The organism is Kitasatospora sp. NPDC048540, from assembly GCF_040651175.1.
Lineage (GTDB): Bacteria > Actinomycetota > Actinomycetes > Streptomycetales > Streptomycetaceae > Kitasatospora.
Genome location: NZ_JBEZIR010000010.1, coordinates 57,672 through 107,788 on the forward strand (window position 1 = coordinate 57,672; position 50,117 = coordinate 107,788).

Below are 50,117 nucleotides of genomic sequence, written 5' to 3' on the forward strand. Positions count from 1 at the left end.
CCCAGCTGAACTACCACTACGACTCCCACACCGCGCTGTATGGGCCGATCAACAAGCGCGAGGCCCGGCGGGATCGCCGCACCGCCCACGGCTCGTTCCGCACCGACCCGTACGCCGCCGGCGTGTACGCCCTGGAGATCTATGACCCCGACACCGAGAGCGCCAGCAAGGACGCGATCTTCACCCGGGCGGTCACCCAACCGGTGATCGACCGGACCACGGCCGACACCCCGCAGGACGCCCTGGCCATCAGCCTCAACACCTTCGGCGAGGTCCGCCTCAGCGAGATCGCCCGACTCCTGTCGACTGACTCCCTCGAACAGGCCCGCGACGCCCTCGGCGACCTCGTCTACAACGAGCCCGGCACCCAGCGCCTGATCCACGCCCCCACCTACCTCAGCGGAAACGTCCGCCAGAAGCTCGAAGCGGCCCAAGCCGTCCTGCACATGGTCTCCGACGACCTGCGCCCCCACCACCCGCTTCAGGCCAACGTCACCGCCCTGCGGGAGGTGCTGCCCCCGGACCAGCAGCCCGGCGACATCGACGACATCCGCATCGGCGCCACCTGGATCGACCCGAAGTTCTACCAGGACTTCCTCCGGCAGCTCCTGCAGACCAAGTACCTGACCGTCACCCGCGAATCCGGCGCCGACTGGGACGTCGACGCGTCGAAGGGTGTCCGCGAATCGCGGGCCGCCACCAAGGTATACGGCACCGAAAAACGCGACGCCGTCGAGCTGTTCAAGCGGATGCTGCGCCGCTCCTCCCTGGTCGTCCACCCTCCCAAGGCCAAGGAGGAGACCAGTCCGGAGGAGATCAGGAACGGCAAGATCTGGGCGGCCAACCAGACCGAGCAGGTGGTGGCGAAGGCCGACGAGCTGGACCGGCTGTTCGGGGACTGGCTGTGGCAGGATGCCGACCGGAGCCGCGAGGTCCTGGCCAACTACAACCGGCTGTTCAACTCCCACGTGCAGTACCAGGGCGACGGCAGCCACCTGACGTTTCCCGGCATCTCGGACGCGATGCCGCCCCGGCCGCACCAGCGCGCCGGCGTCGCCCGCGCCCTGGTGGAGACCGGCGGGCCCTTCTTCGACTACGAGGTCGGCTTCGGCAAGACCCTCACCATCGCCATGACGATCATGGAGATGCGCCGCCTCGGCATGGTCCGCAAGCCGGCCATCGTGGTGAAGAACCCGACCGTCAACGGCTTCCGCAACGACTTCCTCAAGGCCTACCCCAAGGCCCGGGTCCTGGCGATCGACAGCGCCGACTTCGACAAGGACACCGCCGCCACCTACATCGCCCAGATCGCCAACGGCGACTGGGACGCGGTTATCCTGCCGCAGAGCCTCTTCAAGCGGATCCCCCTGTCCGGCCTCGGCCAGCAGCAGTACGTCGCCGACCAGACCGCCGAGTACCGGGCCCGGATCCACAAGGTCATCACCGGCAGCGACGCCGCCCTGGACCCCGCCCTCAACCCCGGCGGCGACCCGCTCACCGCCGACGCCCTCGACACCGCGGCCGCACACGCCACCGAAGGCACCCGCCCCGGAGCGGGCGTCCGCGACACCGTCAAGAAGCTCCAGGGCGACCTCAAGCGCCACACCCAGCGTGCCCAGCGCGTCCTCACCAAGACCTCCACCACCGGCATCAGCTTCGAGCAGACCGGCATCGACTTCATCGCCGTCGACGAGGTCCAGGACTACGCCAACGGCGACGTCGGCGCCAACAACAGCGAACTGGCACTCACCGTCTCCGGCCAGGCCCGCGACCTCAAGGCCAAGCTGAGGGCCCTGGCCCGGGCCCACGGTCCGAAGGTCGGCCTCGGCTCCACCGGCACACCCTTCCCCAACGCCATGTCCCAGGCGTTCGTCATGATCGACCTCTTCCGCCCGGACCTGCTCGAACAGGCCGAACTGCAAGCCTTCTCCTCCTTCCAGGCCCAGTACCTGCGCGAGACCATGGCCCCGGAGGTCTCACCCGAGGGCACCCCCCGCATCAAGGAACGCATCGGCGCGTTCATGAACGCCATGCAGTTCCACCAGCTGTGGAAGCTGGTCGCGGACGTCAAGACGAAGCGGGACGTCAACCTCCCCCGGCCCGACAGCACCAACGAGACGATCGTCGTTCCGGCCACCAACGCCGACCGCGACTTCATGGCCGACATCGCAGCCCGCGCGGAAGACGTCCGCGCAGGCGACGTCGACCCGTCCGAGGACAACCTCCTCAAGATCTCCAACGACGGCCGGATGGCCGCCATGGACCTGCGCATGGTCGGCCGACGGCCCGACGGCCCCGGCAAACTCGACGCCGCCGCCGAACGCATCGCCGCCATCCACCAACAGCACAAGGACCGCCGCTACACCAACCGCCAGGGCGATCCCAGCCCCCTGCCCGGCGCCCTGCAACTCGTCTTCGCCGACCGCGGAACCGCCTCCGACGACAACCGCAAACTCGGCAAGTTCATCGCCTACGACTACCTGCGCGACGAGCTGATCCGCCGCGGAGTCCCCGCCGAGCGCATCCGCTACGTCCAGGAGGCCAAGACCGCGGAGGAGAAGGAGCAGCTGTTCGCGGACGCCCGCAACGGCAAGGTCTCCGTGCTCATCGGCAGCACCGAGACGATGGGCGTCGGCGTCAACGTGCAGGACCGCGCCATCGCCCTGCACCACATCGACTGCCCCTGGCGGCCCAGCGACGTCACCCAGCGCGAAGGCCGGATCGTCCGCCAGTTCAACCAGCACTTCAAGCTCGGCATCCCCGTCGGCATCTACCGCTGGGTCAAGGAGGGGTCCTTCGACTCCTTTATGTGGCAAACGGTGGAGAGGAAGGCGAGGTTCACCGACCAGATCCGCACCGGCCGAGAGCTCGAAGAACAGGACCAGGCCCCCCTCGACGGCGACCTCGGCAAGGACTACCTCGAATTCGGCGAGATCAAGGCCATCGCCACCGGCAACCCCCTCCTGCTCAAGAAGATGCACGCGGACGAGGAACTGCGCCAACTCGAATCCGCCTACAGCAGCTGGAAGCGCACCAACAACCACCTGCGCAACGTCGTCGACACCGCCGACGCCACGGTCGCCGCAGCCGAGAAACGCGCCGCACTCGTCGCACGCGCCGCCGCCGCCCGCACCGACACCGCAGGACCGGCGTTCAGCCTGGAGACACCCGACGGCACCGTCCACACCAAGCGCACCGAAGCGGCCACCGCCCTGCGCACCCAGCTCGCTCTCATCCAGCGTCACTCCCAGGGGATGCGCAACAGTCGATTCGAACGCATCGCGACCCTCGGCGGCCAGGACATCCAGGCGCGCGTCGACAACTTCCACGACCACATCCAGTTCACGATCGAAGGCCTCAGCCACATCGCGCAGGCCACCTTCGTCATCGACGACGCCAGCGCCTTCCTCAGCGAGTCCAAGCCGCCGCTGGGCCTGATCGCCCGCCTCGAGAATTACATCGAGAAGCTCGACGGCCTCCACGCGATCCACCTCGCGGTCGTCGACGCGCTCAAACTCGAGGTCGACCGGGCGACCAAGCTCGTGGACCAGCCGTTCGGCAAACACGACAAACTGCTGCGCGCCCGCGCCAGCCAGGCCCAGATCGACGCGGAGATCGCCGGCCAGGCCGGCCAGGCACTCTACGACGACGACCAGACCTCCACCCCGAGCCCGACGCAGGTGCAGCCGCCCGCCGGCCCCGATCCCGCCCGGGACAGCGCCCGGGACCTGCGCGACGCGTACTTCGCGTGGTACCGCACCAAGGGCTACCGCATCCTCGACGTCGAACGCCAGGAGCAGCCCGCGCAGGCCGATCCCGAGGACGCGGCGTTCCGCCGGCTCCTCGATGTCGGCAACGAGTGGGCCGCCGAGAACCAGCGACACCTGGACGACGCGCGCGCCGGAGAGCAACCCGACTTCCGCGCCACGGCTCAGACCCAGGCACTCGTCGACGCGGCGAACGCCTACCTCGACCTGCTCCAGACCATGCCCGACGGCGAGAATATGAATCCGGACGATCTTGCTCGCGAGCTGGTCTATGCAGCACGCAACCACCTCGCCGCGTCACCTGCCCCGGACACCACCGCCGCGGCACCCCAGCCCGCCGCAACCCGCCCCAGGGTGCCCCGCTTCCCCCGCCGCAGGCCCCTCCCGGGCCAGGAGGCTGCCCAGCCGTACGCCGACCGGGCGGAGTACTGGGCCGCGGAGCAGGCCATGCTGGACACCTACCAAACCTGGGCAGACCAGTACGGGACTCATCTCGCCGACGGCAGCCCGCAGGAGCAGGCCCTCGCGAAGGCCAGCCGGCTTGCCATCACCGAGAGCGCCAGCGCCCGGCGCGCCCGCCTGCTCCAGCTGCCCAGCCAGCTCGATGTGCAGATTATCCGTGACCTGACCGACGCCGCCCGTCGTGTCGGTGACCAGTGGGACCGCGAGGCCCGGGCAAGCCGCAGCGTCTCCGCCACCTGGGACATGATGAAGGTCGCGCGTGAGCACGCCGACCGCTACCTCGCGACCATCGACAACCCCCAGGTAGAGGCCTTCCAGGCCTGGCAGGACACCCCCGAACCGAGCAGCGCCGCGGCAGAAGCATCGATGGTGCCGGACCTGGCAGCCTTCACCCACTACACGGTCACCGGCGGCGACGGCGTCCGGGGCGTGCCAGCCGACGGCACCGACCTGCGTGTGGCTATCCAGCAGCTGATCGCCGACGGTGCCACCCTGACGGAGCGCCCGAACGGGCTGACCCTGACCTGGTCCGACGGCACCCGCTACGACATCGCGCCGGCATCACCCACCCCCGCTCCGGCCCCCCAGGACCACACCGCCATCCCGGCGCCGGACCGCGTGTCCGAAGCCGAAGACCGGACCGCCTCCCCACCAGCTGTGGAGGACGCGGTCGGATCCTCGCTGCAGCGGGTCAGGAACCTCGCCGTACTCCTCGGTCACTACGGCGATGCCGGCGAAGCCGTGGCAGGGCGTGAACTGGTCCGCGCGAGCGCCGACGAACTCCGCACCGCCATCTCCCTGGTCGCGACCGGCACCCTGCAGTCCGCGGACACCGAGGCGCTGGCCGCCACCACCTCGGCGATCGACGCCGCGGCCAGCGGCGACCCCTACACGCCCGTCAACGTCTTCACCGCCTACGACACCCTTGCCGAGACCGCCGAGCGACTCGCCGAATGTGACATCCCGGCCGTCTCAGAGCTGGCTCAGCTGCTGGCCGACCGCACTCACCGTCACCTCGCCCGCCTGAACGCCACCCGCGACCCGTACGAGCTGCTCCTGGACGCCGCCAACCTCGACCCCGAGTCCTTCGCCGTCCAGGTACGCAACGACCCACTGAAGGAGAGGCCAAGCCCCTACGGTGACAGAGGCCACCACTTCTACGCCCGCTCGATCGTCTTCGAGACCTACGACCGCTGGCCCGACTCCCACACCCCGGCCGGTAGCCCTGCCGCCCAGCGGCTGCGTAGCGCGATGTGGGACCTGCGGCAGACCCCGGACACACTTCTCGGCCGGGCGATCCCCGAGTGGCTCGAGGTGGCGGGCCTCGCCCTCGAAGTGGCGGCGGACGCCGACCAGCCGGCCAGCCGCGAGATCCTGCGCAACGTCGCCCGGCATGCCTACGAGCACCAGCGCAGCCTCGCCGCCCCCCAGCTTGCCGCGGCGGCCGCAGAGCCGTTCGGCCCGGACCGGCCCTACGAGCAGGGGCGTCAGGATCTGACGGAGGTGCTGGAAAGGTGGGTGGGCACCGCGACCGCCAAGCGCCTCGCCCACCGCGACGAGGTCGCTGCCGCTGGCGGGCCTGCTGCCGTGAAGGCCCACGAGGTCGTGCGCGAGGCAGCCCACCAGGTCCTGTGGGCAACCGCCGCAGACGGCACCGTCGACGATCTGGTCCGCCAGAGCGCGAACCTCGCCCACGCGTCCTACGCCATGGCCCTGAGCCTGCCGGAGGGGGCCTACCGTGACCGCGACGACCGTAAGGTCCTCGCGCACCTGATCCGGTCCGCCTACGGGCATGCGGCGGCCACCCGCGCTTCCCAGCAGGATCCCGCCGCAGCCGCGGCGATCCTGGCAGCCCTCGCAGCGCGGGACGGCGTGCCGGCTTCCCTCCCCGGCGCGCTCGCCACCGCCGGTGCAGGGTCGCAGACAGCCGACACCCCCACCCCCGCGCCGGCCTCGGTCGCGGCTGTCATCGAGATCGAGCACCACTACCTGACGAGCACGGTGCGAGGCGTCACCGACAGCGAGGCCGACGCCGAGGTCCGCACCGCCCTGGAGCGCCACGGCTTCAAGCCCACCCCCACAGCTGGCGCCTGGGCCCTGCCCTCCCGCACGACCTTCAGCACCCGGGACAACCGGGTCCGAACCGTCACCTTCGCCCTCCAGAACCTCCAGCGCACCGTCCGGACCATCACCGACCCGCCCGCACTGCCCCTCGACGGCGACATCACCCTCCCCGACGGGCAGCCCTACACCTCCAAGCAGGACGCCACCCACGACTTCGACGAGATGTTCGGCGGCCTGTGGCGCCTGAAGGAGACACCCGCCGGCAAGAAGCTGCTCACCACCGGACTTGGGGCCAGGCCGGACGGCGAAGCCGTCTGGAAGGCCGTCGAAGACCTGCGCCAAGGGCCGGTCGGCAGCAGCCTGGACCCCTTCGTCCACCCCGCTCATGACGTCGCCGAGCGCTGCCGCCGCCTCGCCACCGCAGCCATCCAGCTGTCCCGCAACCTCGAGCGCGAGCAGTTCCGGGCACCCGTCGCACTGCCCCACCTGCGCACCCTCACCCAGTACGCCACGCTCCTGGCCTCCCGCACCACCGCGACCGCCGAGCACGACGGCGCCTGGGAGCTCGCCTTCACGGACACTGCGGCGCAGGCCGGCCAGGAGCAGGCAACCACCGATCCGGCCCCAGCCAGTCTGGCGGAGCCCGCCCAGACCGCCGGCGCTGCCGCCATCGAGAGCGACCCGCTCGTCGCCGGACCGTACAGCGCCGAGGGCCTCCAGCAGGCCACCGCCCGACTGGCCGCACTCCACCAGCAGCTTGCGGAGACCCTTCCCCGGCACGTCCGAGCCTCGTCGGAAGGCAACGGCGCTGCGGCCCAGTTCCACGCCACCTGGGAGGAAGCACACCAGGAGGCGACCGCTGACGAGCCTGACCATCCCGCCGTCATGGACGCCTACCTGCGCGCCCTCGCATCGACCACCCAGCTTGCCCAGCAGCTGGCGTCGGCGCCGACAGGCGACGATGCGGCGGGAGCGCTGGCCCAGCAGCTCCATGGCGAGACCGAGAGGCACATCGTCAGGCTCACCTTGACCATCCGCCAGGCGCACGAGGACCAGCAGCGCCGCGAAGACCGCCGTGCCCGCGACCGGGCCGCATCCCAGCCCGGCAGCACCACCGGCCATGCGGCGCCGACGTCAGCCGACAGTGGCCGCGAAGACCAGGGCGCGGCAAGCGCCACGGCGGCCGACGGCTCCCGCCAGCAAGCATCCGGCGACCTCACCCGGATGAGCATGGTCACGGCCCTGCGAGCCGCCGAAGTCCAGGTCGAGACCTTCCACCGCCCGGACGACAACACCACCAGCTACCGAGTCGACGGGGAGGAGATGTCCCTGGCCCAGGCCGGAGCCATCTTCCTCAACACCGCCGAACCCGTCCCCGGCCGGCCCGGCTTCGTCACCGCGCCGTACACCGGCGACCTGCACTCCGTCCGGGACGTTCTCTCCCTCCCCGACTACACCCCGGTCGCGCAACTGAAGCACAGCCACATGCAGCGGGGGTGGCAGGTCAAGATCGATGGCCAGCAGGTCGGCGACGTCCACATCGACATCGACCGGGCTGCGCAGGAAGCCGTCGACCAAGTCCAGCAGCGCACGGCCACCCCGGCCCCCGACGACCCGCCGACAGCCGCGTTCCTGCCGGACCGGTGGTACACCTACTCCAGCGCCGACGGCACCGTGAACGACGAGTCGGGCCGACTACTCGGCGAGCTCGTCGCCAGCACCCCGGGCGTCCAGGTCAGCCGGACCCCTGAGGGGAACGTGCTCACCTCCGGGCCCGCCGGTGAGGTGATGAGCACTCTCCTGCCCGACGAGTTGCCGGCGGTCGTCGCCGGACTCGAGGACGACGTCCGGCACCTGCTCGAGGAGGCGGTCCGGCACTTCAACGGATCCGCTGGCGACCTTGATCTGCCGGGCCGGCTGGACGTCTGGTTCGCCGAACGCGCCGGTACCGGGCCGCTGGCCACCGCCCTGGCCTCGCCGGAAGACCTGCGGGGCTTCCGCCTGGCGATGCGTCACTACTTCCACGACGTCATGGCGACGATCTCCGCCTCCGCCGCGCAGCCCGGCCCGGCGCATCCGGTCGCACCGGCCGCCGGAGCGACTGCCTCTGCGGTGCCGGCACTGAGTTCGGAGGTCGACACCAGCTCCGATGCCGCCGGACTGCAGGGCCATGCCGGCGACCTGTCGCCGGAAACTGACCAGGGTCAACCGCTCGACGAACCGGCGCCGGGCAGGGCCGGAGAAGTCATCGCCGTCGCGCTCGCCAACGGCTGGGCCGCCGAGGGTCGCTGGAACCGCGAAGGGTACTCCGACAGCTACGAGGTCAGCCTGCAGGCCCACACCGTCGCGGGATGGCGCCGCTACACCCTGACCTGGGAGCTGAGGAAGGGCAACTACAGCTACAACTCCGAACGGTCGGTCGCCGCCCATCTCAGCGGGAAGTCGGCCAAGGAGGGATTCCGGCCGAAGCTCGCGACGGTGGAGCAGGACGTCCGCCGGCTCGCCGTTCCCGCGCCCGCCGACCAGATCCCCCAGGAGGGCCCCAGCCGCGAGCAGCCCGCAACCGCGCCCGACGAGGCTGTACCGGACCGCCTGCCCACCCTGGAGGCGGACGGTGTGGTCCCGGCACCCGCCTCCGTCGAGGCCGACGCCGCCCCCGCCTCGCCAGACGACGTCGCCTTCGACCGGCCCCGCCCCGCCGAGCCGGTCTGGATCGACCACACCGGCCCCACCGCCGAACTCCACGGCGTACCCAAGCAGGGCGACGACGAAGCCCAGGCCGCCCGCCAAGCGCACCAGTTCGTGTGGGCACCCAGCCGCGAAGTCCACGTCCAGACCAGCAACACCAGCCGCTCCACCAGCCTGTACAAGACCAGCCTGTTCGTGACGGCGATGCTGGCGCGCGGCCGGACTATCGCCGTCCGCCAGAACCCGGCCACCCCGCCCGGCCCGGCCGACACCACCGCCCCCGAACTGTGGCCCGACCAACGCCAGGCCCTCCACTGCACCGACATGGCGCAGCGCAAAGCCCGCTGGTCACCCATCGACCTGCAGGTCGGCGACGAGATCCTCGCCGGATCGATCCCCTGGTGGCGCCGCGTCACCGCCGTGAACGGCGACGACATCCGCACCTTCGGCAACGAGCCGGAGGACTACGCGAACCTGTGGGCGGTGCGCCGCGCAGGCCAGGTCCTCACCATCGCCGACGCGCCCAGCGCTGACCTGGGCACCGCCCGGCCCCTGACCGGCGCCGTCGCCGACCTCACGGACGAGCAGATCCACGACGAGCTCGCGCAGTTGGACCTGCCACTGGCAGAACCCGGCCACGCCGGGTACGTGGCCGCGCGCAAGGCCGTGCTGACCGCCAGCCTGGAGCGCCGCCACACCATCCGGCGCGAGAAGGAGCGGCTGCGCGCCGAACGATCCGATCACCAGCGCACACCGGCCGGCCGCAAGAACCTCGTGCTGGACGAAGACGCACTACCGGTGGGCGCCACCACCAAGGACGGCAAGGTTTTCCTGTTCCTCGACCGAGACGGCCACCCCCGCAGCGGGCACACGACCCGCCAGGGAGCACGGAGCGCGGCCTACGACCTCGCCGACCTCACAGCTGACCGGGCCCCGGCGGGCTGGAGGCCCACAGCCTTCGACGACCTCGAACTCGGCACAGTACTGCGCCTGCCGCTCCGCCCGCCGTCCGACGAGGCCGACCGCGCGGCCCTCTGGTCCGAGCCGCTGACCATCCTCTCGATCACCCGCGACGACACGGGCGAGATCACCATCAAGGGCACCCGCGGTGCACTCACTGTCACCGAGTCCATCCTGGGACCGCTGCGCCGCCACGGGGCCATTCGGCCAGCGGAAGGCGACCTGGCGTACACGGCCGACCAGCTCGCACGCCGCGCCGCCCGCGCCTACCTCCGCGAACGACAGGGACCTCGAGCCAGCCACATCATCACCACCCGCATGACCACCCTGGTGACCACCGCGGCCACCGCCGTCAAGGCGGCACTGGAGCGGCCCCTCGGCAGCCAGCAGCTGGCCGAGCGCCTCGACGATGTGGCCGTCGCGGCGACTGCCGTCGCCGCCGCCGGGGAAACGGCTGGGGACACCGACCTGCATGCCGCGTACACCGAGCTGGCCACCGGCGCAGCCACCTGGGCGGGCCACGTGCGCGACCCCCGCACCATGCCGGACCTCCCACCCGCCGAGGCTGCGCCCCAGGCCGTTCACGAAGCTGACCCGCTGGCGTTCCCGCCCCAGTCACCGGCCAGCGCCGAAGTTGCGGCGCCAGCCGGACGATTTGCCTCCACCGGCCAGCTCGTCACCCACTTCAAGGCTGCTCCCATGGAGTGGCTCTCCGGTGACCCACTTGCGCTGATGGATCTTCGGGGCCTCGCCGACCTCGACACCTTCTCCCTCACTCCCAACGGCCAGTTCGCACTGTTCCAGGAACCTGACGACACCTGGGCGCTGCTGGCGGCCGGCAGCGGAATCGAGGCGGGCCGTGTCGACGAGTACACCTACCTGATCGGCTCCGGCCTCGGTCGAGCCATCAACGTGATGCGCGGGCTTTTGACGCGCGAGGACGCACTCGCCCTCTCCGAACGTCTGGCCGCCCTGCGCGACCACCTGGGCGAACCCATCACCTGGGACGACCCCGCGCTGCCCCGCACTCTCGGTGCCTACCGCTACGAGCTGGACCGCCTCGTCCTTGGAGAGCGAGCCGCCCATGACAAGGCCGCCGGTCACGAGGCCGCTTCCACCGCCTGCCTGGTGTGGGACCTCATCAACCCCCGCCCGGACCGGCCGCCGCTCCAGGACGAGGAGGTCTACCCGGACACCCTGCAGCGAGGCGACCGCATCTGGTTCGACGCCGACGACACCCACCTGCCGCACGAGGTCCTCAACATCCGAGAAGGCGGGCCCGCCGGACTCATCACCCTCACCATCGCCCCCCTGTCCGTCAGCGACGAGGACGGCACCATCGCGCCGGACCTGGACGACACCCACGACCGGGACCTGCCCGCCAACCTGCCGTTGGCCCGCACGACCGATCAGGACCTGCGCGCGGCGGTCGGATATTTCGACGTCCTTCCCGCACCCCAGCCAGAGCCGAGGGCCGACGAGGACATCACCGCGCGACCGACCGCAGAAGGAAACCACCTGCCGACGGGCGCGCACCAGGCAGACGCAGCCCCGCCGGAAGAAGGGGGCACCAGCCTGCAGAATCTGATCGACAAGTTCGGCGGGCGGGTCGTGGTCGGCCACATCGGGCCAGCCGGCAACCAGGCACAGGGTGCCCCGGCGGCTCCGGTCGACGGTCTGCCCGGCTTCAGCATCCGCACCCCCGTCGACAGCGGCGAGGAGCAGCACGAGCTGGTCGACCCCGACGGCGAGACCGCGGCCACGATCCGGCGCGCCCTCAGCAGCACCAGTTGGCTGGGCATCGTCGGCGAGGACGTCACCGACACCGCCGCCACGCTCCAAGGAGCCGCTCGCAACGCGGCTTACCTGTGGGCCTTCAACCATGACGTCCCCCTCGGCCCGGACCACGCCCAGCCGTACGCCACCGCCGAAGAGATGAGGGAGGGCCGCCAGCGTCTGGGTGTCCAGCGCAGCACCCTCATCGAGGCCGGCAACCGGGCCTTCGGCTTCGACTACTCCCGCCAGCCCGAACTCCGGGCGCTCGAGGCCGCCTACACCACCTGGGACTCCGCCGTCGGTCACACCGTCGGCGGTATGCGGGCGGAAGCCGACACCCTGAGCGCCTTCCTGGGCCCGGCAGCCAAGCTGCGAGAGCGGATCACGGGCGTGGCCCGCGAGATGCTCGCCTACCCGACCGCCCGCATCCTGCAGGAGGCCATGGCACACCAGGCCCGTATACGGGCGACCGCGGACTTCCTGGAGCACAGGAACCGGGAATGGAACCGGGCAGACGCGGCGCGATTCACCGACATCGGCTACGTCGACGCCGTGAGCCCGCAGATCACCTTCGGTGGCCGTGGCACGGACGGATGGATCCCGGTGACGAACGACGCCGGCTTCATCGGATCCGTGCGCCGGGCAGCGGAAGGCGAGTGGGCGGCCCGGCTCAGCGACGGTGCCCCGCTGGAAGTGCCCCCGTTCCACCGCCAGGCGGGCGCTGCCGCTGCGCTGCACGCGGCAGCAACCCAGGCGGTCGCCCTCCTCCCTGCTCGGACAGAAGGCGAGGCGGTGAGTGCAGAGCATGCCAACGGCGACCCGGGCACCGGCCATGAGTCGCCGGTACACGACGCGTCCACCGGAGCAGATGAAACCGGGCAGGAGAGCCCTGACGGTGCTGCGACCGCAGCGGCGCATTCCACCCCCGATGCCGATCCGGCAGCGGCACCGGACAGGGAGCATGAACCGGACCCGGACGCGTGGACCAACCGCATCCAGATCGTCACGGCGGGACGCGCGACCTACGTCACCGGGACCGGGCGGTCCGGCTACTGGGAAGCGGAGGCCAGGCTTCGGGAGCTGTTGAAGAAGAACAGGAACTTCGGCTTCATCGAGAGTGAGAGCCGCTGGAAGTACAAGGGACGCCGAAGCAACCTCCCGCGCGTCCTGAACGAGATCCGCGCTCACCTCACGGCCATGGACGAACGCGAAGCAGCCGCCTTCGCTGCCGCCGTCCAGGACGCAGCCACCGAGGCCGCCAAGGAGTACCCGCCCACCCCGCAGCAGCAGAAGATCATCGACGCGTGCCTCGCCGGCCAGGACGTCGCCGTCCAGGCCCTGGCCGGCACCGGCAAGACATCGACGCTCCTGATGGTCACCCGCGGCCTGCCCGACAAGCGCATCGCCTACATCGCCTTCAACCGGTCGATCGCCGACGAGGCGAAGCGCAAAATGCCGCGCAACGTCACCGCCGACACCAGCCACGCCTTCGCCCGGGCCGGCCTGAAAGGCACACCGATCGAGCGCAAGGTCGCCATCGCGCGCACTCACCCGGGAGCTCGCTGGGACAAGGACGTCGCCGAGGCCCTGGACATCACCGCGCCCCTCGTCTTCAACGGGGGAGAGGTCGACCCGGAGGACATCGCGAAGATTGCCATGCAGGCGGTCCGCCGGTACCGCGAGAGTGCTGACGACGAACTCGGGCCGCAGCACCTGGGTCCGTGGGGCCGCACGCCCGCTGCGCCCGGCCTCCTGGACGCCGCCCGCCGGGCCTGGGCCGATATCACGGACCCCGACAGCGACAAGATCGTCTTCAAGAGCGACGACTACATCAAGATGTGGGCGCTGACCAGGCCACGGCTGCCCTACGACATGATCCTTTTCGATGAGGCGCAGGACATCAACCCCGTCCTGAAGCGGATCATCCAGGACCAGCCGACGCAGACCATCGTCGTAGGTGACAGCCAGCAGTCGATCTACAGCTTCCGCGGGGCGATCGACGCCCTCAAGGATTGGCCCGCCGACATCGTGCTCCCCCTCACCCAGAGCTGGCGCTTCGGCCCCGAGGTCGCGGCCGTCGGCAACGGCTACCTGACGCTCCTGGGTGCCGACCTGGAACTGCAGGGCAACCCGGCCCTGGGCACGACGATCGGAGTGGTGGACGAACCCGACGCCATCCTGACGAGGACCAACATCGGCGCGATCGGGGCAGTCTTCGAAGGGCTCGACGCCGGCAAGCGAGTTGCCATGGTCGGCGGCGGCAGCGACCTCAACCTGATCGCCAAGGCGGCTAAGGACCTCAAGGCCGGACGCCGGACCAAGCACCCGGAACTGAGCGGGTTCGAGGACTGGGACGAGGTCCGCCAGTACGCCGAGTCCAACGAGGACGCCAAGGCGTTGCAGACCTTCGTGCGCCTCCTCGACCGCTACAGCCCCGACGACATCATCGATATGGTCCAGCAGCTGGTCCCCGAGGACGCCAAGGACCCCGAACAGCGCCCGCAGCTGACCGTCTCCACCGCCCACAAGGCCAAGGGCCGAGAGTGGGACAACGTCCGCATCGGACCCGACTTCCCCCAGCCCAAGGAGGACACCGAGACCGGAGAGATCAGCCCGCCGGGGGGCGAGGACCTGCGCCTGGCGTACGTCACCGTCACCCGCGCCAAGAAGCGGCTCGAACTCGGTTCCCTCGACTACGTCCTCCGGGTGGACGGCGTGGTACGCCGCCGCCCCTCCGGAGGCGAAAGCATCACGGCAGCACAGGATGCCGCCGATCAGCTCCACCCGGCCTCGACCAGCCCTACGCTGACGCCCCCGCAGGCGGCCACGACCACCCCGGACCTCGCCGCAGCAGTCCTGGAGCCGCACCCCGCACCGGCACGCCCGCCCGTCACCAGGCCGCAGACCACCATCACCCTCGGCGCCCCGGCGGCTGGCTGGCTCTCCGTCACCCTCACCCCCGAGGGCGCCGGACCGGCCACCCGGCCGATCACCGGGTTCCGGGCCGGCGACCTGCCCGGGGCAGCGCTGCCGCTGCCGCTGACGGTGGTGGTGCCCGACCTGGTCCGGCCCGAACGCCGGATCGGGTACCTGGTGGAGCGCGACGAGGTGACCGCCTGGCTCGACACAGTCCTCGCCGACAGCCCGCTCGCGCCGGCGTGGAGCGGCGGCCCGCTGGGTACAGCGCTCGCCACCGCGGTCGCGGAGGCGGTGAACGACACCCTAGGGCCGCCCGCCGACGACCTGGTGGCGTGGGTCGTCGACCACGTCGCGCAGGATCCCGGCCTGCTGCAGCACGTCGAAGCGGGCCATCTGGAGCAGTTCGCCGAGGCTCTTGCCGACGCAGTCGACGAAACGCTCATGGACAGCGCGACCGAGCACCAGCTCTGGGCATACCTCCGCGACGGTGTGAGCGAGGACGTCCTCGCCCGCGCCATTCCGCAGGCATACGAACACCTCCGGACAGCGGCCCTGCAACCCGCCGACATGGTGCTCGGCACCGCCCAACCTGCCACCGACGACCCCGCCGAAGTCCCGCACACGCCACCCGCAGACAAGGTGACGCCCGAGGCGACGACGCAACAGCTGGCGGTAGAGCTGCAGACCTCCCTGGACACGGAGCCGGATAGCACTCTGCTCGAAACGCCGGCGCAGGACCCGGACGGCCCACCTCCTGCGCTCGGGGACCTCGCCCCGCCCCGCGGCGTGGTGTCCTCGCACTGGAACCCATCGCAAGAGGGTCAGGTCCCGAACGTCGCAGCCCAGCGCGTGCTCGCAGCAGGCGGAGACCCCACCCGCACCGCCGAGTACCTGCGGATGCTGGACATCGCCGTGCGGCTCGAGCCCCTCGCCCAGTTCGACGCCAACCGCCAGCACCTGCGAGACGAATACCTTGGCCAGGTCAACGCCCCCTGGGTGTGGGCCCGGCAGGCCACGGCCCTGCGAGGCGACGTCGAACGGCTCGGCAAACTCGCCCTGGTCGACTACCTCACACGGATCAACCAGGCAGGCTTCGACCCGCAATCGCTGAAGGACGCCTTCTTCGGCGACCCGCAGGGACCGGAAGAGCGCCGGGCGGGCATCGCCGACGAGACCCGTCATCATGCCCGGCTGCGCGAGGTGTTCACCGAGCGCCTGACCGCCGCGCGGGCCGAGGCCCAGAAGGACGGAACCGACCCCGACGCAGTCGTGGACTTCCTGCGCCGCACGGCCGGCATGGACCCCGATCACGACGGCGCCGATCCGCACTGGCTCGTGACCGTTCTGGACGCGGCACGCGAGAAGGCATACCTGGGCTACGCCCGGGCCCATCTGAGCGAGGACGCACCGGAGCTCGCAGACCACCTGCGCCGTGACGCTGAGCTCAACACCCGCATCCACGCCGCACCGCCGATCTCGCTTCCCGACCAGACCCGCTGGGTCGCCGCCACCGACGTGGAACCCGGCACGGTCATCCGTAGGTACCGCGACGGCAACTGGGACGATCCGCAGCTGGTCGAGGCCAACCACCCCCACAGTGTTGACGTCACATTGGTCCGGGGGGAAGGCGGATCCTACGGCGGTGACTGGGGCCGACACTCCCACGTCGCGGTCATCGACGCCGGCCCGGACATCACGGCCGCCAAGCGCAAGGTCCGCACGCACACGTATCTTCGTGAGAAGCTCGAGCGCAACCGCGCGGCCTGGCATGAGCGCCGCCAGGCCCGGCCCGCCGATGACTCCGCGACCTCGCCCGTCACCTACGGGGAGGGGCTGCTCCGCGAGAAGCACCGCCGGATCGCGACCCGCGCCGTGCTGGCGCTCGCGGCCCAGCGCTCCGGGCCGGGGCTGGCCGGGACCGGTGAGCCCTGGGCGCCGATGCGCTGCACCCCCGCCGATCTCGTGAAGGGCAACTGGTTCCTCAGCGTCGGCAGCACCCCCCGGGCGTACCAGGTCGACGCGAGCGGCCTCAGTAGAAATCTGCGTCAGGTCATCGACCCGGCCGTCGGCCCGGACCTCTACCTGGGCCCGGCCCAGGAGATCACCGCGCTGGTGCCGGCCCAGGACCTCGTCCTTCCCGGCGAGAACCTCCCGGGGACCGAAGACTCCGCCGAACGTGGTGCCCGACGGCTGGCTGCCGCGTCGAGCACCGACGGGCTGCTGCTCGACGATCACGGGCACCGGCTCGTCGACCTGGACCGGGACGGCGGCACGGGCCGTGTCGTCGACTCGAACGGCCGCACCCGTGGCTGGATCCGCGCGCGCAGGCACCGCGGTGTGCGCCAGTGGTGGGCGCAGGACGCACGCGGTGGCGCCCCCGCGGCCGACCGGTGGACCGACCCGGTGGGCGCCGCAGTCTGGACGGCGTGGCACACCACCAGGCCGCTGCCCGAGCAGGTAACGGGCCGCGCCACCCCCGCACTGACAGCCGAGCAACTGCAGCAGGTCGCTCCACTGGTCGTCGCCTGGCGCACCAGCGACGATCCCGGACTTGCCGAGGCCACTACTGCGTGGTCGCGTAACGCCGCCGCAGGCCGCCCGCTGTCCCACGCAGGACTGCCCGTCACCAGCGCCCAGCTGCACATACTCGCCGACGCCGCTCACAAGGCGGCGCGCGCGGACGGGCCGGCAACCGGCCCGAACGAGGTGCTGACGCAGGCGTCCCGGGCCCTGCGCGCCGAAGCGCAGTCCCTCGACGCCGCCTTCGCGCCCCTGCCACCGCTACAGGAGCCCGACCCGCTCGCGGAAGTTCCCGCCACAGCGCCCCTCCACGGCGCCGCCAGCACCGACGGGCAGCCGAAGGAAGTCCTCGCCCACCAACTGGCGATCGGCGACTTCGTGCGCGCGCCCTACCTCACAGCCGGCGAGACCGCATGGGCCCAAGGGCGGCTCACCAGCTACTCGACAACGACGGTCCGCGCGCACGAGGGAGCCGTCACCGGGCACCGGCTCTGGATCGAGGACCCCGACGGTCTGGACATTCCGTTCGTGCCCTTCGGCACCCGGGTGCAGATCCTCACCGAGGAACAACTCGCCCAGGGCGCGGGCGCTCCCGCCCGACCGGAGGCTCCCCTCGCTCCGGAACGCCCGACCGACCCGACCCCGGCGGGCTGGCAGGCCGTCGACGAGGTGCCGGAGCGCCTGTTCGCCGGCGACATGGTCCGCATCCGCCGCGGCGACGGCAAGGCCGCCCGGTACGAGAACGTCACCGTCCAGGACGGTCCCGACCACAGCAACTGGTACGACACCGTGAGACCGCACCTGCGCTTCTCGATCCGAGAGGTCGTGGCAGTGCCGGAAGCGGACACCTGGACGCCGCCGCCCACCGAACAGGTCCTCCCCGGACTCGAACTCAACCCCACGAACCCCCTCGACAGGACCCCTCCAACGGCGATTGCCGCACCTGCGGTCGCGACAGCCGGGCCAGCCCCAGCCCCGGCGCCGCAGCTCAGCAGGCCGGAGACGACCGAACCTGCCACCCCGGCGTCCCCCGGCAAGGTGCTGCCCATCTCCGAGGCCGAGGACGACAACCCGGCCGCCCGCCCGCTCCTTTCGCCCGCGCTCGCCGGAGCCCGCACAGACCAGCGCAGCGGCCCCGTCCCGGCCCCGCCGGCGGAGGAGGACTTCACGGCCGGCACCGCGCCCCACCGCGCCTGGGCCGCGGGCGACCCCGCGTACTTCCGCACCGCCAACGGGTCGCTGGCCCGCGGGGAGTTCCAGAGCGTCCAGTGGCCGTACTACGTCCTGGCCGACCGCGACGGGACCCCGCACCAGGTCGGTGTGCGGGACGTCTGGTACCGGGACGACGAACCGCTTATCGCGCCGGTGTGGGCCGAGGCCGTCCCCGACGGCTACGGACCTGCCCCGGCCTCCGACCTCGCCATCGGCGACGTCGTACTCACCGTCGAGCACCGCAAGGGGACCACCGAGCTCGGGATCCCCCGCATCGTCACGAGCCTGGACCTGGGACCTGACGGGCTGTTCCACCTCCATCTTTCCAACCTCGGTACCAGCACCAACGGCCGCTTTATCAGCCTTGCCCCCCGTGAGATGGTCCCGACGGCCCACGACGCGGGCATCGCCGCCCGGGCCTCCGCCCGGATGAAACAGCCCGACATACAGGAAGGCCTTGCCATCGGAAGGCGCAGTGCGGCCCGCAACGCCGACACGGTTGCCAAGGCGGCAGCAGACGTTGCCGCCGGGCGGATCCCGGCTTTCCTCAAGCCGTTCCAGGCCCGGGGCGGCTGGGTGCCCGGCGACACCGTCGAGACCTACACCCGCGACGGCGTCCACATCCCGTACGGCCACGTCACCATGGCCGAGCACGCCCGTGCCTGGTGGGTCCGCGACCCCGAAGGGCACGACCACCTCGTGACGCAGGGGCGGATCCGAGCCACCGCCACCCAAGGCCCCGTCCCGGCACCGGTCTGGGCCGCGCAACTGCCCGACACCAGCCGGATCCTTCACGCCGACCAACTGCAGCCAGGCCAGATCGCCCGCGAGATCCGCCCCCACCACTCCGGGACCAAGCTGTTCGGCCGGCCCTTCCTCGTGGCGGGCACCGGACCCGAACGGCTCGGCTCGACCCAGCTACGCCTCTACACCTGGCTCCCCGAGGACGACCGTGCGTCCTCTCTCGCAGGCTGGGACCGGGGCGGCATCCACCCCCTCACCGAGTACGTCGTCGACGAGGGCCCACAGGAGCAGGACCTGGCCGCACGCCTTCTTGCCGACGCCCGGGTTCAGGCACACCAGCAGGCAGCGGCGGAGCGGGCGGAACTGATCCGGGCCAGTGTAGGCGGCAGCGCGATCGCCCTGGCAGACCCCGACACCACCGGTGACCCCGCTCCCGAGGGATGGCAGGCGGTCGTCGGCGACCACCTCGACCTCCGGGGCGGTGAGACGGTCCGTGTCCGCGGCCGCGGCGACAGCTACCTCTCCACGCGCATCGGCCCGCTCGCCGGCCGCGAGCATTACGAGAGCTTGACCCCCGGCTTCCCCTTCGTCTTCCCTGCCTCGGCGATCGTCGCGATGCCGGCCGGCACGCCCGTCCCCTACCGGCCGGACACCACATCCGCGAAGCGGCACAAGCGCCAGGCCGCGGCCCTGTCGGCCGGGCAGGAACAGCTCGACTTCGACGGCCCCGAACCGGCGGCCGTACCGGGGCCCGCCGCGGGTGTCCCGCACCCGGTCACCCCAACCGGGCCTGCACGCCCGGCCGCCGTGGCCCTCGCAGAAACGCCCGAGACCTCCCCGAGCACACCGACCGCGGACGACGCTGGTGGTGCCCCGCTGCCGGACGTTGTCCGCATCCAGCGTCACCACGCCAGCGCGGCCGCCATCACCGTCGACGGACTGCGCTTCTCCGCACAGCTCACGCAGGACGGGCACGGCACCACGCAGTGGACCCTGTACCTCGGCGACGCGACCCCCATCGCCACAGCCCCTGACGCCGACGGCCTGGTGCCGGCGGCGGTTCGTCGCGCCGCCGAGCTGTTCGAGCTGCCGCCGGACACCAGCCGCTGGCCGCAAGCGCCGGCCACGGAAGACGAGCACCACGAATGGCATCCCGGCCCCACGCTGCTGTTCACCACCAGCGGCCGGACCTACAGCATCGGCACCGACCAGGCCGTACACATGGCCAGCGCCGACGGCGCCAACCTGGAGGCCGACAGCCGCGAGGAGATGCTGCACGTGCTGCGCCGGCACGCCCTGCCCCGGCGCGGGACCGCGGTCGACTCCCTCCTGGACGAATCCGAAGGCTACGTGCGGCCATTGATGAGCTGGGTGTACATCTCCTTGGACCCCAGCACAGGAGCCAGCGAGTACAGGATCCGCCAATCGGACGGTGCCGGGCTCGTCCCCTCCGGCGGTCCCAGGTACCGCCGGGCGGCAAAGAAGCCCGCAACCGACATCGCCGCCGTGCCCACCGACCGGGCCGAAGCGTTCGCCAGCAGGGAATACCGCATCGTGGGGCCCTGGGAGATCGTCGACTCGACCACGAAGCGAGCGCTCCTCGACTTCCAGCGGCGCACGCAGGCAACGCGGCCTCCGGCGGAGGAGGCCATCGAGCAGGCCGTCACCGTCGAGCCCATCCCCGCGACGCCGAATCGGGCCGCCGTGACGGTGGAGCCGAAGCTGTGGATCGAGCACAACGGATCCCTCACGCGCCTGCACGGCGTCGACGCCAAGGACAAGGAATTCGACCAGGTCCGCAAGGAGGTCGGGGCGTTCAGGCGCGTCACGGCCGACGGCCGACTGCAGTACTGGGAACTGCCGACCACCTGGAAGCAGCGGATCAAGCGCGACGAGCGCGTGACCTGGCTGGCCGAGCGACTTGCCGACCGCGGCCGCGAGATTCCCGTCTACCTCGACGGCGCCGACCGGGCGGCCGCACTCCAACCCGGCGGCCGCCACATCGCCCCGCTCGAACAGCTCACTGCCGACGAACGCCGCCGGCTCGAATCAGCGGCCGTCGACGACCGCGCGCGCCGCTGGTCGCCCGTCGACTTCCAGCCCGGCGACGAGATCCTCCTCGCACGGGGCTGGTGGCAGACCGTCCGCACCGTCCAGACGAACTCCCTCGACACCGGCGACTCCGCCCCCGTCCGACCGGGCTGGGTGATCGCCCGTCGCCGGGCCAGCGTGATCACCACCGCCGACTCGCAGCCCCCCACGGGCCATGCCCGCCCCGGCTCGCTCGACCCGGCCAAGATGACCTCAGCCGAGGTCACCGCCGAACTCGACAACCTCGATCTCCCCGCCGCCGACCCGACGCACGAACCCCTGATCGAACGCAGGCGCGCTCTGCTCGCCCAGCGCGCAGAGCGCCACCGCGGCCTCAACGTCAGCCGCGAGCAGGAACGCGCCCAGCTCCGCCGGTGGATGGCCGCCCCGGAGACCGCACCCCCGCAACTGGTGCGAATCACCGCCGCCGACGGCGTCCTGATCGGCTGCGTCCTGCCGGCCGGCAACGGCTTCCAGGCCGTCGACGTCGACGGTGGCTCCGCGATGGACATGATCTTCGGGACATTGCCGGACGCGGTCGCGGGCGTCCACGAACTGCGCCGGCGCCACGAGGACCGGACACCCGGCGGCTGGAGCTACGTGGGCTGGACGCAGGTCGCCCCGGGCGAGACCGCACGGCTGCCTCAGCCGCAGATCGCCGGCAGGGGCGGCCTCGTCGTCGACCCCGACCGCTGGGGCGAGCCGTTCATCCTGCGCTCTGTCGAACGTGCTGACGACGGCTCCCTGACCGTCACCGGGGAGCGGAACGGACAGCCCTTCACCGAGCACGTTCCCGCCGATACAGCGAACCTCGGCACCTCGCGGCCCGCCGATCCGGTAACCCCGACCGAAGGCGGACGTGACTGGCTCGCCATGCAGGAGAGCGACTTCGGGCCTCCCACGCCGGCTGCCCCGGCAGCTGCGGATCCCCTGGCCGATGACCCCTACGGCACCCCGCCCATCACCGCGGTCGGCGTCGGCGGGGACACACCTGCGGCAGGCGACCCGGTGCCCCCGCAAGGTGAGACACCGCCGGCGGAGGGCCCACAGCCTTCTGCGGTGGCGCCCGCGATCGCTGAAGCGCCCGAGCGATCGGTCCTCACGGAGGACAACCAGGCCGGACAGCTCGGCCTCGACCGGACCACTGAGGTAGATCAACCGATCCCGCCGGACGGCATGTCCCTCGTTGACCACGGCGACAACTCATGGACCGTCACCCGCGGCGACAAGAAGTCCTTCACTGTGGCCCGCGACATCATCACGCAGGGGGAGCCCCTGCACCTGGTGGGGCCGGGCGGTTCGGTCGTCGCCACCTCGACCGATTGGCCGACGATCTTCGACGCCGTCGCGCAAATCCGGACCGAGGGCACGGCCGCAGGCCCCGAGCGGGAGCCCGCGCAGACGGACCTGTTCGCGCGGTCCGACACAACCACCTCCGGCGACGCTGCGACCGTGCAGGCGAGCCTGGAGCCCGGCGAATCCGTCGTGCCGTACGAGCGCCCGCAGAACCCGGATGGCCTTCGGGATCAGCCCCAGGCCGCCGAGGACTGGGTCTTCACCAGCAGGGAGGGCTATGAGTACCGCCTGACGAAGGAGAACAACCGGACCGACATCTGGCGGGTCACCTGGATGCCCTGGTCGTTCTCGGCGTCGAACGGCGGCTACCGGTGGCTCGGAGACAACCCCACCCAGGCCCTGGTGCTGGCCTGGATCCGGCGCGACAGCCAGTCGCAGGCGCTGGCGGCCGGCCGGTGGGAGCGCTGGGGTCACCTGACCAAGCAGGTGCCGTTCTCGCTCACGCTCGAGACCGAGGAGATGGAGCCCGGGGTCATGCGCGTCGCCCGGTTCGGGCGCCAGGCCATCGCCGCTGACTACCCGTGGGGCTGGGAGACCTTCCAGCGCGGCCGACTGGGGGAGAACCCCAACCGGCGCTACAGCGACGGCATCCGCCTCGAGCGCGCAGCCCACGAGTTGACCTACCGCGGCCTGCTCGACGTGCCCGACGACCGCCTCCGCGTCGTCAGCACCTACCGGGAGATGGACGAGCCCTGCGCGGAAGGCGGACCCAAGCACCTCGGGTCCTGCGCATCCAAGGCCAAGGACCAGCGGTTCCTGGTGGAGGTCCTCGACGACAACGGATCGCCGCTGGGCACCGTCGTCATCTGCCACCAGCACCTCGCGCACCGCCTCACCGGCGACGACTCGTACAACCGCGAGACGCCCAGCGTCGCCCACTTGCTCGCCGGCTCGGCCTCCGGGACCTGGGCCGACTGGCAGGACCGGCTCAACACCCTCGTGTGGACTCTCGTCGGCCCGGCCGTCGACGCCGGACAACCCGTCCCCGACGTCAAGGCCGCACTGTACGAGGCCGCCCTTGCCGAAGGCGACACGCACGCCGCCCGGGCCGCCAGGCGGGCCTCCCGCGAGCGCGGAGAGCCCAAGGCCAGGCAGAACCAGGCCGCGGACGCCGCCGTGGCCGAGCGGCAGGCCGACCGGGCCGCCCTGATCGAGCAGGCCGAGGCCGGCGAGAAGCAGTGGCGCGACCGGTTCCGCTCCACACCCGGGCAGGAAACGGCGACCGACGAGGCCGACCACCAGCCGGCCGGTGACACGAACAGTGCCGACGCCCCCGGTACGGCCCAGGGCACCACCACACCCAGTCCCTTCGAGTTCGGCGAGGAAGTCCACGGCCACCAAGGACTTGTCGGCCGGTTCTTCGGCGTGGACGACGCGGGCAGGGCCCACATCCAAACCCAGGACAACGGACTCACCGAGCGACCGGTCGGCGAACTGTGGCGGCCCGGCGAGACCCCCGCACCCCAGCGCTCCCGAGAATCGTGGCCCGCAGCACTTGCCCAGGCCGCCACCACCGAAGGCATCTCCCTCGACGAGGAAGGCGCACGGCTCTCGCACCTCGACGACGGGGCCGGCCACGGACTTGTCACGGACACGGCCGGGAGCATCATCGGCTGGATCCGGGCACGCACCGCATCGGACGGCCGCCGCTACTGGTTCGGCCAGGACGCCCGCGGCGGCGCCCCCTACGAGCTGAAGTGGCACGACGCCATGCCGGACACCGCCGGCATCCCCCAGTTCCGGGCGGCGAAGGCCGCCGCCTACGTTCACCACCGTGACCTTCGCGACGGCAAACGCCCGACACTGCCCGGCGACGCCACCACGGAGCTGAGACTGACCGACGCACGCGTGCGCGAACTCAGCCTCCTGCAGCTTCCCCAGGACCGGGCCGACGCTCCGGGCCCGGTCACATTCCGGCCCGGCGTGTACAACAGGTACAACCTCAGCTCGGCGCAGATGCGCGCCTACGCCGACGCGGCTCGCGAAGCGGCCGCCGCACTCGGCGACGCCACCGCCCAGGAGCGGCGCAGCAAAAAGGTCCTGGATGACCTCGCCCCATGGCTCGCCCGCCAGGCCCACGAGACGGAGGCCCGCCTCGCCACCCTGCCGCGGCCGGGCGAACCCGACCCCTGGGCCACTCCCTACAGCGACAGCCCCCAACCCCACCAGACCGCCGCCACCGAACCCACCGCCCCCGAAACCGTCCAGCCCGCACCGACCACCCGGCCCTCGGAAGGGGACACGGTGAGCGAACCACCCCCGACCCCCAGCGCCACCCACCACATCGGCCGGCCCGGCCAGGCACTCGTACCGCTGCTGGCCGAAGTCGACGCAGCCGACACTGTCGCAACCGCCACCGGCCCCGCACTGCGCATCCTGCTGCGCACCCCGGCCGGCCACTCGATGGCCCTGTTGGACCCCGAGGGCAGCCTCGTCGCCCCTGGCGACCGCGTCCTTGTCAGCGGCATCGTGGCCGAGCACACGATGACCGCCGAAGGACCCCGTACCGAACTCCGCAACGCCCGCCTCGAACTGGAAGCCGACGTACACGAGCGGGCAACGGCCCGACAAGCCGCCCCCACCGGGTGGACCGCCATCACCCACGACAAGATCCCGCCTCGCCTCGCGGCCGGGGACCAGGTCCGCATCATCGACCTGGACAGCCCCTTCGCCCGCATGGACGCGCCGGCCAAGGTCTCCCGGCACTCCCCACGTATGACCCGGGCCGCCGTCCCCGTCTACAGCACGGTGACCGTCGACTCCGTCACCGAACACCCGGCAGGCGACCGCTACACCGGTCACACCCGCCACGGCCGCGAGATCCAGTTCGCAGCCTCGGACATCGCCGCCGTCCTGCCGAAGCACCCAGCGGTCCCCACCAGCCCGGCGGTCCCCCCGGCCATGCCCACAGCGGACGCACTTCCCGAGGCGGAGCAGCAGCCCACCGCCGAGCCCGCCATCGCCGCCCTTGCGCCCGCCGAGCGCCGCCGCCTGCGCGCCCTCCTCACCACCCTCCCCTTCGAACGCCGCACAGCGATATGGGCTGCACACCCCCTGCGGACCGGAGACGACATCCTCATCGGCGACAACGACTGGCAGACCGTCGCCGAGGTCAAGCCCTACCTGCTCCGCACCACCAACGGAGAGTTCCCCGAACTCGCCGCCGTCTACGCCGTCCGCCGCGGCAACGTCATCACCACCGCCGACACCGTGCCGCCCGCGGCAGAACCGGCCGCTGCGCCAAAGCACCCGGTGGAGCCGAGCCTCGACGAGGACGGCCCGTTCACAGACCCGCTGACGGTCCTGCGCACCCACCAGCGCCTCAGCCAGGCGTGGGAGTTCCTCGACGCGCTCATCCGGAAGAACGAGGTCACGACTGAGAAGGCAGCGGAGACCATCCTGGAGAACGACCCGTCGGCCGTCCGCCGGGGTCTGCTTTCCCTTGCGCGAGAAATGAGGAGCCGCCGTTCCTTGGAGACGCTGGTGGCAGCCGCCCGCGTTCTGGCCGGGCATCCGGACGTTGCGACCCGACATGCCGCGCGCAAGGACCTGCGCGACGAGGACCACACCACACGGAGTCGAGCACGGGTGGACACCGGGCACCCGATCAGCTCCGTTCGCAGGGCCGCCCGTGTTGTTCACAGCTACGGCGAACACCTCCTCGGGCGTCTGGGCGCGACACCCGCCAACGAGCTCGCCACACTGTTCAGGCGCTTGGCGACCGGGACCGATGTCGAGGTCCCCGACGGCTGGGCCTTCACCCGGGCCCCCGGTGGACTCGGCGAGGGCCAGAGAGTCCGCATCCAGAACAGCGACGGAAGCTACGCCGTCGTGCGTCTGCAGACGGCCGGGCCAGGCCCCTGGCAGGCCACCGACCTCGTCACCCGGCTGCAGCGGAAGGTCGACCCTTCCTCTGTCGTCGCCCTTCCTGCTGGCACGGTGCCCGAGGACCCCGCGGCAGCCGGCGACGACAACGACCCGGTCGATGTCCTGGAGCGGGCCGCCTCCGGCGCATGGGGCCGAACAATCGCCTCGCTGGCCCTGGGTACGAGCGAGCGGAACGCCGATCCCGACCGCGCCGGGCAAGCTCTCCACCAGCTCGCCGCCGTGCTCCGCTCCTGGGGGGCTGCCGTGCCCGGACCGATCGCCGGGCTCACCCTCGCCGGTGCACAGGCCGAGGGCGCGGACCTTCCGTTCTTCGACGACGTCGAGCAGTTGCGGCGGCACTACGCCGAACTTCCCCTCCCCGACGGACGTGACCGGCGGGCCGCACATCAGCGCCACGAGGAACGGTGCCGCCTCGCCGCCGACGAACGCGTCCGGCTGTCCGACGGCGGCCGCCTGGTCATTCTGCCGGTCGGCGGGAGGCGCGTGAGCGGGCGTGCGACCCGCGGCAGCGACAGCGGCTGGGAGATCCGGCTGCCGTGGTTCCTCGAGAGGCTGACCGTGGTCGGCGCCATCGGCACCCGCGGCCATGCCCAGATGATCGCCGACGCACTGGAGTCGATCACCAAGGCTGACGGCGCGGCGTTCTCCTGGGACGCCCCGGACGTTCACGAGCTCAGCCGGGGGTTCCGCGACCGCGAAGGACGGACCCTCACCGAAGCCATTGTCCACACCATGGCCACCACGCCCGGCCTCGACGAGGACGGCGAGTTCGCCCGAGCCGACCAGCGAGCGGCCCGGCGCGCCCCTGCCCATCCGGACGCGGCCGCGCGGGCGCCACGGCCCACCTCGCAACCTCCCCGGCCGAGCGACGCCGCAGCCCCCGACGGCACGACAGCCCCGACAACGGTGCCCGCAACCGGACCCGCAGTACCCGCACCGGCGGCCATCACCCCTCCCGCACTTGCCCAGGCACCCTGGCGAATCGCCGAAGGGCACCCCTCCGCCGTCCCCGACAGTGTTGACACCGCGACCAGCCACCGACCGAGCGTCGAGACCAACGGGCACGAACACCGCGGTGTCTGCCTGTGCTGCGCCCACCGCGGGCCCGCCCGCAGCGACCAGATGACCGCGGTCGCGGACGCGCTGGACCACGCACACCCCGGCTGGATGTCGACACCCGTCTTCGCCCCGCCGTTCTGGAACGACGCTATCGACCCGCACCGGCGCCTTCGGGACATCGACTCCTGGACTCAGGCCGCCCAGGCCGTCCTTCCCGACGGCTGGATCGCCTCCGGCGGACCGGTCCGGGTCCACGGCGCCGAGCCGGCGGTCAGGCCGCCCGGCGCCGGTGCCGGACGCTACGAGATCATCACTGCCGAGCCGGTCCACATCAGGATCGTCCGCAAGAAGCCGGGCCGAGTGGCACTCACCTTCCCACCGGCACCCGGCCGGACACGACCCGCCGACGCGGAGGCTGCCCGCGCCCTGCTGGCCGCCGCCGACCAGGGCGACGAACAACGCCGCGCCGCCCTGAACACCGCCAGGCAGGCCAAGACGCTCGCCCCGTTGGCCGACGGCATGTTCGGCGTCTTCCAGGCGGACAACGGGTGGAACCTCATCCCCGCAGGCGGCGCACTCACCCCGCTGCCCGCCGCCCTGCGGCGCCTCACCAGTAAGGGCGAGGCGGTCGAGTTCGCCAACCGGCTGGCAATCCTCCTGCACACCTCGCTGCTCGCCGGCGCCAACCCGCCCCTCGACTTCGCCGACCCGCAGTTCGAGGAAGCGCTCGCCCGCCACCTCGCCGACACCGGCGCCCACCCGGAAACCCTGTCGCGCCTGCTGCTGGCCGCCCGCGCCGGCCATGAACGCGACCACCACCGCCACAACGACCGCTTCGTCCGTGAATGGACCCCGTACGAGCACAACCCTGACCGGGCGGCCCCTCAGGAAGGTCACGCCTGGGCTGACGAGCTTGATCAGGGCGACTGGATCTCTATCACCGTTCCCGGACACCCCACTCGCCGAACCGCCCTGGTGCTCGGCTCCACCACAGACCAACTGGGTGCCGTCCACCTCGAACTCGACATCGACGGCACCCCGACCGGCCGCACCGTCGCCCGCAACACCTCCATCGCCCGCACCCCCGCCCCCCATCCCGCTGCCGCGCCGCCGGACCCGGCAGCGGCGGCGCGCCCCGGCCGTCCCGACACCCGTGACGTTCCGCAGACCGCGGACCCGGCCGAGGAACCTGCCCCAGCCCCGGTTGCCGAGCCGACGCTCGAATTGACAACGCCACATCCGGAACCCAAGGCTCCCGACACCGTGGGGAGGCCCGACACCGTCCCTGAACCCGCCCCGGATGCCACCCCTCGCGCAGCACAGCCGACAACGCCGGCAGGCCCGCGAGCGCCGCGGGACCCCGCCGACATCGCCCGAACCGCGATGCTCGCAAGGCTCAGCGAGTACCAGGACGTCTGGGACACCGACCCGGGGATGGCCAGCCTTCTCCGAGGCGCCACCACCGGACCGGACATCGACGGACGGGCCCTGCACCTTGCGATCACCGACACCGCCGACGGGCCGAAGGTGACCGCCCGGCTCGACCACGAACCGGACCAGAACGCCGCGGCCTGGACCGACGTGGAACTCCGAGACGCCAACCCGAACGACCTCCTCACCGCACTGAGCACTGCCCCCGCTGCGACCGGACCCGAACCCGGGCAGCAGGCCTCGGCGTCGCCGGACCCGCAGACCACCGCGCCGCCGGCAGCGCCCACCACCGACCGCCTCCATCAGCTCCTGTCCGCGGCCCAGGACCTCCTCGTCGCCAGCCTCAACTCGGGCAAACGATCCGAGCCCGCGCGCCGCTACCTCGCCAAACGGGGCGTGCCCTCGGACAGCCGCACCGCCGCACACTGGGGGATCGGCTACGCCCCCAGCGGCTCGCGCACCTACCTGACGGACGCGCTGCGCGCCCAGGGCTTCACCGACGCCGAACTCCTCGCGTCCGGCGTCAGCGCGGCCGGCGACCGAGGCCTGTTCGATGTCCTGCGCAACCGTGTGACCTTCCCCATCCTGAGCGTCGACGGCCGCGTGATCGCGTTCACCGGACGGGAACTGCAGGAATCCGACACCAGCCGCAAGTGGGTGAACACCCGCAACACCGCGCTCTACACCAAGGCCGAGATCCTCCTCGGCCTCGGCCACCACCGCCAGGCGCTGGACGAGCGCGGCCCGTTCGTCATCGCGGAAGGCGCCTTCGACCTCCTGGCTGTGGGCGAGGCCCTGCGCCGGGCAGACCGCCCCGCACCCATCCCCGCCGGCCCGTGCGGCACCGCCCTGACCGAGCGACAGGTACAGGTCCTCGCCGCGCTCGACCCGCGACGCGACATCGTTCTCGTCTTCGATCCGGACGAAGCCGGCGACAAGGCACTTCGCTCCGCGTGGGAACTGCTGCGCGGCTGGACGGGGCGCGTCTTCGCGGTCCGCCTGCCCGTGAGCGACGACCCCCGCGTCAAGAACGACCCCGGCCGGATCTTCGAAGAGCAGGGCCCCGAGGCGCTCTACACCCTCATGCACGATCGCCTTCAGCCGGTCCTCGACGCCGTTCTCGACGCCGCTCTCGCGCCGTTGGTCGAGGACCCGACGATGGCATGGAAGGCGACCGAGACGGCCGTCGAGCTGATCCTCGCATCCGGCGACCCGCAGCAGATCTCCTACCAGCTGCCCCGGCTGGCCGTCCTGGGCCTTGATCTGGAGACGCTGGCGGAGGAGATCGAACGCGAGCTGTCCCATCTTCCCGACCAGGCCCTGGCCGAGGCCTCCATGCGCGAACTGCGCGCAGCCCGGGCGGAGCAGGCATCCACCGCGCACCCGGACCGAACCCAGGGGGCGACCGTGACCACACCGGACGCCGCAGCGTCGCCACGGAGCACCGAGCCGGATGCCTCCTCACCCACGGACGAGCAGCCGGCCCCGGTGACGCCGACCGAGCCCGCGGCGCTCGAACCGCCCGCCGCGCCCGAGCCTGCCGTGCCGGCGCCGGTCGGCTCGCCCGGGTGGCTGGAGTACTGGGCCGAGCGCCTGCCCGAGCAACTGCGCACCAGCGTCGCCCCGATGGAACGAGTTCACTTCCTCAACCTGGTCCGGGACCTGGCATCCCGTCTCGGTGAAGGACCGGACCACCTGCCCGGGCTCGAGGAGCGGGTCGTCGAGGCCACGGAGATGTTCGCGCGAGGAGAGGGCGACCGAGCCGTGCGGCACCTGATCGCCGCAGCCGGTGAGCACCCCAGCTACGAGGAGATCGGCCTGTTCCGGCAGATCCTTCACACGGCCGACTCCCGGCAGCAGACCCCGCCACCGGGCGGACACCCCGCGAAGGAGCAACCGAACGTGACAGCACCGTCTCCGGCCGGCCGTCCCGGTCAGCCCGACGACCCGTACCTCCACCTCATGGGCAAACCCGGCGGACCGACCTTCGCCGAAGCCCGCGAACTCGTCGCCGGCGAGCTCAGGCGCACCGACCTGACTCCCGACGAGCGGCTGGCCCTGCAGGAGCGCTGGATCCTCAACGCCTACGGGGAGGACAACGACCACCGCGCGATCCACGGCGATCCCATCAACGGCGTATTCCGAGGTGCGCAGCGCCGCCTGTGGATCGACCGTGGCTTCACCGCCATCGAACCCTCCTCGCTCGTCGCAGGGGCCCCGGCCGGCGAGGATCCCGTGGGCGAGCGACTTGTCCTGGCCCAGCACCTCACCTCACGAGCAGCGCAGGAGGCCAACGCTCACCCCGATGTCGCCGCCGCGTTCCGGGACACGGCGTGGCAACTGCGCCTGGAGGTCACGGGCCGCCCGTCGAACCGGCCCGGTGCCCCCGGTTTCTCTGCCCCTCCCAACGACATGATCACCGAGGCGACCAGGATCCTGCGCAGCACCGCCACCCCCGCCTCACCCCTCGCACTCCAGGCCCGCATGAACCTCACCTACCCCGCGGCCGAGAAGCTCCTGGACGCACTGGAAAGCGCCGGAGTCGTCGGCCCGCTCAGCCCGGACACCGGCCTGCGCACCGTCGTACCAGGATCGGTGCCGGGAGCCGACACAGCCGACGCCCCGTCACGACCGCAGGCGGCAGACCAGGAAGAGACAGATCCGGCACGCCCCGATGGCACCGGGCCGAGCGCGCCTGCGGACCCGGAACCGATCGACCGGCTGACCAACGAGGCCGCCCAGGCGATCACCGAAGCCGCCCACCGCAGCAACAGCGACATCACCGAACGCCTGCAGCAGCTGCGCCAGGAGATCGCCGAACTCCGGACCCACGTCGAGCAGATGTTCAGCCCCGAGGACGCCGCCGCCACCGAGACCGACACGCGCCCCGACAGCCCGGAAGCCCTCCGGCCGGCGATCCACGCGGCCGAACGCGACGCCGCCTGGTACCTGACCATGCCCGAATGGCTCAAGATCCAGAGCATCCACGCCGCAGCCCTCAACGCCTGGTCCACGATCACCGAATTCCAGCAGCACAGCCCCGATGAACACCTCGAACGCCTCGCCCGGGCCGTGACCGCCTACGCCGCCCAAGGCATCGCCAACGCCGCGTTCGGTCTCAGCAACAAACTCGCCGCCCGCGGCGAAAGCGGATCCCCGGCCTGGACAGCCCTGCGCAACCTCTACCGCGCCGCGGACGGCCTGCGAGCCCGCGTCCTCGGCCGCCAGCCCACCCCCGACGCCGCGCAGGAACAGTCCGGCATCGAAGCGGACCTCCAGCAATTCGCCAAGGACCAGCGAACCCAACGCCGCCAAGCCGCTGCCGATGCCCCAGCGGCCCGACGGGAAGCCCCCGAACCGGCCCAAGGCCCGGAGGCCGCCAACAACGGGGAACTCACCTGGCTCCGACGAGCCGCCGCAGGAATCGGCACCTGGCTGACGGACACGGACCGGCTGCTCGGCCGCGCCGGAACCCGGCCGTGGAACGGCATCATGTCCCTCTGGAACCGCATGGCCGACGCCCTCCAGGCCGCCGTCGACACAGGAAACCGGTTCGCGACCGACCTGCAGTCGGTAGGACTGCTCAAGACCCTCTGGCTCCGTGCCGTCGAGAAGCTCAGCGACCTCCTCAGCGACTTCGCCGCCCGCCACACCAGCGGCGACAAGCCGCCCGCCCGCAGTGCCGAGCTGGCCCGCGGCGCCCGCCACCGCCTCGAAGAGCACCGCGAGCACCTGCGCGGAACCCTGCCGCGCGACGGGTACCGGCCCGAGGGCTACTACGACGACACCTCCTTCCTCAGCCGCTCCCGCGCCTCCCAGACCCTGCGCACCGAGCGACGCGCGATCACCCAGGACCTCGCGAAGCCGAACCTCGCCCCGCACGAACGCCTCGCCCTCCAGGAACGCTGGATCCTGAACGCCCACCGCGACGACACACTGACCCAGGAACACAACCCCGCCAGCGCAGCGGCGAACCCGGACCGGCAGAGCCGACTCCCGCTCCCCACCCACGCCGCGCTCCGCGAACCCTCCGAATTCGTCGCAGGATCCCGACCCACCCCCGACCCCATCACCGCCCGCGCCGACCTCGCCCGACACCTGGAGACCCGGGCCGGCCATCTGCGCCGCATCAACCCGGCAACGGCCCGGCTCTTCCGCGAGGTCGCACACGGCCTGCGACTGGAGATCACCGGCCGGCCCCGAGCACTCCCGGACGGCAACGCACTCGACCTCGACGGAATCCGGGCCGCCGCCCGCATCCTTGCGGAAGGCGCACCCGCCTCCCCGCTGCTGCTCCGCGACCGGCTCGACATCCCTTACGCCGACGCGGAGCGTGCCCTGCAGACCCTCGAGTCGCTCGGCATCGTCGGCCCCGTCCCCGCCACGGGGAAGGGAGATGCCGCACTCCGGCCGACCCTCATCGGGCCGGACCAGATCGCGGGCCTCGACCGGCGGCTCGCCGCGACCGGGCAGGCACCCGCCCGACAGCGCTCGCCCCGGCCGCCCGCCCGCACGACGCCGCTCACGGACATGACGTCGGCCGAGATCCGCGTCACCCTGAACGCCTACGCCGAGGAACATCTGCGCCGCGAGGGGCCGGACACCCCGAACGGCAAGATCACGCAAAGCCTCCTGACCTCTCTGGGGACCGCCGGGCCGGTGCCGGTCAGGCGTAACACCCAGGGCCGGGCAGCCGCTCCGGCAGTCCTGGACTCCCTGCGGAGAGTGGCGGTGTCCAGCCCGGCGGAGCAGGATTCCGCCGTGCTGCGCGAGCTCGTGGCAGGCGCGATCCAGGGCGTGGCTACAGGCCTGGCACCGCGGCCCCGGGCCGGCGCCCCGAAGGCGACGGGTTCGCTCAAGGCCGGAGCGCGCGCGGCACAGCAGGCGCAGAAGCCGCAGCGGCCAGCCACCGCACGGCGGGGTCCCGCATGACGGTTCCGGCGAACAGGGATGCCCGGGCGATGGCAGGGCAGCTGAGCACACGGGACCTCAGCGAGCAACGTGCCCGGCTGATGGCTGCACTTCTCGAGCACCAGAGGCACCTGAACCGAACCATCGCACAGGGCGACGGGCTCCAACGCCCGGTCGGCCTCCAGCGGCACCGTGAGGGAATGGACCTCCTGGCCGCGCAACTGCGATCGATCACCGCAGAGATCGAGGGGCGCACCGCCGCTGCAGCCGGCAACCCGGCACCGAGGCCGCGGATGCTGCGAGGACAGCTCGCCGAGCGCCAAAACGCGCAGACGTGGCACCACCGGCGCCAGCCGCTCGGCGACCGAACCCAGGGGGAGCAGCGCGGCACGGCATGAACCCCCGGTGCCACGGCCCGGTACCCACGCCCTGCCGGCAGGGAGCACGCACATGACCAGCGAACACGGGAGCGCCGTACCACGCCTCGAGACCTTGACGTTGTGGCCGCCTGCCTCGCCGCGTGGGAACAGCGGCCCTGTCGGAGGGCAACGTCAACCGGATCCAATTTGGCAGCCTAAAGGTTGTCCCGTATTGAGATCTTGGGCTGTGTGCCGTCGTGGGTCTGGACATGCTGCGCACGCCGGAGGACGCTTTCGATCATGGAGTCCGACGAGTTGTTGTCCGAGGAAGAGCTGTCCGCGATCGAACAGCGCGTTGCCGCCGCCACCCCGGGGCCGTGGGTCGGCTGGATGGAGAGTCGGCACGGGATCGGCGGCACGAGTTTCATCCAGCTTCGCGCTGAGGCGGAGGAGGACGACGAGAACTACCTGACTCACGCCATCGGCGGTCGCGAAGTCGTCGGGGCGGACGCCCAGACCGACGTGGACATCGAGTTCATCGCCGGCGCGCGCCAAGACGTGCCGCGTATGGTCAACGAGATCAGGCGGCTGCGGGCTGCCCTGGCGGGGAGCGAATCCGGCTGACTGACAAGAGCGTCGGACTCAGGGATCTGGCCTCGGCGTTTGTAGTGGGATCGGCGGGCGTGGGCCTGGCTGCGTCGTCGGAAGCGTGACCAATGCAGATGGTGCTCGTTGGTCCGGTGTCGGGCCTGACGAGGTGGCTCATGAGCCGGCGGATCTCCGGCACTCTCAGGGATATGAGCTCGTATTCGTCGTCGGGAGCCGACCGCCCCGCGATCTCTCAGACTTGGCGGCTCCGCCGCCCGAGCCCCGGCGCGCCGCTCGGAGCCCGAGCCAGCCGACGCGGCTGGTCACCCAGCCGAGCCGCAGGGGATCTCGCACAATCCCGTCCCGTCGTCGAACACGACCCAGCATCCGCACCCGTCGGGCGAACAGACGATCTCGATGTCGGTGGCCGCAGCGTTCCTGGTCGACCTGGTGGGGGCGAACTTCAGGGTCGTCCCGCCGTCGAAGTCCATCTCCAGCGTCCGGCCCATGATCAGGGCCATCTCGTGCAGACGCCCGCGGATCTCCTCGGAGAGCCGCTGCATCCGCTCCTGGTCGCTTGGGGCCAGCATCCGCTGCTTCGTTGCAAGGTCGGTCATGGCTTCCCCAACTCCTCTGTTCGATAGGGATCGTGCATCGAGTCCACCACGCTGGACGACCAACACGCCTGATTCGGCCGATGGTGGGTCAGCCGCGTGACCCTGCCAGCAAAGGACGGTTCGCGTGCGCCTCTCGCCGTGGCGTCATTGCCCGAGGCCCGAGTAGTGACCCGGGCTCGTACGAGCCCGCGCCGGACACCCAGCCAGCAGGCCGGTGCGGGCCTAAGGACATCGACGGATTCGCCGCCCAGTCAGGAGCGGTGCCACCCGGAGCCACCGGGCTTCACCTCGAACATAGCCCACTGCGTCTCCGCCCTGATTGCGCTCGGCCTGCTCCCCGCACCGCACTTACCGAACGCCGGTCGACCGCCAGAGGCCCCGCACACGGTCCCTACTCCGGCGAACGCCACCCTTTTCAGACCAGTCGGACAATGCCACCGGACAGCCCCGGGTGGGGAGGAAGTGCCCGCCACCTTGGCCATCGGATCCTCGGACACAGACTGCCACCGGCCAGGGTATACGCCGTGGCTCACGGCCACCGGCTGATCCTCGCTTGTCGACACAACTGAAGATGATCAACGGTGGACCGACGACCAGACCATTCTCAACCCACCATTTCCCGGCGGCCTGCCGCCACTCTTCCTTACGCCTTGAGGTGCGACCGGGGTAAGTCAACGAACTTCAAGCTTCAAGGGTGGCTGGCCTGCAGCATCCATAGCCGGGCACCATCTCATATTCATGGCTGACGCGCCAGCCGGTCCAGGAAGCTAGGGGCGTAATCTCTCGATTGCATCCTGGACAAACGGCGACTTGCACAGGGTTAACGCGAATTACAGAAGCAGTTTCCAGCGCCAAAACCTCCGCCAGCGCCTCCCTTCCATGTTCGCGAATCCCCTGTTGTACGAACTCAAATGCGCCGTACGTAGAACCACATGTGCACTGAATCCTGTTTGAGTAGAGTGTCCCAGTTTCCTGAATCCCAAGTTCGGAATGAATCTGAGCCTTCTCTTCGGGCGATACAGGCTCCAGCCCTCTCTCTCTGATTCGCCTGGGGGTCCAGTACCACTCTCTGATTATGGCAGCTTGTGCACGGGAAACATAAAACGTTGCGGATCTACCGCTCATTGCCACCTGCTGCACGGCTGCAACGATGCCACTATCGTCTGCCGATATTACGGCCTTGCCGCTGCCGATGATGGCATCAATGGAATCCAGTGAGAGCTTCTTCATGGCGCACCCTTACTGAGGGCGAAGGTGAAATCGGTCGCATTTCTGGCGGTTCGGCGCCCTCCGGTGGAGCATTGAACAATCGCCGGTAATCTGGGTGAGTCGCGAGCGGCTTCGAGGAGGGCGGCCGAGATACGGCCTGGGATAGCGGAGTCCCGCTGCAGTGGTCGCGGTCAGCAGGTGCAGCGCAGTGGAGGCATACGGACGCCCCAGCTGCCGAGCAGATCACCGGATGCCTCAAACGAAATGGCGCCAACGCCGATCACGGCCTTCCGTGCTGAAGACCGCCTCTGTGCGGTGAAGGCGGCATCTCAGCTGAGCCCGTAACGGTAAAGGGCGCTACTCGTCATCGATGGTGAGGTCTTCTAGTTTGCAGGGCCGACAGATTCCGGGCGGATCTTCGTAGACTCCACATCCTGCATCATCGATGAAGACGACTTTCGTATTGTCGAAATGGAACCTCGCATTCCTAGGGCGACACTTGCTCTTCTCGCCGCGGACATGCCTCACGGTAAGCTCGTGAATCTGCCGCAGATTGGCATCCACCTCCCGCATCAACGCACGTAACTGTTCAAGCTCCTTTCCTTCGAGCTGGATGGGTTCCGGTGTGGCCATCTTGAAATCCTCTCCTGGTAGGTACCGATCCGGATGCTCTCAATCGAGTGCATTCGACACTCAGGGTCCCACGGCTGATAGCTGACGACCAGATCAGCACCTCCAAACGGGGCACAGCGCCCGCGGCGCGCCGAGCCCGGGCCGCTCGAACAGCGCCTCCAGCGTGGCTCGCTTACGCGCATACGGCAGCCGGGTGCAGCCGACACCGTCCAGGCGCAGCAGGTCGAAGACGACGACGTGGGCGGGGTAGCGGCGGGCCGCGTTCGCGGAGCGGGTGGCAGTGAGGCGCGCGGGGCTGGCCGAAGGCGAGGCGGCTGGCCTGTGGGTCGCAGGGTGGGTGGTCGAAGACCAGGAGTTCGCCGTCGAGGATGGTGTCGGCGGGTAGCAGGCGGGAGGCGTCTGCGATGTCGGGGAAGGACTGGTTGAAGTTCCATCCTGCGGTTGGACACCTGGAGACTGGGACGTGTGAGCCCGGAGGAAGCGGTTTCAGGTGGGAAGCAACAGCAACATGAGTAATCGGTACACGGCGGAGTTCAAGAGGGACGCTGTCGCGCTCGTCCGTCTTCTCCGCACCGGAACGTCACCGAGATCGCCCGGGAGCTCGGGGTCAGCCCGGAGGGGCTGCGAGGCTGAGTCAAGCAGGACCGCACCGACCGGGGTGAGGGCCAGCCCGCCCGGCTTCGCCGGCAGAACCTGGAGCAGCAGAAGACGATTGAGATCCTTCGCAAGGCGGCCGCCTATTTCGCGGCCGAGGCGAATCGGTGATCCGCTTCCGTCTCGTTGAGGACCACCACGGCGCCTTCGTCACTCGGACCGCGGCAGCGAATATACGTCAGGTGAATTCCGCAGCGAGATAGGCAAGTTGGACATCAGGCAGGCGATGGGGCGAGTCGGCTCCTGTTACGATAACGCCGCTGCCGAGAGCTTCTTCGCCGTACTGAAGGAGGAGATCGGCACCCGGATCTTGCCGGACCGCGCCAGCGCGCGGAGGTCTTCGTATTCATCGAGACCTTCTACAACCGCAAGCGTCTGCGCAGGCATCCCGAGTGGGACTACCTCACGCCAATCGAGATCCGCCAGCGACACGAGCAAGGCCATACCCTCGCGGCGTAGACAGAGAGTGTCCGAATCGAGGGTGGAACTTCACCTCGGTGTCGGACGCGGGTGATAGACAGTCGCCATGGCTAAGTTCATGGTGTTCGTCGAGGGTGAAGCGGACGAATGGCGAGTCGACCGCGAGGCACTGACGGCGGAGATCCGGGGCAGATGGGTGGGCGTCGAGATCGACTCAACGCACCACAGCGAGGCGCGGAGTTTCTGCTGGGCCTTCGAGACGGAGGATGGTTCGGACGAGGCGTATCTGCATGAGGACGGCACCTGCCTCTATTTGGATCTTTGCCACGATGACGCTGTGTGGTTGGCAGTCATGTTTCGTCGGCTCGCTCCGGCAGGTCTCGACCTCGTGTTCTGCGACGAGGGATACAACTTCGATGTCCGGCTCCGGTCCGATGCCACCGACGCCGAGCTGATCATGCTGATGACGGAAGCCTGATCTCACCCGGGCCCGTTGGCCCGGCCGCGGCGGTTGAGTTCGCGGCGGAGGTCGAGGTTCTCGCCGTGGGCTTGTTTCAGCGCATTCCGCAGGGCTTGGACCTCGTGGCGGTGCTGCTGCGTCAGCCGGGTGATCTGGCTGGTCAGCGCGAGGACGAGGGTGCTGTCCGATTCGCCGGGGTGGTCGGTGCAGGGATCGGCCGCGGGTGGGCCCGCAGGCGTTCGATGCGTTCGCGCGGGTCGGGGTGGTTGTAGAGGAAGGCGTGGGAGACGCCGGCCTCGCGACTCCCTGCCCCGCGGGGCCGTCAGCCTAGGCCCTGTGGTGGCTCTGGAATGCCGCCCGGCGGGTCGGGCTCTCGGTCGCCGGGTGGGCCGGCCGCCAGGAGCTGATCGCGGTAGGCAGCATCGGTTCCGAAGGGGACCCGGGACTTCGGCTCGTGGAAGCCGTTGACGCACCCACCCAGCCAGTTCCGGTTGATCCGTTCCACGGCCCGGGCCAGGGCGTCCTGCCACAGGTACGGGGACGCGCCGACATCCTCCTCCGACGCGTACGCGGAGGCGTGGGACGTCCACAGAGCAGTGAGCTCCTCCACGACGGACGCATGCTGCCACCAGCACTGCCGCGGCAGCTGTTCGGTCGTCAGCTCGTAGGCATCGGCGAGCCAGAGCACCCACGCCACGAACTCGGGCCACAGCAACGCCCTCTGCTCGTCGCCCATCGACCGCCACAGCACCGGGGCGCCGGCGGCGCGATCCGACGGGCCGCCCCCGGAGGCATCCCCGCCCGGCCCGCCGCCGACGGCCGGCTGGCGCTCCTCGAGCGTGGCCAGACGGACCGTGATGGACGTCAGCTCGGCGTTGATCGATGCGAGTTCGTCGAACAACGGCTCCAAGGGATCAGGCATCGGGAACCACCTCCGGGTTGACCATCGCGAGTGCCTCCTTGGTCGCCGCGGCGATCTCCGCCGCCCGCGGACCCTCGTGCGCACGGACGAACCGGACCCGGGTCGCCGCGGTGCGCCGGTGCACCAGCAGGCCCATCCGCTCCTCGAGCATGCGGATGTCGCTGGGCTCCAGCGCCGCCCTGCGCCGCACCGACAGGGAGGAGGAGACCCGGTCGCCGTCGTCGGACACGGACTCGGTGTCCTCGTCGAACTCCCCGACGAGCGCCGAGTACGACTTCAGCTCCTGCTCGTCGCTGACACCACCGAGGATGATCTTCGCGGTGGCGGATCCGAACAGCTTGCGCACCCCGGTCTGGCCCCAGCGTTCCTCCGCCTGGGCCAGGTTCTGCAGGACCGCGGCGACGAAGATGTTCTGCGAACCGCTGACGGACATGAAGCTCGGGATCTGCGGGAGCGGCGCCACATTCGCCAGCTCGTCCAGGAAACACCCCAGCGGCGGGTCGAGCCGGCCGTTGGGCATCCGAGCGGCGACCTTCTTCGCGGTGTCGAGAATCGCCTGCACGAACGTCGCAAGGACCGGCGCCAGCGCGCTGCCCTCCTCCTCGTCCCCGATCAGGAACAGCGTGCCGCCACCACGCAGCCACGCCTCGATGTCGAAGTTCCCCTGCTGCGGCGCGAAGATCCCCGCCACCCGCTCGTCGTACAGCGCGATGAAGCTCTGCTCCGCAGTGCGCCACGACGCGCTCCGCTCCTCCGGCGCAGCCGCATGCTGCGCCGCCAGCGCCCTGGACAGTTCGACCTTGCCCTGCCGGGCGAGGATGTCGACCGCTTCCCGCTCCGCCGGCGAGGTCGCCCACTTCAGGATGTCCAGGGCATTGCGCCCTTCCAGGGCAGCCGCGTGCAGCCAGCAGGTGATGAGCATCTTCGCGTTCATGACGAAGTACCCGCCGTTCTTGGTGCCCTCGTCACTCTTGGTGGATGCCGTCAGGGTCTCGGCCCGCCGCCTGGCGGTCTGGAAGTCCTCGCAGCCGTCGGTCAGCGGCCATGCGAGCTGGAACGGCCAGTTGGACAGCCCGGTCGCGTCCAGCGCCATGACCGTGCCGAACCGCTCACGGAGCTTCGCCGTGGAGAAGAGCACGTCCGTCTTGGACGACGTCGCGAGGACTGTGCCCGGGAACTCGAGGATCGCCGGCAGGATGAACTGGCTGGTCTTGCCCTCGCGCGGCGGCGCGACCAGCAGCAGGCTCTCCTCGATCGTCAGCCACAGCGGCAACTGCGCCGGGTCGGCGGTGCCGCAGAACACCGCGACCTCCCGGACGTCGACCGTGCCGGGCGCCGCCTTGGCGAGGCTCGGCCGCAGGGACGGCACCCGGGCCAGCGCCTTCGCCTCGCTCATCGCGTTCTCGAGCTGTCTGCGGGTGGCGAGGCCGTCGGCGCCGTCCGAGCGGCGGCGTTGCCAGCGCAGCCACAGAGCCTTGGAGAGGTGGTAGGCCCCGGTGCATTCTCCGGCGAACAAACCCCAGAAGGGCACCGGTCCGCCGACGCCGGATCCCCTCGGGAAGGCAGCAGCGGGTTCGGTGAAGTGGATGAAGACGCCGACGCAGGCCGCGCCGGCCTGGGTCCAGGTGACGCCGGCCGGCCGGCGGTGAGCGGGGAGGCCGGACAGGACGGCCGCCAGCCACACGAGTGCGGCCAGGACCACGAGCGCGAAGATGAGACTGATCCACCAGGCGTCCCGGCCCAGGCGCAGCCGGGTGGCGGATATCGGCGAGGCGACCTTGTTCATGCTCATGCGCCACCCCCTGGATGCCCTGCGACGGGCGTGGGCTCCGAACCGTTGCCGCCTGTTCCTTCGGCTGCTTCATCGACCGACGCATCGTGCGCCGCTGCTCCATCGGGGCTCTGCCAGGGTGCCTGCCACAGCGTCCGGGCGGTGAACGCGGCGCCGCCGGCTGTACGACGCCGTCGCGGCGTGTCCCAGCCGGCGCGAGGCCGACGCTGGGCGACGACCCTCCAGCCGGCGCCTCGCAGGCTTGCTCCGGTCTCGCCCTCCTGGGTGTAGGTGACCAGCCGTGCGTAGCCGAGTGCCTTCGCGGCGCGCCATGCGGCTCCGTACAGCAGCGAGTTCGCGTTGCGGACCCCGTCGCTGCAGGTTCGCGTGACCTCGAGCGTCACACCGTCGTCGAGATGACGGGCCACGGGTCGGCCGACGATCGCGACCGCGCGCAGCACGCCCGATCCGTCGGCCGCCCCGAGCGCGAACACCTGGCCCGCGGGCGGCCGGTGGTGGCGGTGGTGTCTCAGGACGAAGGCCTTCGCCTCGCGGGACCGGACCGGCACCAGGTGAAGACTCATGCCCCACCCCGTCCGGCCGGCAGAAGCCGCCGCCTCACCGCTCGTACGCGTGGGGAGAAGGCCTGGGGGCCCGCGAACGCGGGTCGGTCGGTCATCGGGACTCCGTCCGCGGGTTCATGGCGATCAGGGGTGCTGCGTTCGCGAACTCTCGGGGCTTCTCGCTCATCCTGCTGTTGGTGTTGGTCAGCCGGATCTCGGCGCTGGAGCGGATGTGCTGGACCAGCGAGATACGGCCGCCGACCTGCCATACAGCGCGTCCGGGCGCGCAGACGTTGGCCCCGTCCGCGATGGCCTCGCGGGCCCAGGCGGGCAGCTGCAGGTATTCGGCCGTGGCGTCGGCGTCCGCCTTGTCGAGGTGGTAGAGCACCCGGGTGGCGGTGAGTTTGAGGATGGCCATCGCCTCGGGCGACTCGTCGACGTCCACGTCGCTCAGGTGATGGATCACTGCCATGAACGACAGGCCCAGACGGCGGCCGTATCGGACGAACTCCTCGAACAACCGGGCCACCGGGCGGTGGCTGAGGATGTGCCAGGCCTCCTCGACGATCAGTGTGCGCTTGGTGCGGTCGTGCGGGCGGATCCAGCCGAACCGCAGCCACGGACCGATCACCGACATCAGCAGCGGCATCGCCATGCCCTCGCGCGGCAGACGGGTCAGGTCGAAGACGATCAGCCGGGCCTCGAGGTCGATGCCGTCGGTCGTCGGCCCGTCGAACAGGCCGGCCAGGTCCCGGGTGGGGGAGCACAGCTCGTCCATGGCCAGCGACGCCGGGCGTCCCCACCGGCCGAGCTCCGCAGCGGTGACAGACTTCTTTCCCAGGCCGGCCGGCTGCGGGGCGGTGAGCGCGTTCAGCACGTCGGACAGCACCGGCACCCGGCCTGCGGCCGCGGCCGCCGTGACGGCGACCTGGTGCGCGACCGAGAGGGCGAAGCGGGTCTCCGCGTTCATCTCCCCGTCGATGATCTCGATCATCGAACAGAGGATCTTGAACTGGTGCTCGGGCGGGATCCGGGGGTCGAGCGGGTTGATCCGCACCGCGCCGTCCTCGGCGCCGCCGCCGTAGACCAGGCGGATCGGCTTGATGCCCAGCTCCCGGGCGATCGCGTCCCACTCGCCCACGCCGTCCTCTCCCTGCGCGTCGAGGACCGCGAACGAGCGGTCCTGAAACCGCAGCTGCCGCAGGACGTAGCACTTCTCCAGAGCGCTCTTGCCGTAGCCGCTCTTGCCGAGGATGAGGATGTGGCCGCTGGGAAGCCGCTCGCGCGCGGATGGATCGTAGAGCACGAACGGGTCGTAGATGAACGCCTTTCCGCTGTACATCTCCCGTCCGATGATCACACCCCTTGGGTCGCCGGTCGGCGCGCCGACCGCGGGGTAGAGGCCGCAGGCCTGCGCGGTGGTCGTCCTCAAGGCCCGGCGGCGGGTCTGCCGCTGGGTCCGGAGCATCTCGAGCATCGGCTCAGCCCTTCAGCAGGCCGCCGGCCAGCGGCAGCGTGTTCGCGTGGGCCCGGAAGTGCTCGTGGTCGCACCACTCCAGGGCGAGGTTGGCGCGAGTCGCCTGGGCCCGCAGAAGATCCCGGTGCTGCCGCAGCTTCTCCGCGTCCGGGGCGGTGACCGTCACCCATCCAGCGAGCCGGATGCCCGCGGCACCGTTGGCGATGTCGTGCATCGTGGCCGTCGCTGTCCGCCGGTCCTTCGCCTCACGCGGGTCGTTGACCTTCCCGACCTTGCTGTCCGCCTGCCCGATCTCGTTCGTGACGTCCGCCATCGCCTCCCGCAGCGCCTCGTCGCTTGTGACCAGGTCCATCGTCACCGCGACCGTGAAGATGACGTCCTGGACGTACAGCAGCAGCGGCGCGAGGAAGTTCACCCCGACCGGCAGGACCGGAAGCTGCTTCCACCAGGCGGTGACGCTGTGCCAGGGCTCGGTCCCCTCCCAGCTGCGGGACAGCATCACCGCCGGGTCGCGGGCGTCGACCTCGGCCGGCCATGCCGTCGCCCGGTCCATCCCGCGGGTGTCGTTGATCCAGTGGCTCGGGTCGTAGCTGTGGTGCAGCCAGCTCGCCAGCGACGGCTCGTCCAGGTTGCGCACCCACCGCAGCTGCGCCAGCCCGAGGCGCCGGATGAACTCCTCGAGCTCCTTGCCGAGCACGATCCCGAACCCTTCGTGCAGGGTGCGGTACCGGCGGGCCTCCGCCACCAGGTCTGTGTCGTAGGGGATGCCCACCACGATCAGCAGCCGCCGGTCCTCGGCGGAGATCGCCACGGTGCGCAGCAACTGGTCGTAGGAGTCGTGCAGCCACTGCGGGGTGGCCGGGTCGCGGCGGGCCTCGGCGTCGCGGGCGTGGGCGTTCGGATCGGTCGGCACCACCCGGCTGACCCACTGCAGCCGGCGCACCCGACCGCCGGAGTCGGCGGTCGACTTCAGCAGGAACTCCCACGCGCCGACCAGCGCCTCCTTGTCCTCCGCGTCCAGGCCGCCGAAGTTCTTCTGCCCCTCGACCTCGATGGCCGCCGTGAACATCGCCTCGTCGGTCTGCAGCAGGATCGCCAGGTCTCCGTACGCGGTCCGCGCCCGGATCCACTCCACGTCCGGGATCCCCGGAGGCGGCGCCACCTTCCCCGGGGTGCCGTCCCCGCGCCGGCCGACCTTCGGAGCGATCGACCGGTAGAGCAGGCGCCCGTCGCGCAGCAGCCTGCGGTGCGTGCGGCGGATCTCCCACCACCGCAGGAACGTGCGGCCCTGCCAAGGTGCCAGCGTCGCCCACCCGCACGACCCCGCTGTCACCGCGAACCCGAGCAGCTTGAACGGGATCCCGGGAGCGATCCACAGCAACACAAGCCCAGCCATCACGCCCGCGGCGAGCACCCACTGCTCGTCCATCTCAAGGCGCCGACCCAGCAGACCGCGCGGCCTGGGGCGGGGGAAGAGAAACGTACGGGACATGAGGGCTCCTGACAGTGGGGGAGAGGTGTTCTGGGCCTGTCGCGCGTCACTCGTCGTCCGGTGGTTCCTCCACCGGGCTCCCGTCGGAGAAGACCTCGGCAGGCGCAAGGGCAGGCGCCGCAGCCGCGCCGGACGACCCGGACCCGGCAGGTGAGACCGAACCCGCGCCGTCGCCGGCCCCGCCACGGCCGGCCGAGCCCCCGTCCTGCGCCCCCGACATCCCGCGATCGGATCCGACACGGTCCTGCGTCGCCCCGCCCGCTCGCTCCTCGTCCGGCTCGTCCGAACCATGGTCCCGGCCGGGTGCGCCGCCCGCGCCGCCCGCACCGACTGTCCCGCCGCTCTGCCCACTGCCCTGCTCCGTGGCGGCCGTGGCACCGTCCACACCACGTGCCGCGGCCGCCTCGACCTCCTGCCAGCCGCGCTCCTGCGCAGCCTTGGCGAGCCCCACCCCCGGCGCGGCACCGCCGCCGGCCGCAGCGTCGATCTCGTCACCGTCGCCGCCCTCGTCGTCCCCCTCCGAGCCGCCACCGAGCTTCGACTTGATCTCGCCGAAGCTCGACTTGGCGGACTGGCCCACATTCGACAGACCACCCTGCATCTGCTTGCGCGAGCCGAAGACGTCCTGGACCTGGTCGCCAAGGATCGGAATGAACTTGGCGACCTGGAACGGGAGGTACAGAGCCAGGAAGAACAGCGCGAGCGCGGTCAGGATCGTCCCGAACGCCTGGGCGACGCTGGCACCCTCACTGCTGCGCCCGGCCAGCAGCGCGGAGGCGAGGGCCAGGGTCGTGAAGGTGACGTACTTCGAGGCGATGATTCCGACGATGATCCCGAACCAGCGCTTGGTGTGACCCCAGAGGTCCTTGTCGACCAGTCCGGAGAAGACGGTGGGGCCGAAGACCAGGCCGGTGTAGATGAGGGCGTTGCGGACGATGAGCTCGAGCCAGACGCCGAGCACGGCCATCAGCAGGAAGAATCCCACGGCGAGGACGATGATCGGCCCTCCGGGGATGACCAGCAGCAGACCGAGCATGGCTCCGACGACCGAGCCGATCTTCGGCAGGTCGTCGGCCACGGGTGCCAGCATCGCCTCCGAGATGCCGTCGAAGATCTGGGTGACGTAGGCGATGGCCAGCGGGGCGAAGGCGGACGTCATGACGGACAGCAGGAGGTATCCGATGGACTCGCCGAGCGCCTGGACGGGATCGACACCCTGGATGGCGCGCTTCACCACGGCCACCAGCCACAGCACGACCGTCAGCACGACCGAGGCGCCGAAGGCCATGGTGTAGGTCCGGATGAACCCGGCGTTGCTCCAGTCGATCTCGGTGATCCCCATCAGTGCGTGAGGTCCTCGGTGAGCGAGTTCATGGAGCTGACGACCGAGTTGGAGAGCGACCTCGCCACGTACCCGAGCGGGTCCTTGGCGAAGTCCACGAACTCGTTGGCGCCCTGGACCTTCTCGACGGCGCTGCACACCACGTCAGCGAACGGGACCTTGCAGAGTGCGTCCGAGACCGAGTCGGCCCGGGCGGGCGGGGGCGTGATGACGGCGATCGTCGCGATCCAGGTGAGGCCCAGGGCGAGTGCGCCGCGGCGCAGGGGCGTGTCAGCCGACGTAAGGAGGCGCATCGAAGTCCTTGTCCATCGAGGAGAAGACGTCCGTGGATGTGGGCTGCTGGCCCGTCGACTGCAGCGGGGTCGGGCCGGGGGTGACCGTGATGGACGATGCCTTCCAGTCGCCGTCGCGCCACACGAGGACGAGCGTGTAGGTGGTCCAGGAGGCGGAGACCGGAACCGGCGCGTTGGACGTCGGCAGGCCGACGACACCGCTCATCCACACGCTCACCGTGGCGACCTCCGGCGAGTAGCTCACGACCTTGGAGCCGAGCGGGGACGCGCGCGCGATGAGCTTGTCGGCGGTGTCGGCGGTCAGCCCCAGGGCTGAGGAGAACCGCGTCGCCGCTGCATTGTCGTCCTTGATCTGGCCGGCTGCAGCATCCGCCTCCATGATCGTCTTGAGGATGCGCTCACGGGCCCCGGCGTCGGTGAGGTAGCGCGCGCTCGAGCGGGCGATCTCGAAGTTCACCGCCGCAGCGACCGCGCCCTCACGGGTCCTGCTGTACCCGACGGGGACGCCCTCGACCAGCCTCGAACCGGCCTGGCCCGCAGCGGAGGCACCGGAGAGACTCGACCCGCCCGCGGCCTTGCCGGCCTGCTCCGAAGGCGCAGGACTGGCCGCCGCCCCGCCGGATCCGTCCGAGCCGCGGCCGATCAGCACGGCGCCGAGAATCAGCGCCAGGAGGATCGCACCGACCACGAGGACCGGCCCGCGCAACGGACTCGGCGGCTTCCGGGCCGGCTCGTCGGGACGAAGGACGCGCGTGCCGCTGCCACGGCCCGGGCGGGGCATCAAATGCCCATGCCGTAGACAATGGTGAACAGCGTTCCGATGGACGCCACGATGAACGCCGCGACGAGGCTTCCCGCGAGTTCCTTCTGACCCTGTTTGACCTGCACCGTGTCGTGCTGGGAGTTCCCGACCTTCAGGTGGATCACGCCGATGAGCGCCTTCCCCAGCAGAATGAGGATCACCGCCGCCATGATGGCCTGGATGACCGTGCGGGCCGTCGCGCCGACCGTCGCGAACGGCCCCCAGTCCGGGGCGAGGCCAGTCACCAGGCCGTCCACCGTCCCGCCCGGCTTCGGCGACGGGTCAGCCGCGAGGATGATGTCCTGCAGTCCCATGTGCCCACCCTGATTCTCGGTCCCGCACGGTGCGGAAGGTGAAATCCGCCTTGTCACAAGGCGACTGCCGACATGGCGGAGCGCGCAGATCCGGCGCCCACAGAACCCCCCTGCCGGCCCTTGTGAATGCCGGCTGGCGCAACGGCGCACCCGGCCCCGCCATTAGACGCGCCCCGGCCCCGCCACGGCAGCGAGAGCCCGCCACGGCTGCAGGAGAGTCCGCCGAGCGGGAACTATGCGGTGGACATCCCGGTCTCCGGGAAGCTCTCCGACCCGTCCTGAGGCCGACCCGGACCTGCGGGTCACAGTGAGGCGGTGAAGAAGAGCGCCTCACTGCTCGCCGCCGTGCTGGCTGTTGCGGTGATGGGCATGTCGATCATCCTCCTGGGCGGCAGCGGGGCAGCAGCAGACGCCAACGCCGCCACCTGCACCACTTCCCTCGCTCCCGTCGGAAGCGGCACGCAGGGCGCGGGGACGGCAACTGCCGCGGTCGGGTGGGAGCCTCCGCTTGCCCAGGACGGCCCCGCAGTCGTCGTCCCGATCAGCCCGCAGGGCCCCCAGCAGACCCCCCACTGGAGCGAACAGCAGATCCGCAACGCCTCCACGATCACCAACGTTGCCCGCACCCGCGGGCTCAGCCCCAGGGCGGCCGTCATCGCCGTCGCGACCGCGATGCAGGAATCGACGCTCGAGAACCTCGACCACGGCGACCGGGACAGCGTCGGGCTGTTCCAGCAGCGGCCGAGCCAGGGCTGGGGATCCGTCACCCAGATCACCGACCCTGTCTACGCCGCCAACAAGTTCTACGACGGCCTCGTCAAGATCAAGGACTGGCAGACCCGACCGCTGACCCAGGCCGCCCAGGCCGTCCAGCGCTCAGGATTCCCCGACGCCTACGCCAAGTGGGAACAGAGCGCCGGCGGCCTTGTCAGCACCACCTGGGGAACCGCCGCCGTCACCTCGGTCTTCGCCGGCTGCGACCCCACCCCCGCCGGAGCAACAGGCACGGCAACGGACCCGGCCGCACAGTTCACCACCAAGAACCCGCGAACCGCCGACCAGGCGATCGCGGCCGCACGAGCAGGCTCCGCCAGCGGCCGCTCTGACTTCCACCACCGCTGCGACAACTTCGTCGCCCAGGCCTACGGCTGGGGATCCTCCGGATCCGAGACGGCCAACATCCACTGGCAGCGCCTCGTCTCCAGCGGCGACGCCCACCCCGGAGACAACTCGCCACCCCCCGGCGCCCTCCTGTTCTACGACAGCGGAAGCGAGGCCGGCCACGTCCTCCTCTACCTCGGAGGCGACATGGTGGCCAGCACCGACATCAACGGCTACGGAACCATCGGCATCAGGCCCAGGTCCGACGTCACCGACGGGACCTGGCACATGCGCTACCGCGGCTGGGCCGCGCCCGCCTTCCCGAGCGCCGGGGGAACAAGCTCCCTGCCCGTACCCCAAGGAGCGACGTGACCGACACCCAGGTACACATCAGCCCGGACGGCGCCGCACGCATCGACGACGAGCCCATCGACGTGCCACCCGGCGTCGAACCCGCACGCGCCGTCCTCCAACAGCTCGCCCTCGACGCCGCAGGCGCGGGAGCGCCGATCGCAGCCGCCATTCACGACACCAGAACCGAGCAGCGCCTCAGACTGCAGATCAACCCGGACGGGAGCACCCTCCCACTGGCCCCGGGGGAGCCGCTCACCCCACCCACCGCAGCGACACCGGCCCCCGCCGGCGAAAGCAGCGCCTCGCCCGAGCACGACCAGGCCCTGCAAGCGGTCTACGAGGCCGGCCGTGCCCACGACTTCACACGAGCCGCCGACCAGGCGGACCTCCTGCTGGCCGGCCTGACAGCCACCCACGGCGAGCGCCATCCCGCCACGCTCACCGCCGCCGGCGTCCGCGCCGACCTCGCCTGGATGTCGGGCGACTACTGCTACGCCGCCGAGCTGTGGACCTACATCGCCCACGGCTGGGCGCACGCCACCGGACCCGCGAGCCGGCCCGCACGCGCCAGCGCCCACCAGGCCGCCGCCTCCTGGAAGGACGTCCCCGACAGCGACGCACTGGCCAGCGGACGTCCTCTCCTGGCGATGCTGACCGTCATCGCTCCGACACCCGAGACCAACGCCACCGTCCTCGCCGTGCGTCGGCGGATAAGTCGCCTCGCATCCGCATGATTCGCGCTACCGTGACCTCTGCACCGAAAGGGGGACCACACCGTGGCCGGGTTGGCGTTTCTCGCACTCAGAGGACGTTAAGTCCGTTTCTGGTAGCGGCCGCGTCCGGGTTGGTCGAGGAGTCCCTGACGAACGAGTCGTCCCAGGCGGGAGCGGGTGACGTT

The 50,117-nt window shown here is 70.8% G+C and carries 19 protein-coding genes (1 of these 19 only partly in view); 6 read left to right on the top strand and 13 right to left on the bottom strand.

Annotated elements, in window-relative coordinates:
- The 3 genes from AB0D08_RS06805 to AB0D08_RS06815 all read left to right on the top strand — a co-directional run.
- Window positions 1-33,869, top strand: partial view of a DUF6349 family protein gene (locus tag AB0D08_RS06805; RefSeq protein ID WP_359886621.1) — the 3' portion only. Its footprint begins 2,041 nt before the window's first position; only the last 33,869 of its 35,910 coding nucleotides appear in the window; the start codon falls outside the window, past its left edge; it ends in the stop codon at window positions 33,867-33,869.
- Between the two features lie 29 nt (window positions 33,870-33,898).
- Entirely contained in the window at window positions 33,899-34,246 is a 348-nt protein-coding gene (locus AB0D08_RS06810; RefSeq protein WP_359886624.1) for a hypothetical protein, read from the top strand.
- Between the two features lie 261 nt (window positions 34,247-34,507).
- Window positions 34,508-34,831: a hypothetical protein gene (locus AB0D08_RS06815; protein ID WP_359886626.1), complete on the top strand. Its 324-nt coding sequence runs from the start codon at window positions 34,508-34,510 to the stop codon at window positions 34,829-34,831.
- A 287-nt stretch (window positions 34,832-35,118) separates the two neighbouring features.
- Here the strand turns inward: AB0D08_RS06815 and AB0D08_RS06820 are convergent, their stop codons facing one another.
- The 4 genes from AB0D08_RS06820 to AB0D08_RS06835 all read right to left on the bottom strand — a co-directional run bounded on the left by AB0D08_RS06820 (window position 35,119) and on the right by AB0D08_RS06835 (window position 38,352).
- Complete coding sequence (locus AB0D08_RS06820) at window positions 35,119-35,412, bottom strand: hypothetical protein (RefSeq protein WP_359886629.1); 294 nt, start codon at window positions 35,410-35,412, stop codon at window positions 35,119-35,121.
- Between the two features lie 681 nt (window positions 35,413-36,093).
- A complete protein-coding gene (locus AB0D08_RS06825) occupies window positions 36,094-36,642 on the bottom strand; it encodes a hypothetical protein (protein WP_359886631.1) in 549 nt (182 codons plus the stop codon).
- 336 nt (window positions 36,643-36,978) lie between these two features.
- Window positions 36,979-37,254, bottom strand: coding sequence for a hypothetical protein (locus AB0D08_RS06830; RefSeq protein WP_359886633.1), 276 nt, complete (start codon window positions 37,252-37,254; stop codon window positions 36,979-36,981).
- A gap of 900 nt (window positions 37,255-38,154) precedes the next feature.
- Window positions 38,155-38,352, bottom strand: coding sequence for a hypothetical protein (locus AB0D08_RS06835; protein WP_359886636.1), 198 nt, complete (start codon window positions 38,350-38,352; stop codon window positions 38,155-38,157).
- A gap of 82 nt (window positions 38,353-38,434) precedes the next feature.
- Here AB0D08_RS06835 and AB0D08_RS06840 point away from each other — a divergent pair, with 82 nt between their 5' ends.
- Complete coding sequence (locus AB0D08_RS06840) at window positions 38,435-38,806, top strand: hypothetical protein (protein WP_359886638.1); 372 nt, start codon at window positions 38,435-38,437, stop codon at window positions 38,804-38,806.
- Window positions 38,807-39,110: 304 nt separating this feature from the next.
- Here AB0D08_RS06840 and AB0D08_RS06845 read toward each other — a convergent pair whose 3' ends face one another.
- The 9 genes from AB0D08_RS06845 to AB0D08_RS06885 form a co-directional block, all read right to left on the bottom strand.
- Window positions 39,111-39,710 (bottom strand): hypothetical protein, encoded by a 600-nt coding sequence (locus AB0D08_RS06845; RefSeq protein ID WP_359886641.1) that lies wholly within the window; start codon window positions 39,708-39,710, stop codon window positions 39,111-39,113.
- On the bottom strand, window positions 39,703-41,502 hold the full coding sequence (locus AB0D08_RS06850; protein WP_359886643.1) for a TraM recognition domain-containing protein: 1,800 nt from the start codon (window positions 41,500-41,502) through the stop codon (window positions 39,703-39,705). Before AB0D08_RS06850 ends, AB0D08_RS06845 begins: the two co-directional genes overlap by 8 nt.
- A complete protein-coding gene (locus tag AB0D08_RS06855) occupies window positions 41,499-42,065 on the bottom strand; it encodes an XF1762 family protein (RefSeq protein ID WP_359886646.1) in 567 nt (188 codons plus the stop codon). Before AB0D08_RS06855 ends, AB0D08_RS06850 begins: the two co-directional genes overlap by 4 nt.
- Window positions 42,066-42,156: 91 nt before the next feature.
- On the bottom strand, window positions 42,157-43,521 hold the full coding sequence (locus AB0D08_RS06860) for an ATP/GTP-binding protein (RefSeq protein WP_359886647.1): 1,365 nt from the start codon (window positions 43,519-43,521) through the stop codon (window positions 42,157-42,159).
- 4 nt (window positions 43,522-43,525) lie between these two features.
- Window positions 43,526-45,013 (bottom strand): SCO6880 family protein, encoded by a 1,488-nt coding sequence (locus AB0D08_RS06865; protein ID WP_359886649.1) that lies wholly within the window; start codon window positions 45,011-45,013, stop codon window positions 43,526-43,528.
- 46 nt (window positions 45,014-45,059) lie between these two features.
- Window positions 45,060-46,355: a hypothetical protein gene (locus AB0D08_RS06870; RefSeq protein ID WP_359886652.1), complete on the bottom strand. Its 1,296-nt coding sequence runs from the start codon at window positions 46,353-46,355 to the stop codon at window positions 45,060-45,062.
- Window positions 46,355-46,648 carry a hypothetical protein gene (locus AB0D08_RS06875; RefSeq protein ID WP_359886655.1) on the bottom strand — a complete coding sequence of 98 codons (294 nt, stop codon included), beginning with the start codon at window positions 46,646-46,648 and terminating at the stop codon, window positions 46,355-46,357. Before AB0D08_RS06875 ends, AB0D08_RS06870 begins: the two co-directional genes overlap by 1 nt.
- A complete protein-coding gene (locus AB0D08_RS06880; RefSeq protein ID WP_359886658.1) occupies window positions 46,626-47,336 on the bottom strand; it encodes a hypothetical protein in 711 nt (236 codons plus the stop codon). The genes AB0D08_RS06875 and AB0D08_RS06880 overlap by 23 nt, the downstream gene beginning before the upstream one ends.
- A 92-nt stretch (window positions 47,337-47,428) precedes the next feature.
- A complete protein-coding gene (locus AB0D08_RS06885; RefSeq protein WP_359886661.1) occupies window positions 47,429-47,764 on the bottom strand; it encodes a hypothetical protein in 336 nt (111 codons plus the stop codon).
- 315 nt (window positions 47,765-48,079) lie between these two features.
- Between AB0D08_RS06885 and AB0D08_RS06890 the strand changes: the two genes are divergently transcribed.
- Both AB0D08_RS06890 and AB0D08_RS06895 read left to right on the top strand, forming a co-directional pair.
- Window positions 48,080-49,237, top strand: coding sequence for a hypothetical protein (locus AB0D08_RS06890; protein WP_359886664.1), 1,158 nt, complete (start codon window positions 48,080-48,082; stop codon window positions 49,235-49,237).
- Window positions 49,234-49,953 carry a hypothetical protein gene (locus AB0D08_RS06895; protein WP_359886667.1) on the top strand — a complete coding sequence of 240 codons (720 nt, stop codon included), beginning with the start codon at window positions 49,234-49,236 and terminating at the stop codon, window positions 49,951-49,953. Before AB0D08_RS06890 ends, AB0D08_RS06895 begins: the two co-directional genes overlap by 4 nt.
- The last annotated feature ends 164 nt before the right edge of the window (window positions 49,954-50,117 follow it).

Coding starts and splice junctions, on each gene's coding strand:
- AB0D08_RS06835 (WP_359886636.1), bottom strand. CDS start 38,352: ATGGCCTTGCTCGTGTCGCTGGCGGATCTCGATTGGCGTGAGGTAGTC.
- AB0D08_RS06860 (WP_359886647.1), bottom strand. CDS start 43,521: ATGCTCGAGATGCTCCGGACCCAGCGGCAGACCCGCCGCCGGGCCTTG.
- AB0D08_RS06870 (WP_359886652.1), bottom strand. CDS start 46,355: ATGGGGATCACCGAGATCGACTGGAGCAACGCCGGGTTCATCCGGACC.
- AB0D08_RS06830 (WP_359886633.1), bottom strand. CDS start 37,254: ATGGCCACACCGGAACCCATCCAGCTCGAAGGAAAGGAGCTTGAACAG.
- AB0D08_RS06855 (WP_359886646.1), bottom strand. CDS start 42,065: ATGAGTCTTCACCTGGTGCCGGTCCGGTCCCGCGAGGCGAAGGCCTTC.
- AB0D08_RS06875 (WP_359886655.1), bottom strand. CDS start 46,648: ATGCGCCTCCTTACGTCGGCTGACACGCCCCTGCGCCGCGGCGCACTC.
- AB0D08_RS06825 (WP_359886631.1), bottom strand. CDS start 36,642: ATGAAGAAGCTCTCACTGGATTCCATTGATGCCATCATCGGCAGCGGC.
- AB0D08_RS06810 (WP_359886624.1), top strand. CDS start 33,899: ATGGCAGGGCAGCTGAGCACACGGGACCTCAGCGAGCAACGTGCCCGG.
- AB0D08_RS06845 (WP_359886641.1), bottom strand. CDS start 39,710: ATGCCTGATCCCTTGGAGCCGTTGTTCGACGAACTCGCATCGATCAAC.
- AB0D08_RS06885 (WP_359886661.1), bottom strand. CDS start 47,764: ATGGGACTGCAGGACATCATCCTCGCGGCTGACCCGTCGCCGAAGCCG.
- AB0D08_RS06815 (WP_359886626.1), top strand. CDS start 34,508: ATGGAGTCCGACGAGTTGTTGTCCGAGGAAGAGCTGTCCGCGATCGAA.
- AB0D08_RS06865 (WP_359886649.1), bottom strand. CDS start 45,013: ATGTCCCGTACGTTTCTCTTCCCCCGCCCCAGGCCGCGCGGTCTGCTG.
- AB0D08_RS06840 (WP_359886638.1), top strand. CDS start 38,435: ATGGCTAAGTTCATGGTGTTCGTCGAGGGTGAAGCGGACGAATGGCGA.
- AB0D08_RS06820 (WP_359886629.1), bottom strand. CDS start 35,412: ATGACCGACCTTGCAACGAAGCAGCGGATGCTGGCCCCAAGCGACCAG.
- AB0D08_RS06850 (WP_359886643.1), bottom strand. CDS start 41,502: ATGAGCATGAACAAGGTCGCCTCGCCGATATCCGCCACCCGGCTGCGC.